Below are 57,671 nucleotides of genomic sequence, written 5' to 3'. Positions count from 1 at the left end.
GGGGAGTGGGGTACCTACGGCTTCGCGCCCCTCATCCAGTCCGCGGGCGGCAACCTGATCGAGGACGGCAAGGCCGCCGGCGCCGTGGACTCGGACGCCAGCGTGCAGGCGCTGACCGACTTCGCGTCCTGGAAGGACTACTCCGACCCCAACTCCGACGGCAACGCGTTCGTCGACGGCCGGGTCGCGGTCGCCTGGGGCGGGCACTGGAACTACCCGACCTTCTCCGAGGCGCTCGGCGAGAACCTCGTCGCCCTGCCGCTGCCGGACTTCGGCGACGGCTCCAAGGCCGGCGCCGGCTCCTGGACCTGGGGCATCGGCTCCGGCACGAAGAACGGCGACGCGGCCGGAGCGTTCCTGGACTACCTCCTGAACGACCAGAACGTCGGCGCGATGACCACCGCCAACGGCGCGCCGCCCGCGACGAAGACCGCCTTCGCCGCCGACGCCCTCTACCAGGACGGCGGCGGGCTGGCCCTCTGGGGTCAGCAGCTGGCGAACGCCTGCGCAGCGGACGCGATCACGGACGACTGCATCGCCGTCTACCGCCCCGTCACCGCCGGCTACCCGACGATCACCGCGAAGTTCTCCGGAGCCCTCGCCGCGGTCTGGGGCGGCGCGGACCCGAAGGAGTCCCTGACCGACGCGGCCACCGCGATCGATCAGAGCTTCGCCGACAACGACGACTACAAGTAGCCGATCCGGGCGGGCGCTCGCAGCCGGGCGCCCGCCCACCCCCTCCTGCCGCCCGGCGCCGACGCCGACAATCGAAGGACTCCGACCGTGGCCTCACCCGTATCGACGCCGATGCGACCCGTCGCTCTCACCTGCGCCCGACCCCGCTTCCGCTGGAAGGACACCCGCGACGGCGCCCTCATGGCCGCCCCGGCGGTCCTCGGACTGATCGCCTTCGTCGCCGTCCCGTTCGTCGCGGCGATCGTGCTCTCGCTCTACAACGTCCAGGTCGACCAGTCCCGGCCCGCGAAGTTCTGGGGTCTCACCAACTACATCCGGCTCTTCACGGATCCGGTGATCTCGGGGGCGTTCCTGCGCTCGCTGGTCAACAACCTCGTCTTCGCGATCGTCGTGATCCCGGTGCAGACCGGCCTCGCGCTGCTGCTCGCCGTGCTTCTTGACCGCAAGCTCGCCGGCGTGCGCTTCTTCCGCACCTTCTTCTTCATGCCGGTCGTCTTCCCGATGGCCCTCGTCGCGGTCGTCTGGCGGCTCATCCTCGACCGCAGCCCCGACGGGCTGCTCAACTCCTCCGTCACCTTCGTCACCGGCGGGCTCGTCCCGGCGCACGACTGGCTCGGCTCCTCGGCGACCGCGCTCGGCTCGGTGATCCTGCTCTCGATCTGGCAGGGCGTCGGCTTCCAGATGGTGATCCTTCTCGCCGCGCTGCAGGAGATCCCGGAGGAGCGCTACGAGGCGGCCCGGCTGGACCGCGCGAACGGCTGGCAGCAGTTCGTCCACATCACGGTCCCGGGCATCCGCAACACGCTGATCTTCGTCACGCTGCTGACGACGATCCTGGCGTTCCGCGTCTACGACCAGGTCTTCATCCTGATCCGCACCGCCGGCGCCAACGAGGAGGGCACCCAGACCCTGCTCTACAACGCGACCCAGACCATCTACAGCGAGAGCAACCTCGGGCGGGCGTCCGCCATCTCGGTGGTCCTCTTCCTGATCATCGTCGTCATCACCCTGATCCAGCGTCGGGTCCTCCGCCAAGGGAGCGAGAGTTGAGCACAGCATCGGGGCGCCGCACCGCCCGCACCGCCCGCACCGCCCGCACCGCCCGCACCGTACGCGACTACGTCGTGATGATCGCCGCTGCGGCACTCATGTTCGCGCCGATCTACTACCTCCTGATCGGCAGCCTCAAGCCCTCCGCCGAGGTGCTCGACGGCTTCGCCGGCTTCCTGCCGACGAACCTCTCCTTCGACAACTACGCCAGCGTCTTCACGGCGCTGAGCTCGGATGCGACCGGCCACTTCTGGCAGTTCTTCGCCAACTCGTTCGTGATCTCGCTCGTGATCGTCGTGGCGGGGCTCGTCGTCAACTCTCTGGCCGGCTACGCCTTCGCCCGGCTGGAGTGGGTGGGCCGCGACAAGGTGTTCCTGCTGATCGTGCTGCTCGTCATCGTGCCGTTCGAGTCGGTCGCGATCCCGCTGATGTCCCTGCTGCAGGGGCAGCGCGACACGCTCCTCGTGCAGATGATCCCGTTCATCGCCAACGCGTTCTCGGTCTTCCTCTTCTACACGTTCTTCCTCAACGTGCCCAAGAGCATGGAGGAGGCGGCCCGGCTCGACGGCCTCGGCGCCTGGGGGACCTTCGTGCGCGTCGTCGTCCCGAACTCGCGCCCGGTCTTCGCGACCGTCGCGATCCTGACCTTCCTCTCCTCGTGGGGGCAGTACCTCTGGCCCTCTCTGGTCACCTCGGATCCGGCCGCTCGGCCGCTGCCGCTGGAGATGAGCGTGTTCTCGGCGCAGGTCCCGCCCGACTGGGGACAGACGTTCGCCTTCGGCACGCTGCTGGTGCTGCCGGTGCTGATCGTCTTCCTGATCTTCCAGCGCTACTTCGTCCAGTCGGTCGCGGGCTCGGCCGTGAAGGGCTGACCTGCTCGCCTTGACCACGTCAATAGTGAGTACACTCAGTAATGAGTGCGCTCGCCAAATCCGGTCGGGCCGCCGATCGTCTCCAGGAGTCCCCGTGCGCGCGTTCGTGATCGACAGGTACAAGCAGCCTCTGCACGAGACCGACGTCCCCGAGCCGCTCGTCGGTCCGCGCGACGTCCTGGTGAGGGTGGCGGCCGCGGGGCTGAATCAGCTGGACGAGAAGATCCGCCTCGGCGAGTTCACGGCGATCCTCCCGTACACGACGCCGCTCGTCCTCGGCCACGACGTCGCCGGGACCGTCCTGCGCGTCGGGTCGGCGGTCCGCGGCTTCGCCGTCGGCGACACGGTCTACGCCCGCCCCCGCGACCACCGCATCGGGACCTTCGCCGAGCGCATCGCGATCGACGAGGCCGACGTGGCCCTCGCCCCGTCCTCGATCGGCCTCACCGAGGCGGCCTCGCTCCCGCTGGTGGCGCTGACCGCGTGGCAGGCGCTCGTCGTGAAGGGGAAGGTCGGTCCCGGATCGAAGGTCCTCATCCATGCCGGCTCCGGCGGAGTCGGCACCGTCGCGATCCAGCTGGCCAAGCACCTCGGCGCCTTCGTCGCGACCACCGCGTCGGCGGCCCAGTCCGGCTTCCTCCACGACCTCGGCGCGGACCTGGTGATCGACTACCGCAGCCGGGACTTCGAGAAGGAGGTCTCCGGCTACGACGTCGTGCTCGACAGCCTCGGCGGCGAGAACCTCGCGAAGTCGCTGCGCGTGCTGGCGCCGGGAGGCCGGGCCGTGGGCATCTCCGGCCCGCCCGACCCCGCCTTCGCGAAGAAGAGAGGGCTGAACCCGGTCCTCCGCCTCGCGATCGCCGCCCTCAGCCTCGGGGTCCGTCGCCGCGCCCGCTCGCTGGGCGTCCACTACGAGTTCCTCTTCATGGAGTCGAGCGGCGAGCAGCTGACCCGCATCGCCGAGCTCGTCGACGCCGGCGCGATCCGCCCGGTCGTCGGTGCCACCTTCCCCTTCCACGAGACGCCCGCCGCACTCGCCTCCCTCGGAGCCTCCCGCGCCCGCGGCAAGACCGTCGTCCTCGGTCTCTGACACTCCTCCCGCCTACCCGCCCCTGAAGGAGCAGACACCATGAGCACCGCCGATCCCGTCGTCACCTCGTACGCGCTCGCCCCCGCGAGGAGCGTCACCACGCAGGGCAAGACCTTCGCCTACCGCGAGCTGGGTCCGGAGGAGGGCGTCCCCGTCGTCTTCTTCGGGCACCTCGCCGCGAATCTCGACAACTGGGACCCGCGCATCGTCGATGCGATCGCGGCGCGGCGGCACGTGATCGCGTTCGACCAGCAGGGCGTCGGCGCCTCCGGAGGCACCGTGCCGGGCACGATCGAGGAGGCCGCCGACGACGCGTACCTCTTCCTCCGGGGCCTCGGTCTCGAGAAGATCGACGTCTTCTCGTTCTCGATGGGCGGGATGATCGCGCAGGACCTCGTCGTGAAGCACCCCGAGCTCGTCCGCAGGCTGGTGCTCACGGGCACCGGTCCCCGCGGCGGGAAGGACATGGACAAGGTGGTGGGCGTCACGTACTTCGACCTCGTACGCTCCGTCCTCACCCGCTCGGACATCAAGGAGTTCCTCTTCTTCCCGCGCGACGCCGCCGGCAGGAAGGCCGCCAAGCAGTTCGTGGGACGCCTGAAGGAGCGCACCGCCGACCGCGACGAGAAGGTCAGCACCAAGGCCTTCACGACCCAGCTGAAGGCGATCCAGCGCTTCGGCCGCTCGGCGCCGTCGGACCTGTCCGTCATCACCCAGCCCACGCTGATCGCCAACGGCGACCACGACCGCATGGTTCCCTCGGTGCTGTCCCATGATCTGCACCGGCGCATCGCGGGGTCCGAGCTGATCCTCTACACGGACTCGGGGCACGGCGGGATCTTCCAGTACTGGGAGGAGTTCGTTCCCGTCGCGGCGGAGTTCCTGCGGCCCTGATCAGCGGCCGAGGTGGCGGTCGGGCCGGGCTGCCGGTCGGGTCGGGCTGTCTGTCAGGTCGGGCTGTCGGTCGGGTCGGGCTGTCGGTCAGGTCGGCAGGATCGCTGCGAGCTGAGAGCGGATCGCGGGGAGGATCGCCGCGACGTCGGGCTCGTCGCCGGCCGCGAGGGTGACGAAGACGACCGCGGAGACGACGCCGGCCACGGTGCTCGCGCTCGGCACGCCGCCGCGCTCGAGGATCTCGGCGATCGCCTCCTCGCTCCGGCCCACGATCGAGCGAGCTTCGGCGTGGTGCGGCTCCGCGGGGTCGCCGAAGACCATCTCGCGGAGGTAGACGCGGCCGTTGCCGACGTGGGCGCGGTTGCAGGCGACGATCGGCGCGACCAGCGCGAGCACGGCGTCGAGCACTGTCCCGGCGTCCGCGGCGGCGGCCCGGCCGCGCTCGAGGGCCTCGGCGTAGTGGGCGTTCTGCACGAGCAGCAGCAGCTCGCTCTTCGTCCTCGCGTAGAGGAAGAGAGTGCCGGTGCCGATGTCGGCGCGCTCGGCGATCTGCTGCGTGGTCACGTCGTCGACGCCGTGCTCGGCGAACAGCTCGCTCGCGGCCGCGGTGATCCGCTCGAGCTTGGCGAGCTTGTTCCGCTCGCGGCGCCCGGGCGCCGCCGAGGGCAGTGCAGTCGACATCGGACCTCCCGGGCTGAGGAACCGAGTGTACTCAGTTCTGCGGAGAGGGCCTGGGGCTCGGTCCGCCCTCTGCGGTAGCTGCTCGACCGGAGGGGAATCATGCTGATCGAGTAGGCCGCGCAGCGGGCGTATCGAGATCCACCGGCGTCGAAAGAGGAGTCTGCAGACCGGCCTGCTGGTGACGGTGGGTCTCGATACGCCGCGTGCCGCGGCTACTCGACCAGCATGAAAGGGACGCGCCAGCGCGCGGTCTCGAGACGCCCCCGTTGAGTGCTCGACCAGCATGGGCCCGCGCTGGTGCGCACTTCCCTGCTGAGTGAGCAGCCCGCGGAGCGGGTCCTCCATGCTGATCGAGTAGCCCGCGCAGCGGGCGTATCGAGATCCACCCACGCCAGGAGTGGAGTCTGCAGACCCGCCCTGCTGGCGACGGTGGGTCTCGATACGCCGCGTGCCGCGGCTACTCGACCAGCATGCGGGGCCGCGTGCCGCGGCTGCTCCTGCGAGAGGGGTCGGGCACCCATGCTGATCGAGTAGCCCGCGCAGCGGGCGTATCGAGATCCACCCTGGTCAGAAGGGAGGTCTGCAGACCTGCCCTGCTGGTGACGGTGGGTCTCGATACGCCGGGTGCCGCGGCTACTCGACCAGCAGCGGGAGCCGCGCGCCGCGGCCGTATCGAGTCACGCCCCGGTCAGCGCGCCGTGCGGCGCCTCCGGGCGAGGCCGAGCACGAGGGCTCCGCCGGCGAGGAGGGACAGCGCGGCGGCGGAGAGCCAGCCGGACTCGACGCCGGTGGAGGCGAGCGAGCCGGAGCCGGAGCCCGCCCGCGGCGGCACGGAACCGGCGGGGTGCGTCGGCGCGACCGTGGGCTGCGCGGTCGGCTCGGTGGTGGGCTCCGCGGTGGGCGCAACGGTCGGCTCAGCCGTCGGCACGGCAGTGGGCACGGCGGTGGGCACTGCGGTCGGCTCGGTCGTCGGCACCGGGGTCGGCGTCACCGCCGCTCCGAACACGTCGGCCGCGGAGCCGAGCGACGCGAGCACCGTCTCGCCGTTCGCGTCGTCGACGCCGTCGTTGTCGGTGACCGCGAAGACCTCGCCGGCGCCGGTGATGCCCAGGCCCTCGAGCTTCTCCTGCGTCCAGCCGTTGCCGGCCTCGAGCGCGGGCAGGACGTCGACGGCGAGCGTCTTCGCCAGCACGGGGAGCTCCTCGCCGATCGCGGCGCCCGGCCCCGTCGGCAGCGGCACGGTGTACACGGCCTTGAGCGCCGCGTCCGGTCCGTTGCGCTTGTCGCGCTCGATGACCGCGAGGGTCGCGGCGGGCGTCAGCGTGATCTCGGACAGGCCGTTCCAGTCGCCCTCGGCACCGGACGGGTTCTCCAGCGGGTAGCCGAAGAAGCTCCAGCTGCCGGCCGCGACGTCGTAGCGCCCGAGCCGGACGATCCCGTCGGCGTCGATCGACGCCTCGCGCTGCAGCGCGGTCCAGACGATCTCGCCGTCGGCGCCCGCCTCGACGGTGACACCCTCGAAGCCCTGCGAGCCGAGCGCGTCGCCCAGCTCGGCGGGGAGCGCGATGCGCTCGAGCACGGCGGCGGAGGCGTCCAGGCGCAGCAGCGCGTTCTCGGGACCGGTCGCGCCCTCGGTGACGGCCCAGAAGCCGCCGTCCTCGCGCGCGGCGATGCCCTCGAGATCGAGCGCGGCCGGCTCGCCCGCCTCCGTCACGGTGAGCGTGGAGTCGATCAGCGCCGGGACGACCGAGGTGTCGACGGAGTAGATCGTGCTCGGCGCGTACGCGCTGTCGCTCACGGCGTAGAGACGATCCGTGGCGGCCGGGTCGCCGGAGAGGCCGGAGAGCGCGCCCCACGGCAGCGGCGAGCCGTCGACGTCGGCCGACGCGATGGTCGGGAAGGCGGGGGCGGAGGCGCCGAGCGCGTAGAGCTGCACGCTCGCGCGCACCGCCGCCTCGGCGTCGTCGGTCTCGCTCGAGACGACGAGCAGATCGCGCTCGGGCAGGGCGAGCAGCCCCTCCGGACCGGGCGTGGACGGCAGCGCCTGCACGAGGCGCGGCGCGGTGGGGTCGGAGACGTCGTAGACGGCGACGAAGTTGGCGCGCTCGGCGCCGACGAAGACGTAGGGCACGCCGTCGAAGGTCGCCGAGAGCAGGCCCTCGGGCTCGGAGCCCTTCGCGTCGGAGCGCTTGTCGGGGTAGAGGCCGAGGCTGACGGCGAGGTGGTCGAAGGTGTTGCCGGCGTCCCAGACCACGGCGCCGGAGGCCGCGTCGAGGATCGACCAGCCGCGGGTGCCGCCCTTCCAGTCGCCCTCGTTCGCGATCGCGACGTGGTCGTCACCGACCCAGCCGATCGCGTCGGGCTCGCGCGGGACGTCGGTGATCGAGTCGGTCAGCGCGATGCGGTCGTCGTCGAGGGTGTCGATCCCGGAGACGGAGGCGGTGCCGGCCGAGTAGGACGCGGTGACGGTGCGGCTGGCCAGGTCGAGGATCGCGACGGCGTTGTTCTCCTGCAGGGTCACCGCGACGGCGGTGTCGGCGGGGTTGATCGAGACGTACTCGGGCTCCGGGTCGCTCGGGGTGTCCATGCCCGCGAGACCGGTGAGCGCGATGTGCTCGGCGACCCAGGCGGACGGGTCGGCGGTGAGGTCCATGACGACGAGCTCGCCGGCGGGCGCCTGCGGGAGGTCGCCCTCCTCGGCGCCCTCGGGGGTGAACTCCTCGTCGCGCTGGTTCTCGATCGCGATGACGGCGAGGTCGCCGGCGGTGGTGACGTCGATGGAGTCGGGCTGTCCGCCGAGCTCGATCGTCGCGACGGGGGCGAGGTCGCTCGCGTGCAGCACGCTGACGTGGCCGGAGGGGTCCGCGAAGTCGCCGTCGGAGGTGTCGACGACCGCGAGGACGTACTCGCCGGTCGCGTAGACCGAGGTGGGCTCGCCGCCGACGCCGACGCCGCCGAGGGGCTTCGGCGCGTCGGGGTCGCTGATGTCGAGGACGTTGATCCGCTGGCCGGCGGAGTCGGTGGAGTAGACCAGGCGGCCGTCGGGGGAGGCGCTGGAGATCTCGGCGACGGCGGAGTCGACCGCCGGGTCGGCGGCGTTGAGGTACGCGGGCACCGTGGCGACGCGCGTGAAGAAGGAGTCGCCGGCGGCGGTGGCGGGCAGCGCGGCGCCGACGGTGCAGCTCGCGAGGACGAGGGTGAGCGCGGCGCCGGCGGTGCGGCGGGGGGCGAAGTGACGGGGCACGGGTCTCCTGAGCGGTTTCGAAGGAACCCGCCCACGCTGGCCGCCCCGGATGAACGCGCCGACGCGCGCAGGTGTCCGGCGGGCGAACGCCCGGGGGCGGCGGGGTCGGAGGACTGGAGTCGGTGGACCGGCCTGCTGAGGACGGTGGGTCTCGATACGCCGCGTGCCGCGGCTACTCGACCAGCATGAAAGGGGGCATGCCGATCTTGTCCGCGCGGGGGACTGCATGCTGATCGAGTAGGCCGCGGAGCGGCCGTATCGAGATCCCCCTGCGTCAGAACAGTGGTCTGCAGACCCGCCCTGCTGGGCCGGTGGGTCTCGATACGCCGCGTGCCGCGGCTGCTCGACCAGCATGGGCAGCGCGGCCGGCCGCGTTCATGCTGATCGAGCGGGCCGCGGAGCGGCCGTCTCGAGATCCGCGCGGCAGGGGTCAGCGGGCCGCAAGGCCCGCCGCCGCCGAGCCCCAGCCGGCCAGGGCGGCGCGCACGCGCTCGTCGCGCGCGAGGCCGAGCGCCTCGGCGTAGCCCTCCTCGAGGACGTCGTCGATGCGGACGCGGGCGCCCGTCTCGGAGGAGCGCACCGCCGCCTCGACCATCGCGAGGCTCCGCACGTTCGCGTGCACCTCGCCCGAGGGCACGGCGCCGGTCCCCAGCACGCGCACGAACTCGGAGAGCGAGCCGGCGATCTCCTGCGGGCCGGGCTCGAGCGTCGCGGTCTGCACCGCCTCCGACTCGCGCGCCTGCCAGGAGGGCGCGCCGTCGCCGTCCCAGTGCGCGGTGCCGCCCGCGCCGGTGACGCGCCAGTCGCCGTTCCAGGACGTCTCGAGCCCGTCGGCGCACCAGCTGCCGGTGTAGCTGAAGCGGACGCCGCCGGCGAACTCGAAGACGGCGCTCGCCGCGGCGCCGTCGGCGTACCAGCTCCAGGCCGGGTTGTACTCCTCGCAGTAGACGGCGACCGGGTCGCGGTCGAGGACGTAGCGCGCCGCGTCGAAGGCGTGGATCGCCATGTCGACGAGCAGCACGTGCGGCATCTCCTCGCGGAAGCCGCCGAAGTGCGGCGCCTTCGCGAAGAGGACCGACGCCGTCCCGAGCTCCCCGAGCCCGGCGACCTGCTCGCGGAACGCCGCGATCGCGGGGTAGTAGCGCCGCGACTGGCTGGTCATCAGCAGCTGCCCGGCGACCTCGCTCGTCGCGGCGAGGATCAGCGACTCGGCGATCGTCGGTGCGATCGGCTTCTCCGACAGCACCGGCAGCCCGGCGAAGAGCGCCTCGCTGCTGACCGGGAGGTGCGCGCGCGGCACGGTGACGTTGACGACCGCGTCGGCGCCGGAGCGCGCGGCGATCTCGGCGACGGAGCTGCCGACCGCGATCGGGCCGACCCCCTCCTCCTCGGCGGCCCGCTCGGCGAGCGCGACGTCGAGGTCGACGAGGCCGACCAGCTCGGCGTCGGGGTGGTCGCGGATGGTGCGGATCCACGCGCGCCCCATGGCGCCCGCTCCGACCTGGACGAGACGGACGGTCATCGGATGAGCGCCCCCTGGTAGTCCTCGCCGGCGAAGAACTCGCCGGACTCGTAGCGCTGCAGCACGGGCAGGCGGCGCTCGGGGCGGTCGGAGCGCGCCCACTCGACGCCGTTCGCGATCACGCGGCGGACGTCGGCGTGGTGGTAGACGGGGAAGTCCTGGTCGCCGGGCGAGAAGAAGAAGATCCGGCCGTGGCCGCGCTTCCAGGTCATCCCGGAGCGGAAGACCTCGCCGCCGGAGAAGGTGGAGAGGAAGACCAGCTCGTCGGGCGCGGGGACGTCGAAGAACTCGCCGTACATCTCCTGCTGCGGGATCGTGAAGGGATGCGGCACGCCCTGCGCGATGGGGTGCGTCGGGTCGACGGTCCAGACGATCTCGCGGTCCTCGGCCGAGCGCCAGCGGAGCGTGCAGGTGGTGCCCATCAGCTTCCCGAAGATCTTCGACCAGTGGCCGGAGTGCAGGACGACGAGCCCCATGCCGGAGAGCACGTGACGCTGCACGCGCTCGACGATCTCGTCGGCGACGGCGTCGTGCGCCATGTGGCCCCACCAGACCAGCACGTCGGTGGCGGCGAGGACCTCCTCGGTGAGGCCGTGCTCGGGCTCGTCGAGTGTGGTGGTCGAGACGGTCGCGCGCTCGCCGAGGTTCTCGGTGATGCCGGCGGCGATCGTCGTGTGCATGCCGTCGGGGTAGATCGCGCGGACCTTCTCCTCGATCTGCTCGTGGCGGTTCTCGCCCCAGACGAGGACGCGGAGGGGAGCGGCGGGTGTGGTCACGGAAGGTCCTTCTTCGTCGGAGGTGTCGAGTGCGCCGGTGCAACGGTTAAGCGCTTTACCGGCGAGTGCTCCTAGACTGCGGGACACCGCGCCCCCGCGTCAACCGCGGCGGGGCGCGTCGAGCGGAGGGAGGCGCGATGGCGACCATGCAGGACGTCGCGCGCCGCGCCGGCGTGTCGATCGCGACCGTCTCCTTCGTCGTCAACGCGAGCAAGCCGGTCTCGCCCGAGACCGCCGCCCGGGTCCGCGAGGCGATGCGCGAGCTCGGCTACCGCCCGCACGCCCTCGCCCGTGCGCTGGCCCGCCGGCGCTCGATGATGATCGCGATCGTCTACCCGCTGGTGCCCTCGCGTCCGCTGAGCACCGCGACGACGTTCCTCGCCGGCGCCGCCGAGGCGGCCGCTGAGAGCGGCTACTCGATCGTGCTCTGGCCCACGGTCGGCGGCGCGGAGAAGCTCGCCGATCTGCGCGCCGACGGCCTGCTCGACGGCGTCGTGCTGATGCAGGTGACGTCGGACGACGAGCGGGTGGCGGTCCTGCGCGACTCCGGCACCCCGTTCGCCCTGCTCGGCCGCACCCGCGACCCCTCGGCGCTGGACTGGGTGGACATCGACTTCGAGGGCATGGTCGAGGAGGCGCTCGAGCGCCTGACCGCGCTCGGGCACCGCCGGGTCGCGCTCGTGCTCGGGCCGGAGGGCGGCGCCGACTTCGGCCCCTACGCGCGGACCCGGGAGGCGTTCGAGCGGGCGGCCGCGGCCCGCGACCTGACCGCCGCGCTCCTGCACTGCGAGGAGACGCCCGCCGGCGGCCGCGCGCTGGCCCGCTCGCTCGACCCGGAGGCGGCCACGGCGGTCCTGGTGATCAACGGCGGCGCGGCGGTCGGCTTCGCGCACGAGCTGCGCCACCGCGGCGTGCGGGTGCCCGAGGACCTCTCGATCGTCCTGCTCGCCTCCGACCCCGACGTCGCGGATCTCGCGGATCCGGCGCTCGACCTGCTCGTCGCGCCGGGCCACGCGCTCGGCCGCCGCGGGGTGGAGGCGCTGCTCGCCCGCCTCGCCGACCCGGCCGCGCCGCTGCTGCAGGAGCGCATCGGCGGGCCGTGGCGCTCGGGCGGGTCCGTCGCGGAGCCGCTGAGCTGACCCGCCGTCGCCCTCCCCTTCGACGCTGCCCCGTCGATTCATCCAGGCCTTGGAGAGCTTCGTCCGTTCCCGCTGCCGCGCGCGGTCTTCTACGGTGGACGGCACCCGAAGACGAAGGAGTCTCACCATGCGCAGACGCACCCGGATCGCTGTCGCAGCCCTCGCGACAGCCGCCCTCCTGATCGCCGCCGTCCCGCCGGCGACCGCCGTCCCAGAAGCCGAGCCCGCAGCGGTGGTCATCGACCCGGGCATCCGCTCCCCGGCCTTCGGCGGTTGGGGCACGTCGCTGGCATGGTTCGCCAACCACACGGGGTCGTGGAGGAACCGGGCGGAGCTCGCAGACCGCCTCTTCGGCACGACGAACACGGACACGGCGCCGAGTCTGATGCTCAACCTGGCGCGCTACGACATCGGCGGCGGGAACGATCCCGCGCGCGTCTCGACCATGCGGACCGGGGCCGCCGTGCCGGGGTACAAGCCGACGGAGACCGGCGGCTACGACTGGACGGCCGATGCGAATCAGCGCTGGTGGCTCTCCGCCGCTCAGGCGCGGGTGCCGGCGTCCCAGCTCGCCGTCGACGCCGTCGCCTACTCCGCGCCGTACTGGCTGACGCGGAGCGGCCGGTCCACCGGCGCCCTCTCCAAGGCGGACGACAATCTGCGGGTCGGCGGGGAGGCGGCCTACGCCGACTATCTGACCGAGGTCGTGAAGCACTTCCGCGACGACTGGGGGACGACGTTCCGGACGCTCGCTCCGCTCAACGAGGCATCGACGAAGCACTGGGGCGCCGATGTCGCGCAGGAGGGCATGAACGTCAGTGCGGGCGCCCCGCAGAAGCGGGTCCTCGACGCCGTCCACTCCGCGCTCCGCACGAAGGGGCTGCCGACGGGCCTCGCGGCCGCCGACGAGACCGGGATCGCCGACACTCGGGCCGGCATTCGAGCGCTCGTCGCCGCAGGGTTCGACATGAGCCGCCTCGCCCGCGTGAACACGCATGCTTACCAGCCGGGCGACCGGGCCGCGCTGCACCAGCAGGTCGCCGGATCCGCGAATCTGCCCCTGACCATGTCGGAGGTGACGGTGTCCGCCGGTCCGCACGACCCGCAGGCGATGGCCTCCGGACTGCTGCTCTCCGACACGATCTCCCAGGACCTCACTCTCCTGCAGGCGCAGGAGTGGGTGTACTGGCAGGCGCTCGAGTCCGGACCGATCGCCGTGAAGGAGAACGGGAACTGGGGGCTGATGCAGTACAGCGAGGACGGCTCGGAGACGTACTCGATCACCAAGAAGTTCCACGTGATGCGGCAGTACACGAACTTCATCCGGCCCGGCGCGATCGTGCTGTCGAGCAGCGATGCGAAGACCGTCAGCGCCTACGATCCGGCGACGGGATCGCTCAGCATCGTGGTCCGCAACGACGCGACGACGAGCGCGCCGTACTCCGTCGATCTGACCCGCTTCGCCAGCACGGGATCCGCCTCGGTGTACCGGACCTCGGCGACCGAGAACCGCGCCACCCTCGCGTCGGTCCCCACCGCCGACAGGGCTCTCAGCACCTCGCTCACTCCTCAGTCGGTGACCACCTTCGTCCTGCCGGTCACGGGCGGCTTGACGAACGCGATCCAGAATCCCGGTCTCGACGCGGGGGTCGCGGGTCAGAACATCCCCGGCTGGCTCACCTGGGGCGGCGACGCCGCGGGCACCCACCTCGACGCCGACTACACGCAGGCGGGGGGTCACGGCGGCGGCGGCCTCGAGGGTGTCCACTTCCGCCCCGTCCCGTACAGCGTCTACACCTGGCAGACCGCGGAGGTCTCGAACGGGACCTACACGCTGAAGGCCTGGGTCCGATCGAGCGGCGGGCAGACCGCCGCGCAGATGGTCGCCAAGCACTACGGCGGCAGGGATCTGAGCGCGGCGATCCCGGCGACCAGGACGTTCACGCAGATCAGCATCCCGGACATCCAGGTGACCGACGGCCGGGTCGAGGTGGCGTTCTACTCGGTCGCCGGCGCGAGGAAGTGGATCGCGTTCGACGACGTGACCCTCGAGCCGGCACCGAGCTGATCCGGCGGCAGTGTCGCCCCCGCGTCCCTTCCGGCGCGGACGAATCGGAGATTCATCCAGGCGGACCAGAGGAACACCAGTGTTCGATCCGCTCCCCGCGGACTATCGTGAGGACTCGTCGACTTCCACCGCCCCTGCTCAACGAGGAGTTCCCATGAAGTTCCGCACCGCCGCGATCGCCGCGGCACTGGCCGCGTCGGTCCTCGTCCTGCCGGCGTGCACGGCTCAGGAGCCGAGCCGCCCGTCCGGGACGGTCGAGCTCACCTTCTGGTCGTGGGTGCCCGGCATCGACCGGGCGGTGGCGCTCTGGAACGAGGAGCACCCCGACGTGCACGTCACCCTCGAGGAGACCCCGGCGGGGAGCAGCGGCACCTACGCCAAGATGCACGCCGCGCTGAAGGCCGGTCAGGGGGCGCCCGACCTGGCGCAGATCGAGTACCAGGAGCTGCCGGGCTTCGTCCTCGAGAACGGCCTGGTCGACCTGGGGCCGCTCGGGATGGACGACCGGAAGGACGAGTTCGTCGACTGGCAGCTCGGGCAGTCGACCTTCGACGACACCGTCTACGCCGTACCCCAGGCCTCCGGCCCGATGGGCCTCTACTACCGCGAGGACGTCCTCTCCTCGCTCGGCCTCGCGGCACCCACCACCTGGGAGGAGTACGCGGCGGCCGCCAGGACCATCCACGAGGCGGACCCGGACCGGTACATCAGCACCTTCCCCCCGCAGAACTCGGCGTGGTTCGCCGCGCTCGCCTGGCAGGCCGGCGGGCGCTGGTTCGGCCTCGACGGAGACACCTGGACGGTCGACATCGACTCCCCGGAGACGCTGAAGGTGGCGGAGTACTGGGACGGCCTTCGCGAGGAGGGCGTGATCGCGACGATCCCGGACTTCGCCAACGAGTGGTACAGCGCGCTGCAGGACGGCCGGATCGTGGCGTGGCCGTCGGCGGGGTGGGGCGAATCCATCCTCTCGGGCAACGCGCCGGGGACCGCCGGTAGCTGGCGGGTCGCCCCGCTGCCCCAGTGGGGCGGCGAGTTCGCCTCGGCGAACTGGGGCGGCTCGACGACGGCCGTGCTCGCGGGCACCGAGAACGAGCAGGCCGCGGCCGACTTCGCGATCTGGCTCAACAGCGATCCGGACAGCATCGACCTCCTGATCGAGGCCGGCTACGGCTGGCCCGCCACGAAGGGCGCCCTGGAGGGCACCGCCCTCGACCGGCCCGAGGAGTTCCTCGGCGGGCAGAACGCCAACAGAGAGGTGTTCGAGCCGTCCGACGCGGCCATCGACACCAGCTGGGGCTGGATCCCGACGACCGCCGCGACCTACACCCACCTCAACGACGGCTTCACGGCCGCTCTCGCCGGGGAGGGGTCCTTCGTCGACGCCGTCGAGGCCGCGCAGGCCGCGACCCTCGCGGACCTCGAGGCCAAGGGCCTGAAGGTCCGCGCCGGCCGATGACCTCGACCCGCACGCGGACCCGCCTCGCGGTCCTGGGACTCCTCGGCCCCTTCCTCGCCCTCTTCCTCGCCACGATCGTCGTCCCCATCTCCTACGCCGCCTTCCAGAGCGTCACCGGGATCGAGCGGTCCGGAGCGTTCGGCCGGGGCGGCACCACCCTGACCTTCATCGGGCTGGACAACTACGCGGCGTCGTTCCAGGACCCGGGGTTCCGCTCCGGGCTGGGGCGGGTCGTCCTCTTCGCCGTCGTCCAGGTGCCGGTCATGATCGTGCTCGCGGTCGCGCTCGCTCTGATGCTGGACGCGGCCTCGGCGCGAGGGGTCCGGTTCTTCCGCTCGGTCTACTTCCTGCCCTACGGGGTCCCGGGAGTGATCGCCTCGCTCCTCTGGGGCTTCCTCTACACGCCGGGGCTCAGCCCGCTCACCGATCTGGGCGACGCACTCGGGATCCCCCTCGACTTCCTCAGCCCGGACACGGTCCTGTGGTCGATCGCCAACATCGTCGTCTGGCAGTACGCCGGCTACAACATGCTCGTCATCGTCGCCCAGCTCAAGGCGATCGACCAGGACCTCTTCGAGGCGGCGGCGATCGACGGGGCGACGCCGTGGCAGGTGGTCACCCGCATCAAGCTCCCGCTCATCGCACCCGCCATCGTCCTGACCACGGTCTTCACGATCATCGGCACCCTGCAGCTCTTCGCCGAGCCGCTGGTGCTCAAGCCGCTCTCGGGAGCGATCACCTCGAGCTTCACGCCGAACATGGCCGCCTACAACGAGGCGTTCGCGAACAACGAGTACGGTCTCGCCGCCGCCCAGTCCGTTCTCCTCGCCCTCCTGGCCTGCGTCTTCTCGTTCGGCTTCCTCCGGCTCGTCGGACGGAGTCGGCGCGCATGACCGCGGCACTCGTGAAGAAGGGGACGCCGGCCCCCCGCCGACGCGCCGGTCTCGCCCGGATCCTGCTGCCGGCGGCCCTCGCCGTCGCCGCCGTCTACTTCCTCTTTCCCGTCTACTGGCTGACCATCGCGGCCACGAAGTCGACCGGGAGCCTCTTCGGCTCGTCCGGCTTCGTGCTCAGCGATCCGCAGCTGCTGCAGAACCTCCTCGACGTCGTCCGCTTCAAGGGCGGTGTCTTCCTCGGCTGGGGCCTGAACAGCCTGCTCTACTCGGGAGTGGGCGCGCTCGCCGCGACGCTCCTGTCGATGTCGGCGGGCTACGCGCTCGCCAAGTTCGCGTTCCGGGGGCGCGAGGTGTGGTTCAACCTGGTGCTCGCAGGGGTGATGATCCCCGGCACCGCGCTGGCGCTGCCCCTGTTCCTGCTGATGAGCCGGCTCGGACTGGTGAACACCGTCTGGGCCGTCCTGATCCCGTCCATGATCAGCCCGTTCGGCGTCTACCTTGGCCGGATCTACGCGACGGCCGCCGTCCCGGACAGCCTGCTCGAGGCCGCGCGACTCGACGGCGCGGGGGAGGGGCGGATCTTCCTCACCCTCGTCCTGCGGCTGATGGCGCCGGCGGCGGTGACGGTCTTCCTCTTCCAGTTCATCGGCGTCTGGAACAACTACTTCCTGCCCCTCGTGATGCTCTCCAATCAGGAGCTCTACCCGATCACCCTCGGTCTCGTGAGCTGGCAGAGCGTCGCGGACCGCCATCCCGAGCTGTACCAGCTCGCTGTCGGCGGATCGTTCCTCTCCGTCATCCCGATCATGATCGCGATCGTCAGCCTGCAGCGCTTCTGGCGTGCCGGCCTCACCGAGGGCAGCGTCAAGGGATGACCGTCCCCGCAGCCCCCTCTCCCTCCCCCCGACCCCGTCATTCCGAGGAGACGCCCGCATGACCCGCACCCCCGTCCGCCCGCCCGCCCACCTGCCGCCGCGGCTGACCCTCTCGCTCTGGGACTTCTCCTGGTACACGCGGACGATGCCGGGCGAGCCCTTCCACGACCTCGGGCGCGCGTTCGACGAGGCGGTGGAGCGCGGCTGCAACACGGTCCGGATCTGCGCGGCTCCGCTCCTGCTGTTCGGCGACCACTCGATCGACACCTCGCAGCTGCGCTTCTCGAACATGGGCGGCGACGTCGGCAGGGGCACGCGCTGGTACGACGCCGTCGGCGGTGCCGTGCTCGACCTGCGGGCGCGCCTGGTCGAGCTGTTCCGCCAGGCGGCCGCGCACGACGTGCTCGTCATCGTCTCCTCCTGGGAGTACCAGCAGAGCCCCGCGTTCCTCAGCGACTCGTCCTGGCACGACATGCTGACGGCGATCCCGCCGACCGAGCGGCACGAGGCTCTCGCCCGCGCCGAATCGCGGCTGATCGCCTTCCTCGAGGCCGAGGGGCTGGCCGACCGCATCGCCTACGTCGAGGTGCACAACGAGGTCGACCTGTCCCGGCTCGGCGAGGTGCCGGCGGAGGGGCTCGACACCTTCTGGGCGCAGAAGCCGTACCTGACCGCCGCGCTGGAGATCCTGCAGGCGGAGCATCCGGACGTCCTGTCGACCGTCTGCTACGGGATCCCGCCGTACCTCGACCTCGACTCCGTGCCGGAGAACGCGCAGGTCGCGCACGTGCACTTCTACGTCTACGGGGTACTCGCAGCACTGGAGGAGTGGGCGGGGGTGCGGGCCGAGCCGCCGGTGTTCCCGAGCGCCGAGCTGAGATCGCTGCTGCGCGAGGGGGCGCCCGAGTTCGACGCCCTGGCGCACACCGTCGAACCGTGGCGGCTCGCGGCGACCGGCATCAGCCCGAGCATGTTCTACGCCTACGACCGGGTCGATCCGGTCGCCTGGGACGCCTGGCTCTACTCGCACTACGGCCGCTACGAGGTCGCGATGCGCGAGGCGATCGACGTCCGGCTGCGCGCGGTGGCGATCTGGGCGCTCCGCCGCGGAATCCCCGCCGTGGTCGGCGAGGGCTGGATCGGCTACACGCCGCTGGAGGCGGAGTTCGAGGACGGGCCGGCCGGCCAGGTCCTCGCCGGCTACGCCGTCCAGCGCTGCATCGACCTCGGCTACTGGGGCACGCTCGTCGGCTCCAACTCCGCACCGCAGCACCCGGGCTGGTCGAACGTCGAGCTGCAGCGGCGGCTGAACGGCCTCGTCCTGGCGTCCGGGGAGACCGGGGAGACCGGGCCCGCGACGCTGTCCTCCGCTCCGCTCGGTTCCGCGCCGCTCGGGTCCGCTCCGCTCGGTTCCGCTCCGCTCAGTTCCGCGTCCGGTACGCGTGCGGAGTCAGGCCGTGGATCCGCTTGAACTGCCGGGCGAAGTAGAAGGAGTCCTCGTAGCCGGCGGCGGCGGCCACCTCGGCGATCGGCCGCTCCGTCATGTCGAGCAGCTCGCGGGCCCGCGCCATCCGCAGCTCGGTCCGGTACTGCAGCACCGGCATCCCGAAGCGGCGCCGGAAGAGGGCCGCGAAGTGCGACGGGCTCAGGCACGCCATCGAGGCGAGCTCCGCCACCTCGATCCGCTCGGCGGGGTGGTCGTGGAGGAACTGCGCGGCGCGGTCGAGGGCGGTGCTGCGCGCGTCGCCGGGCGGGCGGTCCGAGGCGAGGATCGCCAGCAGGTGCCAGGCGGCGCCCGATGCGGCGAGCAGGCTGTTCGTCGTCGAGTCGCAGCCCAGGTGCGTGATCGCCGCCGAGATCAGCGCGACCGCGGCGTAGACGTCGGACAGGGTGCGCACCGGCGCGTCGACCGTCGCGCGCGCGGTCTGCAGGAACTCGGGCAGATCGCTGCCGGCGAGGTGCAGCCACCACAGCGTCCACGGGTCGGCGGCGTCGGCCCCGTAGGCGTGCGGCTCCCCGGGCGGCAGCAGGAGGATCTGACCCGCGGTCACGGCGAAGGTCCCCGCCGCCGTCGTGCACCACCCGGAGCCCCGGGTGCAGACCAGGACGACGGCGTCCGCGATCGGGCGGGTCCGCACCCGTCCGTGCCCGCGCGCCTCGGGGAAGTGGCCGCAGTCGGTGACCAGCAGGTGCGACGTCCCCGGCTGCGTCAGCGCCTCACGGACGCGGGGACGCGGCAGGACGTGCATCGTCTCGCCCGGGAAGCCCGCTCCGACGATCGTCGGCGTCCGTGCGCACCGCATCAGCGTTCCGTCCAGAAGTTCCACGGTTTCCGTCCTCCGTCTCGGCACCGGATCTGATCTTGACTGGGCGGCGTGCTCGATGACAACGCTGCCATTCCCGCCGACAGTACCAGAGGAACGTCCAGGGGAAGCACTGCGCCGCCGCCCCCTCCGCCCGCCCCGGAGGACGTCGCGTCCACCGACGAGCTGTTCCTCCTCGGTCTGCACCTCGAGGAGCGCCCGCGCTCCGGCTGCGCGCCCGAGCACTACTGGGAGGAGGCGGTCTGGCGGGACCCCGGCGACACCCGCTGCCGCGTCGCGCTGGCGCGGTCGCTCGCCGTCGCGGCCCGATTCGACGAGGCGGAGGGCCACCTCCGCTCCGCGATCGAGCGGCTCACCTCCCGGGGTGTGGTGCCGGCCGACGGCGAGGCGCACCACCGGCTGGGCGAGCTCCTCGCCCGGCAGGGGCGGCCGGCGGAGGCGCTCGAGGCTCTGAGCACGGCGCGGAGGACGACGGCCTGGCGCGTCCCGTCCGGTGTCGCGCTCGGGCGGCTCCTCCTGGCGACGGACCGCCTCGAGGAGGCCGAGGCGGTGCTGCGCGAGGTGCGCGCGATCGACGGGCAGCACGCGCGGGCGACGGTCCTGCTCGCCGTCGTGCTCCGGCGCGGCCGGCGGGCGCAGCAGTCGAGGGCGCTGTTCGAGAGCGTGCTCGCGCGCGATCCGCTCGACCACTGGGCGCGCGACCTCGCCGGGCGCCCGCTCGACGCCGACGCCGACGCGCTGCTCGACGTCGCGCTGGAGTACCGCGACGCAGGACTGCCGGACGACGCCCTGCGGCTGCTCGCCCTCGCCCTCGCGGCCGATGCCGCGCGGCGCACCCCCTCCGAGCGGACCGGGGTGGTGCCGCTGGTGCACTACCACGCCGCACTGCTGCACGAGCGGGAGGGTCGCCCCGACCAGGCGCGGGCCGCTCGGTGGACCGCGCAGCAGGCGCCGCTCGAGGGCTGCCGCCCGGTCCGCCTCGAGGACGTCGAGGCGCTGGAGGCGGCCGACGCCGAGGACACGACCGCCCGCTTCCTCCTCGGCGGCTGGTACGCCGCGGTGGGCCGCATCGAGGACGCCTTCGCGGCCTCGTGGTCCGCCGCCGCCCACGACCCGAGGGCGTGGGTGCGGGTGGCCGCGCTGCGCGCACTGGGGGCGGCCTCCTGCACCGCGTACGGCGATGCCGAGGCGGGGCTCGCCTATCTCGAGCGCGCGCGGCACCTCGCCCCCGGCGACGCGGGGCTCCTCGTCGAGTACGACCGGCTCCGGGTGCTCCTCGGGCACGAGGGGCGGCTCGCCCTCCTCGAGGAGAACGAGGCCCTCGTCCTCGAGCGCGACGATCTGACCCTCGAGTACGCGGCGCTGCTGGTCGCCGACGGCCGCGCGGGTCGCGCTCAGGGCCTGCTGCTGGGCCGGGTGCTCGGGCAGGGGGAGGGCGCGGGGAGCTTGGTCCCCGAGGGGCGCGTGCTCGAGGTCTGGGATGCGACGATGATCGCGCTCGCCGATGCGTCGTCGCCCGCCGACGCGCTCACCTTCCTCTGCGCCGCCCTCGCGCCGCCCGCCTGCCTCGGCGAGGAGCGCCCGCCGTCGGCCGTCCCCGCCGGACTCCTGCTCCGCCGCGGCGCCGCGCGTGCGCGCCTCGGCGACGACGCGGGCGCCACCGACGACTGGGAGGCGGCCGCCGGGCTGACCGGCGACGCCGTGACGGCGCCGCACTGCGACGAGCAGACGGTCTCCGCGATCCGCGCGCTCCTGGCGCTCGGGCGCCGCGCCGAGGCCGACCGCCTGACGACGGCCTTCTCCGAGTGGATCGACGAGGAGGCCGCGATCCCGGCCACGGCCGACTGGACCCGCCCCGGCCTGCTGTTCCCGCCGGAGCCGCAGCAGCAGAAGGACGCGCTGCTGGCGCGCTGCCGCGAGCAGCTCGCCGCGCTGGCACAGGAGCGGAGGAGCGAGTGAGCGGGCGATCACAGCGGCGATAACATTATCGCCGATAGTCGAGTTGATAACATTATCAACATGCGCAGCTCCCTCGACAACCCGTTCAGTCCCGGCTCCGACGCGGTGCCCGAGATCTGGGCGGGGCGGACGACGCAGCTGAGCGATTGGCGTGACGTGCTCCGTCCCCGCCTCGCGCGAGGCCTCCCCGATCGCGGCCGCACGATCCTCGGCGAGCCCGGACTCGGCAAGTCCGCCCTGGTGCGGCGGATCGCCCGCGACGCCGCAGCGGACGGCGACTGGGTGACTCCGCAGCTGCGCGTCCCGTCGGGTGCCGATCCGCTGAAGCTCGTGGCCGCCGCCCTGCTCGCTCTCGCCGAGGCCGCCGGTCTGCCGACGGCCCGGGAGAAGCGGATCGCGGCCCTCCTCGAGCGCGTGCAGGCGGTCGCTGCATCCGGGCTGTCGCTCACCCTCCGCGGACAGGACGGCCCGGAGGCGCACACCGCGCTGACCGAGCTGCTCGTCGAGGTGGGCCGGGCCGCGATCGCGCAGGACGTCGTCGTGCTCGTGCACCTCGACGAGGTGCAGAACATCGCCGACGAGAGCGGCCTCTCGCAGCTGCTGATCGCGCTCGGCGATGCCATCACCCACGAGGAGACGGTCGCGCTGCCGGGCGGCGTACAGGTGACCCGCTTCCTGCCCATCGCGGTCTACCTCACCGGCTTGCCTGACTTCGAGGACCGCGCCGGCGGCCAGAAGGGCGCCACCTTCGCTCGCCGCTTCAAGACGACCGTGCTGACCGCCATCGACGACGACGACATCGTCGCGGCGCTGCAGGACTTCGTGCTGCCCGGCTGGGAGGTCGCGGACGGCGCGGGTGGGACGGGCCGCATCCGGATGGAGGCCGACGCCGTCGCGGCGATCGTCGACCTCTGCCGCGGTGAGCCGTTCCTGTTCCAGCTGGCCGGGGAGAGCGCTTGGTACGCGGGGACCGACGCCACGATCACGCGCCGGCAGGTGCTTGCGGGCTGGCGAGGCGTGCAGCGGGAGGCGGCCGCGCACGTCGAGCGGATCCTCGGCCGGCTGCCCGCGCGAGAGCGCGCCTTCCTCGAGGCGATGGCGGCACTGCCCGCTCGCGACCGCTCGCTCACCCGGATCGCCCGCGCTCTCGGTCTGTCGAAGCCGTCGGAGGTGGGGACGACGGCGCAGCGGCTCGACACCGTCCGCGGGATCATCGACCGCGGAAAGCTCTACGGGTTCCGCCATCGGGCGATCGAGGCGTCGCTGACGAGCGAGTGGCCGCGGATGGACTGAGGCGCGCGGCGGTCCCGCGTCAGCCCGCGTGCGGGAGCAGCACCTCCACCAGGCCGTCGGTGACGCGCGTCTCGAAGCGCGGCTGCGGCGAGGTGGCCGGGCCGCGCACGACCTCGCCGGTCTCGAGCGAGAAGGCGCTCGCGTGCCAGGGGCAGCTGATGCAGGCGTCGGAGCCGGTGCCGCGGAGCTCGCCCTCGTCGAGGGGTCCGGAGAGGTGGCTGCAGACGTTCGAGAGCACGTCGACGCGGTCGCCGCGGCGGACGGCGAGCAGCGGGGTCTCGGCGACGGTCCTCTTCACGGGGGAGTTCTGCGGCAGCTCGGCGAGCGGGCCGAGGGGCTGCCAGCCGGTCGGGAAGCGGTGCGGCACGTCCTCGGTGTGGTTCGCGCCGGCCGCCTGGCGGTAGCTGAGGTGGCCGCCGAGGTAGCCGCCGCCGGAGACGACGGCGAGGCCGAGCGCGCTGAGCACCTTCCCGCTGGTGCGCCGCCCGCGCACGCGCTGGACGAAGGACGCGGTGTAGAGGACGGTCCCGGCGACGTTGGCCGCCGCGTGGACGAGCCCTACGCGCTTCTGCTGCTCGTGCAGCTCGGACCAGTCGGTGTAGCCGGCGGCGGCGGTGGGCAGCACGCTGACGACGCCCAGGGCGACCAGGGTGCGAGCGGCGCGCTCGTTGCCGGGCAGCAGATCCAGGACTGCCGCCGACACCCACGCGCCCGTCGGCACGAGCACGAGCAGCGGATGCACCGGGTGCCCGATCGGGACGCCGTGCAGCGCGTCCCGCACGGGCTGCGGCCGGATGACCGCGTCGACCACCTTCTTGACCCGGTCGACGAGCGGATCGAGGGCGGCCACGTTCTCGAGACGGCTGACGAGACGGACGAGCTTCACTTCGCGCATGCCCCAGGGCACCCCGTGCTCGGGTGGCGCGGCAAGGGGGTTGCGATCCGTGCGGGGCCGTTCCGCCCACGTCGGAGGACCGCGTCTCCGGACCGGCACTGCCGAGGAGGGTGGGTCTCGATACGCCCCTTCGGGGCTGCTCGACCAGCATGTTCAGGCAGCGGCCGCCTAGTGATCGAGCAGCGAGCGCAGCACCCCGCCATGCTGATCGGGCAGCGCGAGCAACGCGCCACCATGCTGATCGAGTAGTGCGCGCGGCGCACTTTCATGCTGATCGAGCAGCGCGGGCAGCGCGCCCTTTCATGCTGATCGAGTAGCGCGCGGAGCGCGCGTATCGAGATCCGCCCCCGTCGAGACGCCGGCCTGCGGGCCCGCCGGCGTCAGTCGCCTGCCGTGGAGAAGGCCTCGATCGCGCGGGTCGGGGCGTCGCGGCCGAGCTCAGGCGAGGGGTGCGGAGGAGCGTCGCCACGCGTCCACCGCGTGCGCCGCGGCGCCGAGCAGCGGGGCGTCGTCGCCGAGCAGGGCGGGGCGGACGTCGCGGCCGGGGAACGCCGCGCCGAGCAGGGGGCCGAGCAGATCCCAGGAGCGGGCGATCGAGCCGCCGACGACGATCGCCTCCGGGTCGAACGACGCGATCCAGGGCGCGAGCGCCCGGCCGAGCGCGTCGGTGCTCCGGGCGAGGGTCAGCGCCGCGGCCTCGTCACCGCTGCGCACCTGCTCGGCGATCTCACGGACGTCCAGCAGGCGACCGGTGCGTCGCTCGTACTCGCGGCGGAGCGCCCTGCGCGAGACGGAGTCCTCGAGCGGTGCGCCGTCGATCAGCAGGACGTGGGCGTCGCCGCCGGGCGGGACGCGGGGGTCGTCGTCGAGCGCGCGGCCGTCCTCGAGGTAGGCCGAGCCGACTCCGGTGCCGAGGGTGAGGCAGAGCACCCGCCGCAGTCCCGCCCCGGCTCCGGCGAGTGCCTCGCCGAGTCCGCAGGCGTCGGCGTCGTTGCAGAAGTCGATCCGCTCGCGGGAGATTCCGAGGCGGCCGGCGAGCTCGGCGCCGAGATCGACGCCGTGCAGGGGCTCGAACTTGCCGACGCCGGTGTAGAGCGCGATCCCGGTGGCGTAGTCGAACGGGCCGGGCACGGCGACCGCGACGAGCGCTTCCGCCGGGACGGTCCCGATGGCGCGGGCGAGCGCGCCGAGGACGTCCTCGGCGCTCGGCTCCGCCCCGAGGGGCAGGCGCCGGACGCCGGCGACCGCTGCGGCCGCTCCACCGCCCTGCACCAGACCGGCGGAGACGTGCGTGCCGCCGAGGTCCACGGCGACGATCGCTGTCCTCATCAGGTCCTCCTCGTGGCACCGGGATCCGATCGACCGCGCTGCGCACGAGATTGTCGCACACGATTGGGATCGTTACCAGACTTGTCCTCCTCTGAAAATCGGAGCAGTCTTGCCCCGGTTGTTATCGTTACCAGTCGGCGAGGGCCGGCAGCCCGAGAGCCGGCAGTCCCGCAGCCGACACCCCGAGAGGACAGACATGCGCCCCTTCCCCACCGCCGGGCAGTACGACCGGTTCCCGGCGATCCGGCTCGAGGACCGGCACGTCGTCCTCCACGGCGTCGAGGCGTGGCACGAGCTGCGCGATCACGCGCTGACCCGCGTCGAGCCGGGGACGACTCCGGTGATCGCGATCGACGCCTACCCCGGGGTCGACCTGCCCGCCCTGCTGGCGCGCATCGAGGCCGCGCTGCCCGAGGCGCTCGTGCTCGACGTGGAGTGCGAGGCCGCGCGCAGCCCCGAGGAGCTCGACGCGCTCCTCGCCCGCAACCTCACCGACGACCGGGTCTTCGGAGTGCTCAGCCACCACCTGCTCGCCGAGTTCTACCGGCCCGAGGCCCTCGCGCACCTCGCCCGCCGGATCGAAGCCGCCCCCGGGCTCGTCGTCCTCGTCGGCCTCGGCGCAACCCTCGTGCCGGCGCCGCAGCACACCGTCGTGCTCGCGGACCTGGCCCGCTGGGAGATCCAGCTCCGGCTCCGCGCCGGGGCGACCAACTGGCGCGCCGACAACTCCGGCGACGACGTGCTGCGCAAGTTCAAGCGCGGCTACTTCGTCGACTGGCGGGTCGCCGACCGGCACAAGCGGACGCTCTTCGACGCGGTCGACTTCGTCCTCGACAGCACCTCGGTCGAGCGCGACGTGAAGCTCCTCACCGGCGACGCCTTCCGCTCCGGGCTCGCGGCGGCGGCGGCCCGGCCGTTCCGGGTGGTCCCGTTCTTCGACCCCGGCGTCTGGGGCGGCCAGTGGATGCGCGAGGTCTTCGGGCTCGACGAGGCGCCCGACAACTACGCCTGGTGCTTCGACTGCGTCCCCGAGGAGAACAGTCTGCTGCTCGACGTCGGCGGCGACATCGTCGAGCTGCCCGCGATGGACCTCGTGCTGCAGCACCCGGTCGAGCTGCTCGGCGAGCGGACGCACGCGCGCTTCGGCGCCGAGTTCCCGATCCGCTTCGACTTCCTCGACACGATGGCGGGCGGCAACCTCTCCCTGCAGGTGCACCCCCTGACCGACTACATCCAGAGCGCCTTCGGCATGCACTACACGCAGGACGAGAGCTACTACCTGCTCGACGCCGCCGAGGACGCGACCGTCTACCTCGGCACGCGAACCGGAGTCGACCGCGAGGAGATGACAGCGGACCTGCGCAGGGCGGCGACGGGTGAGATCGACTTCCCGGCCGAGAAGTACATCAACGCCTTCCCGGCGAAGCCGCACGACCACTTCCTCATCCCGGCCGGCACCGTGCACTGCTCCGGCGCCGACTCGATGGTGCTGGAGATCTCGGCGACGCCGTACATCTTCACGTTCAAGATGTGGGACTGGGGCCGGGTCGGCCTCGACGGCTCCCCCCGGCCGATCCACCTCGGCCACGCACTCGCGAACATCCAGTGGGACAGGGACACCGAGTGGACGCGGGCGAACCTCGTGAACCGCGTCGAGCGCGTCGCCGAGGGCGAGTGCTGGGTGGAGGAGCGGACCGGGCTGCACGAGCTGGAGTTCATCGAGGTGCGCCGGCACTGGTTCACCGGGCCCGTGCCGCACGACACCGAGGGCACGCTCCAGGTGCTCAATCTCGTCTCCGGCAGCGAGGCGGTGGTCGAGAGTCCGACGGGCGCCTTCGCCCCGTTCGTCGTGCACTACGCCGAGACCTTCATCGTGCCGGCCGCGGTCGGCGCGTTCTCACTCCGGCCGACGGAGCGCTCCGCCGGCGAGCGGCTCGGCACCGTCAAGGCCTTCGTCCGCGGCACCCGGCACACCGACGAGTGAGCGGACGGCCGCCCGGCCGGACAGCTCGCGCAGCAAGAGATCTCAGCACTCATCGAGGAGGATGACCATGATCAGCACCACCACCACCCCGCGCCGCCGATGGGCGGCCGCCGTACTCGCGATCGGCCTCGCCGCATCGCTCGCCGCCTGCTCGCAGGGCTCGGCGAGCGGCGGCGGCGACGCGGCCGCGGGCGGCAGCCTGACCCTGAACGGCGACCGCGCCGACTTCACCGAGGCCTACTCCGCGGCGGGCACCGCGCTCGAGGGCGTCGGCGGCTCCGGCATCGAGCCGCGCAACGTGCCGTCCACCGAGAACTACCAGCAGGTGATCCGCTCGTCGCTGCAGACCAGCAGCACCACCGACCTGGTGAAGTGGTGGAACGGCTACCGTCTGCAGGACCTCGCCCGCTCCGGCGGCCTCGCCGATCTCACCGAGGAGTGGGACGCGGCCGAGGCGGCCGGCCAGGTGAATCCGGAGTCGCGCGACAGCTTCTCCTACGACGGCAAGGTCTACGGGATGCCCATGTACAAGAGCTACTGGGTGATGTTCTACAACAAGAAGGACTTCGAGACCGCCGGCATCACCCCGCCGACGACCTGGGCGCAGTTCGAGTCGAACAACGACGCGCTGAAGGCCGCCGGCTTCACTCCGCTGTTCGGCACCCAGGAGGCGGGCTGGACCTCGTTCATCTGGTTCGAGGAGCTGCTCTCCAAGAGCGACCCGGACTTCTACACGAAGCTGATGAACGGCGAGGCGTCCTACACCGACCAGCCCGCGCAGGACGCGCTGAAGCTCTGGGGCGAGATGTACGCCAAGGGCTGGTTCACCGCTCCGGACGTCGCCTGGGACAACGAGCCCGCGCTCTTCGCGGAGGGCACCGTCGCCCAGGTGCCGATGGGCAGCTGGCGCAACGGCGCCTTCGCCGCGCTGGGCCTGGGGGAGGAGGACTACGGCGCGTACCTGCTGCCGTCCGTCTCCGCCGACGTGCAGCCCTCGGTGATCGTCGAGTCGGGCGTGATCTCGGTCGCGGAGAAGTCGCCGAACCGCGATGAGGCCGTGAAGACGATGGGCGACTGGCTCGACCCCGAGGTGCAGTCGGTCTGGGCGAACGCGATCAAGGACACGTCGGCCAACCCGACCGTCGTGACCGACGACCCGACCCTCGCCTCGATCAGCGAGCAGGTCACCGCCGAGCAGCCGACCGAGCTGGTGCGCTACTGGGAGGCCAGCCCGCCGGCCCTGATCGAGGGCGGCGTGCAGTACCTCGCGTCGTTCATGGTCGACCCGAGCGACGACAACATCCTGCCGACCCTGGAGAAGCTGCAGGCGCTGGCCGACTCCGAGTGGGCGAAGTGGGAGGCCGCGGAGTGACCGCACTCGTCGAGAAGCCGGCCCGGGTCGGGTGCGCCGACGCCCCCGCCCCGGGCCCGGCCCGGCGCCCGCCGCGGCGCCCGACCGCGGGCCTGCGGGCGGCGCCGTTCCTGGTGCCGGCGCTCGCGCTCGTCGGCGTCATGCTCCTGGTGCCGTTCGTCTCGACGCTCGTGCAGAGCTTCACCGCCGACAACGGCTTCACCTCGCGCTTCATCGGGTTCGACAACTACGCGCGCCTGGCCCAGGACCCGACCTTCCTGCAGTCGCTGCTGAACACGGTGATGTGGACGGTCGGCACGCTGATCCTGCCGGTGGGGATCGGCCTGATGGTCGCGGTCCTCACCAACGGGATGCGGCTCGGGCCGCTGCTCCGCTTCGCCTTCGTGCTGCCCTACGCGCTGTCCGGGGCGGCGACCGCCGTGATCTGGGGGTTCATCCTCCGCTCCGACGGCGCCCTGAATCAGGCGATCACGTTCCTCGGTCTGCCCGCCCCCGCCTCGGGCTGGCTGCTGGAGTGGCCGACCAACACGATCGTGATGATCGTGGCGAACACCTGGCAGGCGACCGGCGTCACGGTCATCCTCTTCCTGGTCGGGCTGCAGTCGATCCCGGCCGAGACGACCGAGGCGGCGGCCCTGGACGGCGCGACCGGCGCCCGGTTGTTCTGGAGCATCGTGCTGCCGCAGCTGCGGCCGGTGACGATCGTCGTGATCGGCATGTCGATCGCCAACAGCCTGCGGGTCTTCGACCTGATCTGGCTGCTCACCAAGGGCGGTCCGGGCGGCGTCTCCGAGACCCTCGCGGTGACGATGTACCGGCAGACCTTCATCGTCAGCGACTACGGCTACGGCGCCGCGGTCGCGGTCGTGCTCGCCGTGATCGTCGTCGCCAGCTCCTGGTTCTACCTCCGCCGCCAGCTCGCGAAAGGCTGATCATGTTCGGACGACTCCTGCGAGGCGGCTTCGTCACCGTCTTCGCCCTGCTGTGGCTGACACCGGTCTATCTGATGATCGTCAACGCCTTCGTGCCGGCGGACGAGTACACCGGCGCACCGACCTGGCTGCCCGGCGGCCTCGGCTTCCTCGACAACCTCGCGATCGCCTGGACCGCGTCGGGGCTCGGCGCGGGGATGCTGAGCAGCCTCCTCTACGCCACGGTCTCGGCCGGGATCGCCGTGCTCGCTGCGGCGCTCGCCGCGTTCGCGATCGTGGTGATGCCGAGCCGGCACCCCGGGGTGTGGTTCTGGCTGATCTACCTCGGCACGCTGCTGCCGCTGCAGATCTTCCTCGCGCCGCTGTTCAAGGCGTACGTGGGGGCGACGCTTTACGACACCAATCTCGGGCTGATCCTCATCTACGTTGCGATCTGCATCCCGTTCGCCTTCTTCATCGTGCGCAACGTGCTGACCACCCTGCCTCCCGAGGTGACCGAGGCGGCGCAGCTCGACGGCGCGGGCTGGCACCGGCTGTTCTGGGGGATCCACGTGCCGCTGGTGAAGTCGTCGCTCTTCGCGGCCTTCATCTTCCAGTTCACCTGGGTCTGGAACGACCTGCTCTTCGGGATCACGCTCACCGCCAGCCCCGACCGGCGGCCGGTGATGGCGGCGCTCGCCGAGATCAGCGGCGGCTTCTCGAGCTTCGGGCCGCCGGTGGTGCTCGCGGCGGCCGTGGTCGCGTCGCTGCCGACGGTCGTGCTGTTCCTGTCCTGCCAGCGCTTCTTCGTGTCGAGCCTGCAGACGGTGTGACGGGGCGGACGGGCGTGCCGGACGGGGGTGGTGGACGGGTCTGCCGGTCAGCCGCGGACCGGGCCGACGCGGACGGGCAGCTCGATCAGGCGCGGCGGCGCCTCCGGGTCGCCGTCGAGCCGGTCGAAGAGCATTCGCGCCGCGGCCGCGCCGAGCTCCTCCGGGTCGTGCGAGACGATCAGCAGCGGGATGCGCAGCAGGTGCGCGAGCTCGACGTCGTCGAAGCCGACGAGGGTCGGCGGCGCCTGCTCGGGATGCGCGCCGATCGCCTCGAGTGCGCCGATCGTGTTGCGGTTGTTGGCGCTGAAGATCGCGGTCGGCCGGTCGGGGGAGGCGAGCAGCTCCTCCGTCGCGAGCCGCGCCGCGTTCGCGTCCTGCTGGCCGCGCCGCACCAGGGTCTCGTCGAGCGCGACGCCCGCCTCGGCGAGCGCGCGCCGGAATCCCTCGAAGCGCCGCTCCGCCGTGGAGACCGAGACCAGGTTGCCGAGGAAGGCGATGCGGCGGTGCCCGAGCCGGAGGATCTCGCGCGTGCTCTCGTAGGCGCCGCGGACGTCGTCCAGCAGCACGGTGTCGGCGTCCAGCCCGCCGACCACGCGCGAGGCGAGGACGAGCGGCATCCCGCCGAGGCGCGCGGGGCTGAGGTGCTCGGCGCTCGCTCCGGTCGGGACCACGATCAGCCCCTCGACCTGCCGGCCCACGAAGTCGGCGACGAGCCGGCTCTCCCGGCGCGGCTCCTCCCCGGTGTTGCCGAGCAGGATGCGGCGGCCGTGCTCCTCCGCGACGCGCTCGACGCCGAGCGCGAAGGTGCCGTAGTAGGGGTTCGCCAGATTCGTGATCGCGACGCCGATCAGCCCCGAGCTGTGCCCGGGGCGCATGCTGCGCGCGTTCTCGTTGCGGTGGTAGCCGAGCTCGGCGACCGCGGCGAGCACCTTCTCCTGCGCCTCGGGCCGCACGTTCTTGCCGCCGGAGAGCGTTCGCGAGACGGTCATCGGGCTGACGCCGGCGTGCAGCGCGACGTCCTTGACGGTGGGGGAGCCGGGGCGGGGAGTCACGGGTGCTCCCTCGGCTGCTCGTGCGGTGCGGCGGACGTTCGTGCGATAACGATACCAACGGGGCGCGCCTGCGTTGGTGCAGTCGAGTGGACGCGGGACGGGGTCCGCGGGCGTCGTGAAGCCCTGTTCGTGTCCAGTCGCCGCGGCGCCCGCTCGCGACTGGACGGATGACGGGGTCCGCGGTGCGGACGGAGCTCGGTTCGCGTCCTCTCGCGAGGGCGGGGGGAGGGCGCTCCGCAGTCCTGAGCATCGGCGAGGCCGGGTCTCGATACGCCCCTGCGGGGCTACTCGACCAGCATGGTCAGGCAGCGGCCGCCTAGTGATCGAGCAGTGCGCGCAGCGCCCCCCCTCCATGCTGATCGAGTAGCGCGCGGAGCGCGCGTATCGAGATCCGCCCCCTTGAGACGCCGGCCTGCAGGCCCGCCGGCGTCAGTCGGCCGACGTGAAGAAGGCCTCGATCGCGCGGGTCAGCGCGACGAGGTCGTCGACGTGGGCGAGCTCGCGCGCCGAGTGCATCGACAGCAGCGGGACGCCGACGTCGACCGTCGAGATGCCGAGGCGGGTCGCGGTGAGCGGGCCGATCGTGGAGCCGCAGGGGACCGTGTTGTTCGAGACGAACTCCTGGAACTCCACTCCGGCCCGCGCGCACACTCCGGCCCAGAGCGCCGCGCCGCGCGCGTCGGTCGCGTAGCGCTGCGAGGCGTTGATCTTGAGCAGCGGGCCCTTGCCGGCGACCGGCTGGTTCACCGGGTCGTGCTTCTCCGGGTAGTTCGGGTGCACGGAGTGGCCGGCGTCGGCGGAGAGGCACCAGGACCGCGCCATCGCGCGGGCGCGCTCGTCGACACCCGCGCCGAGGGCGGCGCCGATGCGGGTGAGCACGTCCTCGAGGAAGGGACCGCTCGCCCCGGAGCGGCTGGCCGAGCCGAGCTCCTCGTGGTCGAAGGCGGCGAGCATGCTGATGTGCCCCGGCTCCGCGTTCGAGTCCGAGTCCGCATCCGTGCCGCTCGCCGCGAGCAGCGCGACAAGCCCCGCGTGCACCGAGCTGAGATCGTCCATCCGCCCGGCCGCGAAGAGCGCGTCGTCGAGGCCGAAGCGCGCGGGCGGCTGGGTGTCCGCGGTGATGAGGTCGTAGCCGGCGATGTCGGCGGCGCCGTCGAGCCCGGCCTTCGCGGCGAGGATCTCGAGCAGATCGTTCCCGTCCGCGTCGCCCAGGCCGTAGACGGGGACGGTGTGCTTCTGCCGGTCGAGCTTCAGGCCGTCGTTCGCCTCGCGGTCGAGGTGGATCGCGAGCTGCGGGATCCGCAGGAACGGGCCGGTGCGCACCAGCACCTCGGCGCCGTCGCGGGTGACGATCCGCCCGGCCAGCTCGAGCTCGCGGTCGAGCCAGGAGTTGAGCAGCGGTCCGCCGTACACCTCGACGCCGGCCTGCAGCCAGCCCTTCGATGCCACGGTCGGCCGCGGCTTCAGCTTGAAGCCGGGGGAGTCGGTGTGCGCGCCGAGGATGCGGAACGGCGTCACCGCGGTGGCCCCGGCCGGCACGTGCCAGGCGATGACCGCCCCGTCGCGGAGGACGAAGTAGCGGCCGGGCTCGGTGGGCCACGCGGCGGTCTCGTCGACGGACTCGAACCCCGCCGCCGCCAGCCGCCGCGCGGTCTCCGCCGCGGCGTGGAAGGAGGAGGGCGAGGCGGTGAGGAACTCGGCGAAGTCGGCGAGGTGGTCGGCGCGGGAGGTCATCGACTCATTCAAGCAGGGCGGACGATGCCCATCGGCAGCACCTCGGACGGATGCGCCGAGCCGTCGACCGTGGGAGCGCCGAGGTCGGTCGATTCTTCGTCGAGTTCCAGGCGCTTACGGCCGCCCGTGGGTGCAGCGTCGTCAGTGGTCGGTCCCACCGGCGGATGAAGCACTCGAGTTCACCGCTCGAGGCGTATGGATCGGTCCTGTTCGATGTGGTCGAGAGCCTGCAGAGCCAGCCTCGCGGTACACAGACTCACGGTCACCGTCCATCGATCGAGCCAGCTGGGGCTCTCGATCAGAGCCCTCTGCTCGACCTCGCTCAGTTGTGGAATCACGTCCATAACGATATGGTCGTCGTCATATTCCCCCGGCACAGGCCGCAGTTGGGTTTCGGAAACCGCCGTAGATCGTCACGATCACGGCGGTTTCACCTTTCAGCCTCGACGCGCGGCGTCGGTCGCTGACGCGCGGAGTGCCTCACGCGTCGAGCGCAGCCGTCACGGCACGATCGCGTCGATGTACCCGCCGTCCACCCGCACCGCGGCGCCCGTGGTCGCCGAGGCGAGCGGCGACGCCAGGTAGACGACCATGTTGGCGATCTCCTCCGGCTCGATCAGGCGCTGGAGCAGCGACTGCGGGCGGTGCAGCCGCATGAACTCGCGCTGCGCCTCCTCCCAGGGGAGAGAGTGGTCGACGAGCTCGTAGACGAAGTCTTCGACGCCGCCGGTGTGGGTCGGCCCGGCGAGCACGCTGTTGACCGTGACGCCGGTGCCGGCGGCGGCCTTCGCGAAGCCGCGGGAGACGCCGAGCAGGGCGGTCTTCGAGACGCCGTAGTGGATCATCTCGGCCGGCGTGACGACGGCGGAGTCGCTGCCGATGTAGAGGACGCGGCCCCAGCCCGCCTCCGTCATCGCGGGCAGGTAGGCGCGGGTGAGGCGGACGCCGGTGAGCACGTTGACCTCGAAGTAGCGGCGCCACTCGTCGTCGGTGATGTCGAGCGGCTCGGTGCTGCCGAAGATGCCGAGGTTGTTGACCAGCACGTCCACGCGCGGCACGGACTCGAGCAGCTTCGCCGTCCCGGCCTCGCTCGAGACGTCGGCCGCCACGCCGCGCACGGTGGCGTCGGGCACCGCCGCGCGCACGTCCTTGATCGCGCGCCGCACCGAGCGCTCCGACCGCGCGTTGACGACCACCTCGGCGCCGGCGTGCGCCAGCCCGACGGCGATCGCGAGTCCGATGCCCTGCCCCGACCCCGTCACCAGGGCCGTCCGTCCGCTCAGGTCCAGCTCGATCATGCCGCTCCGCTCCGTCCGCCGCCTGCGGACTCCTCGGAGGAGGGTGCCACACGCCTCCGACACCCGCCCCAGGAAACCGCTCCCACCGCCCCCGCATGCTGGTCGAGCGGCCCCGGAGGGGCGCGGCGAGACCGGCCATCGTCAGGGCGGCTGGTCTGCAGCCCACCCGTTAGGCACCGGTGGATCTCGATACGCCCGCTGCGCGGGCTACTCGATCAGCATGAAGCGAGGCGTCCCGCAACGGTCGAGGCGTCCAGCAGCACCGGGACGCCTCGACAGTCCGAGGACGTCTCGCCGCAACAGGCTGGACCCGTCACCCCGAGTGGTGCCGGCCGATCGGCAGCACCAGCGGCGTCCCGGACACCGGGTCCGCGATCACGCGCGACTCCATGCCGAAGACCGCGCGCACTGTCTCCGCGGTCACCACCTCGGCCGGCGTGCCCGAGGCGTACAGCGCACCGGCGCGCACCGCGAAGAGGTGGTCGGCGTACCGCGCCGCGAGGTTCAGGTCGTGCAGCACGATCACGATCGTCGTGCCGCGCTCGCGGTTGAGGTCGGTCAGCAGGTCGAGCACCTCGATCTGGTGCGAGACGTCGAGGTAGGTCGTCGGCTCGTCGAGCAGCAGCACGTCCGTCCGCTGGGCGAGCGCCAGCGCGATCCACACCCGCTGCCGCTGCCCGCCGGACAGCTCGTCGACGGGCCGGTCCGCGATCTCGAGCGTCCCGGTCGCGCGCAGGGCGTCCTCGACGATCGCGTCGTCGTCCGCGGACGCGCCCCGCCCGAACCAGCCGCGGTGCGGGTACCGCCCGCGCGCGACCAGATCCGCCACGGCGATCCCCTCGGGCGCGATCGGCGTCTGCGGCAGCAGCCCCACCCGCTGCGCGACCTGCCGCGTCGGGAGCCGGTGGATCGCCTCGCCGTCCAGCAGCACGGCCCCGGCGCTCGGCGTGATCAGCCGCGCCATCGCGCGCAGCAGCGTCGACTTGCCGCAGGCGTTCGCCCCGACGATCACGCTGATCGCCCCGGTCGGCACCGTCAGCGACAGCCCGTCGACGACCACCCGCTCGTCGTAGGCGAGCGTCACGCCGTCGACCGACAGCGTGGAGTGACCGGCGGTCACGGCGGGCGTCGAGGCGGTCACAGGGATCCTCCGGTGCGGTTGCGGCGGGCGAGGAGCCAGAGCAGGAACGGCGCGCCGAGCGCACCGGTCACCACTCCGACGGGGAAGCGGGCGCCGGAGAAGGCGAGCCCGGCGACGTGCTGCGCGACCAGGTCCGCCGCGAGCACGACGACGATCCCGACCAGCGCGGACGGGATCAGCGGCACGCGCGCGTCCGGCACGAGCCGCCGCGCGATCGGCCCGGAGACGAAGGCGACGAACGCGATCGGACCGGTGGCCGCGGTCGCGACGGCGACCAGGCACACCGCCACAGCGAGCAGCCCCACCCGGCTGCGCCGCACGTCCACGCCCAGCGCGGTCGCCGACTCGTCGCCGAGCTGCAGCATCGAGAGCCGCCCGGCCAGCAGCAGCGCGAGCGGCACGAGCACCAGCATCGACAGCGCGAGCGCCGGCACCCCCGCCCAGGACGCGGAGTTGAGGCTCCCGGTCAGCCAGCGCAGCGACTCCTGCACGTCCTCGAACTGCGCGCGCGTCTGCACGTAGGCGATGACGCTCTGCAGCATCGCGGCGATCCCGATGCCGATCAGGATCAGCCGGGCGCCGATCACTCCACTGCCGTCGGCGAGCCAGGCGATCAGCAGCGCCGTGACGAGGGCCGCCGCAACCGCGATCACCGAGACCGCGCCGCCGGACAGGCCGAAGAACGCGATCGCGACGACGGCCGCCGCGCTCGCACCGGAGGTGATGCCGATGATGTCGGGGCTGGCGAGCGCGTTCCGCAGCATCGTCTGGAAGATCACGCCGCCCATCCCGAAGCCGAGGCCGACCAGCACGGCGGTGAGCGTGCGCGGCAGCCGCAGCGTGCCGACGGTGAAGGAGGCGCCGGGCACCGTCTCGCCCAGCATCACCCGCAGCACCTCGAGCGGCGAGTAGACGGTGCTGCCGACGGTGAGCGACACGACGACGAGTGCGAGGGCGACCAGCGCGAGCACCCCGCAGCCCAGCGCGGTGCGGCGGGCGCGGCGGCGACGGCCCGCGGCGACGCCGAGCGGGGGAGCGCCCGCAGAAGAACGGAGTGACGGCGCGGCGCTCACAGGGCCCGCACCTTCGAGCGGCGCACGATCGCGATCAGCACCGGAGCCCCGATCAGCGCGGTGACGATGCCCACCTCCACGTCGCTCGGCCGCGCGACGACCCGCCCGATCACGTCGGCGACCAGCAGCAGCAGCGCGCCGAGCAGTGCGGAGGAGGGGAGCAGCCAGGAGTGCGACGGCCCGGTGAACCGCCGCGCGAGATGCGGCACGGTGAGCCCGATGAAGCCGATCGGGCCCGCGATCGCGGTCGCCGCTCCGCAGAGCAGCACCGCGGCGAGGCCGGCCACGAGGCGCGTCCGGCCGACGCGGCGCCCGAGCCCCTTCGCGAGGTCGTCGCCGAGCGCGAGCGCGTCGAGCCCGCGGGCGCTGCCGATCGCGAGCACGCCGCCGACGGCGAGGAACGGCAGGACCTGGACGATGCTCGTGAACTCGGCGCCGCCCACTCCGCCGACCTGCCAGAACCGGAAGCGGTTGAGCGTCGCGTCCTGGGTGAGCAGCACGGCGCTGATCAGCGAGGCGAGGGCCGCGGCGGTCGCGGCGCCGGCGAGCGCGAGCTTGAGGGGAGTGGCGCCCTCGCGACCGAGCGAGGCGACCGCGTAGACGAAGGCCCCGGCCGCCGCCGCGCCGAGGAAGGCGAGCCAGATGAACTGGGGGAGCGTCGTCGCTCCGACCGTCGAGATCCCGAGCACGACCGCGAGGGACGCGCCCGCGTTCAGCCCCAGGATCCCCGGATCCGCGAGCGGGTTGCGGGTCATCCCCTGCATCACCGCCCCGGCGAGCCCGAGTGCGGCGCCGACGAGGAGCGCCAGGACCGTGCGCGGGACGCGCCCCTGCACCGCCGCGTCGACGATCGAGTCCGGGTCGGGTGCGGTGAGCGCCGGCCAGATCTCGCCGAGCGGGATCTCGCGCGAGCCGTAGACCAGCGAGAGCACCGACGCGACGACCAGCGCGGCGAGCACCGCGATCAGCGCCCGGACGCGCCAGCGCGCACCGGCGCCCCGGAGGCGAGTGTCGTCGCGTCCGGGGCGCCGGTGGGGTGCCGTGGCCTCGGCGGTCACGACACCTTGTCGGCGGCGGTCGCGAGGCCGGTCGTGTACTCGTCGAGCACCCACGGGATGCTCAGCAGGTTCGGCGACGAGGTCGCCATCGCCTCGGAGGAGTCGTCGGTGAGGACGTAGACCGAGCCGCGGGCGACCGCGGGGATCTTGGAGAGCAGCGGGTCCGCCTGCAGTGCCGCGAGAGTCGTGTCGTCGCCGTAGACGATGAGGACGTCGGCGTCGAGCTGGTCGGCGTTCTCGGAGCTGACGGTGCCGCTGAACAGCTCGGAGTCGCCGGTGAGCGAGACGACGCTCGGGGCGAGCTCGAGGCCGAGGTCCTCGACGAACTTCACCCGCGCGTCGTTGCCGGTGTAGTAGGTGAAGGTGCTGGCATCGGTCGGGTCGTACCAGCCGTAGGTGAAGGTCTTGCCGGCCAGCGAGGGCTTCGCGGCGACGGCGGCGTCGATCTCGCCCTCGACCTCGGCGACCTTGGCCTCGGCCTCGTCGCCCAGTCCGAGCGCCTCGCCGTCGAGCTTCGCGGAGTCCTGCCAGGTGGTCGCCCAGGGCAGTCCCGGGTAGGCGACGGTCGGGGCGATCTGGCTGAGGGTGTCGTAGTCCTGCTGCGTGATGCCGGAGTAGGCGGAGAGGATCACGTCGGGGGTGAGGTCGGAGATCGCCTCGAACGGCACGCCGTCGGTCTCGTCGAAGAGGGTCGGCGTCTCGGCGCCGCTCGCGTCGAGCGCCTCCTTGGTCCAGGCGAGGAGGCCGTCGCCGTCCTCGTCGCCGTAGGAGGCCTTCGCGAAGCCGACCGGGGTCACGCCGAGGGCGAGCGCCACGTCCTGGTTGGTCCAGCTGGTCGCGACCACGCGGTCCGCCGACTCGACGGTCGTCTCGCCGAAGGCGTGCTCGACGGTGACGGGGAAGCCCGCTCCGGTCGCGGCGGCGTCGGTGGTGCCGTCGGTGCCGGCGGCGTCGGCCCCCGCGGAGCATCCGGTCAGCAGCAGGGCGGAGAGGCCGAGCGCGGCGACGGCGGAGACGCGCAGAGGCGTGCGGCGGAGGGGGGTGCGGGAGACGGGCACGGCGATCCTTCGGAGGGGGTGACGGGGTTGCGAAGGTTAACCTAACCTAACTTCCTGCCCGCGGGCCAGTCCCGGGGTCTGGTCGTCCGCCGGCCTGGCTCTGCTGGGCATGCGGTCGCTCCGTCCGACGTCCGGCACGCGGAACCGCGTCCGGCACGCGGGATCGGCGGATTCTGGCGAGCCACAGGTGATTCTGCGAGCCGGAGCTCGTCGCGCCGGAGGTTCGGCTCGTCAAACCGCCCCGGGCACGCGGAATCGGCGGATTCCGGCGAGCCGAGGCTGCTTCTGCGAGCCGGAGGTCAGGAGGTGGGAGGTTCGGCTCGTGGAACGGAGTCCGGCTCGCCGGATCGTGAACATCCGGCGAGCCGGAGGCGTTCTCATGAGCCGAAGGTGCGGTCCAGCCGCTCCGACGCAGGAGTGGCCGCCTCCGAAGCCTCCTCCGGTCCCCGCGCGTCCACCGCCACCGCGTCCCCGCTCGCCCGCCGCGGCCGCAGCTCGCTCACCAGCGTCCCCGCGACGATCAGCGCGGCCCCTGCCAGCGCGAGCGCCGGCAGCCGGTCGCCGGCGAGCCGCCCGATCACGCCGCCCCAGACCGGCTCGGCGGAGTAGATGATCGTCGCGCGGGTCGGCGAGACGGAGCGCTGGGCCCAGTTCATCGTCAGCTGGATGAGGCAGCTGCTGGCCCCGAGGGCGAGGGCGGCGATCAGCCAGACCCAGGAGAACGCCGGGATCGCCTCCCCGGCGAAGGGCATGCCGGCGAAGGAGAGCAGCCCGGCGACCAGGAGCTGCACGACGGTCACGCGCCCGAGGTCGACCCGGCCGGCGAACGCGCTGATCAGGATGATCTCGGCCGCTATCGGGAGGGTGCTGATCAGCGTGGCCAGCTCTCCCGGGCCCAGTCCCACTCCCGTCTGCGGCCCCGCGATCAGCAGCAGCCCGACGAACGCGAGCCCGACGCCGACCAGCGTGAGGGCACCGGGCCGCTTCCGCAGCACGACCCACTGCAGCAGCGGCACCAGCGGCACGTACAGCGCGGTGAGGAAGGCGGAGGTGCTGCTCGGGATCGTCTGCAGTCCATAGGTCTGCAGCCCGTAGCCGAGGACGATCATCACCCCGATCGCGGCTCCCGCGCCGAGGTCGATCCGCCGCATCCCGCGCAGCGACCGGTGGAAGACCACCGCGCTGATGACTCCCGCCGCCAGGAACCGCACCCCGACGAAGAAGAGCGGACCGCTGTGCTGCATCGCCACGTGCACCGCCAGGAAGGTGCCGCCCCAGAGCGCCGTGATGCCGATCAGCGCCCACTCGGGTCGCGAGAACCGGACGGCCGAGAGGAGGTGGGTGCGCAGCATTCTGCACACTATAGAGTGCAGAACGATGCGCACGCCAGAGCCCTCCGCCGTCCTCGCTCACGTCGGCAGCAACCTCCGCCAGGCGCGGCTGGAGGCCGGGCTGAGTCAGGCGGCGCTCGCCGAGCTCTCCGGCATCAGCCGGCGCACGATCGTCAACGTCGAGGCGGGCGAGGCGAACATCAGCCTGACCGGCGTCGACCGTCTCGCGATCGCGCTCGGGTCCAGCTTCGCCGCCCTCGTCGCCGCACCGGGCTCCGTCCCCACCGCGATCGACGAGGTGGCCTGGCGCGGCGACGACGCGGCGAGCGTCGCCGTCCTGCTCGCTTCTGTCCCCGCCCGCACCGAGGCGCAGCTCTGGACCTGGACCCTCGGCCCCGGCGACCGCTACCAGGCGCAGCCCGACCCCGACGGCTGGCACGAGATCCTCCTCGTCACCGCCGGCGCGCTCCTCCTCGAGCGCGAGGGCGAGCCGGACGTCCGCCTCGCGACCGGGCAGCACGTCGCCTTCTCGACCACCCGCCGCTACGCCTACGTGAACGCCTCCGACGGCGAGGCGACCGTCTTCACCCGCATCGTCGTGAGCTGATCCGAGCGCGGAGCGACTGCCACCCGCCCCCGCCCGGCCACCCCCCCCGCCCGGCCCCCCGCCCGACGACCTCGCCCGCCGTCCACGACCGGCGCCGTTCTGCCCGTCCCGTGCCACCTCGACCGTTCTCCGACGTGCAGGACGTGCTTCGGCGGCCGGGCGAGAACAATGAGCGCTTCATGATCCGCGAGCAGTGTCCCGGCGATCCGGGTCCTCCGCCACTGCCCGCGGCGACGGAAGGAATCACTGTGAAACTCTGGAAGACGATGGCCATCGGTTCGACGGCGGCGGTGCTCGTGGGGCTCTCCGCCGTCTCGCCGGCGATGGCGGCTCCGGACGCGAACACAACTGCGACGGCGGTCGCCCCTGCGGCCTCGCCGGCTCAGGAGCTGACCACTCCCGGACCGCGGGCTGCCCGGCCGCTCTCCGTTCCCGGCTACGACCTCGTCCAGGTCGAGGACAGGACGGTCTCCTATCGAATCGTCGACGAGTCCGAGGTGTCCCGCCCCAGGCACATCCTGAAGTTCTCGAACGGAGGAGCTCCGCAAGCCGTCTCCCTGACGGTGAGCTACCTGCAGAGCAACGGCACGCACTTCACGGAGGTGTCTCCGCTGCTGGATCCCTCCGGCCCCGGGTGGAGTGCGTCGATCATGGGCGATGTGCAGGACGTCGACGTGCAGGTGCACGACGCGTCCGGCGCGATCATCGCCGAGCGGAGCTACCCCGGAGAGCCGCCCGCCGGGGACCCGGTCGTGTTCTGGGAGAGGTCGAGCACCTTCGACCTCCCCGGCTACACCTTCCAGTGGTGATCGCCGGCGCGATCGGCATGAGCTGATCCGCCCTGTCCCGCGATCGAAGCGGTGACGACGCGAGGGAGCGCTGCCTCGTCGCAGCGCTCCCTCGCGGTGCGCGCGGCGGCAGCTGCGGGGCCTCCGCTCCTCACTGCGCGGTGCGGCCCTCCGACGACGCCGTCCACGCGCCGCCCGGACGGAGGGCGCCGGCGATGGTCGCCGCGATCGCCTGCAGCTCGCGGCGCTGCCCTGCGCTGAGCGGGTCGAGGACGACGGAGCGGACGACGGCCTCGTGCCCAGGAGCCGCCTTCGCCTGCTGCGCCGCACCCGCCGCGGTCAGGGTCGCGAGGGTCGTGCGGCCGTCCCCCGGATCGGGCCGGCGCTCCACCCAGCCGCGCGCCTCCAGCCGCGAGACCGCGCGAGACAGCCGCGACAGCGAGCTGTTCGCGAAGCCCGCGAGCGCGCTCATCCGCAGGGTCCGCTCCGGAGCGGCGGCGAGGGCGTAGAGGACGCCGTACTCGAAGTGACTCAGGCCGGAGTCGCGCAGCAGCTGCGCGTCGAGCGTCGCCGGGAGCCACTCGAGCACGGTCGCGAGCGCGCTCCAGGCGGCGAGGTCGTCGCCGCTCAGCGGGGCGGGATCAGAGCCGGTCACCTCGTCAGCGTACCGCCTATTCACTTGACCAGGAAAGTGAAGCGGCTACAGTTTCCCAGGCAAGCAATCACCTGCGGCAGACGAGGGAGACGACCGGGATGGATCTGGAACTGACGGGGAAGCGCGCCTTCGTGAGCGGCTCGACGCAGGGCATCGGCCGGGCGATCGCGCTCGCGCTGCTGCGGGAGGGCGTCGAGGTCGTTGTGAACGGCCGCACCGACGCCGGTGTCCGAGCGGCGGTCGAGAGTCTCGGCGCGCAGGTCCCGGGCGCCGTCGTCTCCGGCCTCGCCGCCGACTTCGCCGATGCGGAATCCGTGGACCGCCTTCTGGAGCGCCTCGGCCGGGTGGACGTCCTGGTCAACAACGTCGGCCTGTTCGAGGTCGCCCCCTTCGCGGTGATCACCGACGAGCAGTGGCTGCGCTACTTCACGGTGAACGTGCTGAGCGGAGTCCGCCTGTCCCGGCACGTCCTCGACCCGATGCTCGAGGCGGGCTGGGGGCGCATCGTCTTCGTCAGCAGCGAGTCCGGCGTCAACGTGCCGGGCGACATGACGCACTACGGCGTCACCAAGGCCGGGATGCTGGCGCTGGGCAACGGCCTGGCCAAGCTGACCCGCGGCACCGGAGTCACGGTCAACTCGGTCCTCGGCGGCCCGACCTGGTCCGACGGCGTCGCGAGCAGCGTCGAGGGCTTCGCCGCCGCCCAGGGCGTGCCGGCCGACGTCCTCCGCGCCGCGATCATCGGCGGCAACGCGACCTCGCTCATCGAGCGCTTCCTCGAGCCGGACGAGATCGCCTCGCTCGTCACCTATCTCGCCAGTCCGCGCGCCTCCGCGACGAACGGCGCAGCGCTGCGGGCCGATGGTGGCGTGCTGACCGGTCTGCTCTAGGGCTCGTCGTCCGGCGCGGGCGCCGCCGCGGACGTCGGTCGACGGCGCCGCGCCGAGCGCGGCGGAGCGGCCCGCAGGTGCTCGCCGACCCGCCCGAGGATGCGCGCGAGCTCGTCCGCATCGGCGTCGGTGAGGGGTGCGAACAGCAGCCCGTGCACGGTCGCGATGTGCCCGGGGAAGACGGCGGCGAGGACCTCCCGGCCGGCGGCGGTGAGCGCGACGACGGTGCTGCGCTCGTCGTCCGGCGACGGGGAGCGGGTGATCAGCCCCCGCTGCTCGAGCAGCTGCGCCTGGTAGGTGAGGCCGCTGCGGCTGTGGACGACTGCGTCGGCGAGGTCGGTCATCCGCTGCCGGCCGCCCGGGGCGTCGCCGAGGCGCGCCAGCAGCTGGAACTGGAGGTAGCTGAGATCGCCGGCCTCGCGCAGCTGCTGCTCGACCGCGGGCCGCAGCAGGCTGCCCACCTCGGTGAAGGCCAGGTAGGCCGAGAGCTGGGTCGCGGTCAGGGCGGCGTCCGTCATGTCCTCGATCCTACCGTTGCTTCGAATTGGAAGCAGTGCTACGGTCGGCTCAGTGCTTCGAATTCGAAGCACTAGGAGAGGGAGACGATCATGCAGGCAGTGCGATTCCACGAGGCGGGTGGACCCGAGGTCCTCGTCCAGGAGGAGATCCCGGTCCCGGTGCCCGGTGCCGGGCAGGTGCGGCTCCGGGTCGCCGCCTCGGCCTTCAATGCGGCCGATGCGGGGATGCGCGGCGGCTTCCTGCCGATCCCGGTCGAGCTCCCGCACGTGCCCGGCTACGACGTGTCCGGCACGGTCGACGCGGTCGGCGACGGCGTCGAGGGAGTCGCGGTGGGCGATCCGGTCGTCGCGTTCCTGCCGATGGAGCGCGACGGGGGAGCCGCCGAGTACGTGCTGGCGCCGGCCGAGGCCGTGGTCGCCGCCCCGACGAGTCTTCCGCTCGCCGACGCGGCCGCGCTGCCGTCGGTGGCGCTCACCGCCTGGCAGGCGCTGTTCGACGACGGTCGGCTCGCGGCCGGGCAGCGGGTCCTCATCGTCGGCGCGGGCGGGGTGGTCGGGAAGTACGCCGTGCAGCTCGCGAAGCGCGCCGGCGTGCACGTCACGGCGACCGCCGGTCCGCGCAGCCTCGACGCCGTCCGTGCGGCGGGGGCCGACGAGATCGTCGACCACACGACGACCGACGTCCTCGGTGCTCTCGGCGAGCAGGTCGACGTGCTGCTCAATCTGGCGCCGCTCGAGCCGGAGCGGTTCGCCGCTCTCGTCGCCGCGGTGCGGGACGGCGGGGCCGTCGTCAGCACGACGGCCTTCCTCGCGACACCGGGCGACGACAGCCGCGGCGTGCGCGCGGCGACGGTGTTCGTGCTCCCGAACCGCGAGCGTGTCGCCGAGCTGGTCGCCCTGGTCGACGCGGGGGAGCTGAACGTCGAGGTCACCCGCCGGGTGCCGCTGGCCGAGCTGCCGGCGATCCACGCGGAGGCGGCCGCCGGCCGGATCACGGGGAAGGTGATCGTCCTCGCGTGAGCCCTCACGACCGCGGTCTCGGCAGTGCGGCGGGTGGGGCAGGGGGAGGCCGGGAGATAGGGCCGCCTCCCCCTGCCGGTCGCATCGTGGTCGTCGTCCCCCGAGCTCTGCGCTCAGAGGAGCGCGCGCCACGTCAGCGGTTGAACAGCCAGCTGAACGCCAGCAGGAAGAACGCCAAGTCGGCTCCTCTCGTCGGATCGGACGGAATGCGCGGCCGGGGATCCAGGTGCCCGGACCACCGCGATCGTGACCCGTCACCGATTCCGGTGCTGGACCACGACCGCGGTGGCGTCACCGGGCTAGGCGAGAATGGCGATGAGGTACGCGAAGAATGCGAGCAGCACATCGACTCCTTTCGACGGACGGTCTATGGGGTGGGGACGACTCAGCCGCCGAAGGCCGAGAAGATGGCCTGGAGGAAAGCCCAGAACATGTCGACTCCTTTCGTCGGGTCGGACGGGATGTGCAGCGGGATCGGCCGGGGGTCTGACTTCAGGCGGGGAAAGCCGCGTGCTCACGCGGGCCGGCTCCGTCCCGCTGTCGACTCGTTATCGCGAGCCGAAGAAGGCGATGAAGATCGCGACGAGGGCGTTGAGCATCATGGCTGTCTCCTTTCGGGGAGTCGGGCGGAGGGACCGGTCACGGGTGACCGGCGGCCACTGTCGCCGACACTCAGGGGCTGTTTCAACTCCGTGGCGCTCCTCGTCCTGAGCGGCGGAATCGCTGCTCTTCGCGGGGGAGCCGAGGGTCGCCTCCGCGCCATCCGACCCGGTCCGTGACAGCGATGACGTCCCTCGCCGATCGCTCCGCCACCATCGGACGATCCCCTCCAGCGCAGCCGCGGGGAGGCCGCCGGCCTCCCCCGATCCGCGCGAGAGACCGACGGAAAGGAACCCGATGACACTCCTGCGCACCCTGACCACCGGCGTGATCGCCGCAGCACTCCTCGGCCTCGCGACCGCATCTCCGGCGACGGCGAGCGACGCGGGCGGAACGGCGACGGACTCGACCGTCTGCTCCACGAACCACTCCGTCGCCGGGGTCGACACGTCTGTCAACGCCCACCTGGACGGCCAGGACGTGGTGATCGACCTGTCGGCCGGGCTCTTCCGGACGCGCACTCGCATCGTCGTCCTGGTGAACGACGAGTACATCGGCGAGACCTACTGCGGTTCCGCCTACTACGCGGACCGCTGGTCCGTGGGCGATCGGGTCTTCCTGAGGATGAAGTCCGCGAAACCCGGCGACGCGCTGCGGGTCGCGGTGATCGGGGGCACGCCGGGCGAGTCGCTCGGCTCCCGCTACGGGCAGTACAGCCTGCTGGAGGAGCGGCTGAGCGCGGCCGGGTCGGAGCGCTGACGCTCGACGATCCCCGGGCTCCTCCGTGGTGCTCCGTTCCGCGGTGGTGGGATCCGCGGTGGTGGGATTCACATCCCCCGTCGTGGTCGCGGTCACCCGAGCGTGTGGGTGGCCGCGGCCGATTCGGCGGACTAGTCGAAGATCGAGATGAGATAGGCGATCAACGCGAAGATCATGACGACTCCTTTCCTCGGACCTGGCCGGCCGCCCGGTGGTGGATGACCGTGCGTCCACGGTGCTCCTCCATCGGCCGACTCTCCACTGATCGGCGGAGACCGACGACCTGGCAGGAATCGGTCGGTCGCCGCCCGCGCCGGAGCACTGCAGGTCGGGGCGCTGCGGGTCGGAGCCGACCGGGTCAGAGCAGGCGGGAGCGCGAGAACAGGGCGTGCAGCAGCGGCAGCGCCGACACCGCCATCAGGACCGTGCCGAACACGGTGTCGTCCGCCCGGACGACCGCGCCCGCGATCAGCAGCCCGGCGAAGAGCACCGCCGAGACGACCCGCCGGACGGTCCCTTCGAGCCGATTCAGCCGTCGCTCGACCGTGGGGACGGTGACCGCGAGGGTCCCGTCCTCGAGGGTCGTCGCGAGCTCGTCCAGGCGCCGCGGCAGCCGAACGAGGAGTCCGAGCGTGTCGAGCGCCTGCCGCCCCACGTCCTGCGCGACGTTCCCGCGCTCCTCCCGGATCAGCTGCTGCGCGTAGGGCTCGACCGAGTCCCAGAGGTTGAAGGCAGGGTCGAGCGCGCTGCAGACCCCGGAGGTCAGCGACATGGCCCGGATGATGAGCAGGAAGTTCTCGGGCAGCTGGAACGGGAGCGAGCGCACCACGTCGCCGAACTGGATCGCGAAGTCGCGGAACTCGCGCGGATCGACCTCGCGCAGCTCCGCGAAGCCCATGCCGCCGAAGCGCGCGAAGAGCTGGGTCATGGCCCGCTCGAGCTCGCGGGAGTCGGCGGAGGGGAGGAGCACGCCGACGTTGCGCGCCGCGTCGACGAGGCCCTTGCCGTCACGCGAGGCGGCGGCGATCAGCATCGCGCGCAGGCCGGCCCGCGTCGTCGGCGGGACCTCGCCCATCATCCCGAAGTCGATGAAGGTGAGCCGCCACGGCCGATCGCCGTCGGGGGTGGGCGTGACGAACACGTTGCCCGGGTGCGGGTCGGCGTGGAACCAGCCGTTGGTGAAGAGCTGATCGAACATGACCGCCGCGAACACCGGGGCGACGTCGCGCGGGTCGATCCCGGCGGCGGCGAGACCCTCCGCGTCGGTGATCTTGATCGCGGTGACGTCCTGCAGCGTCAGCACTTTGCGGGTCGAGCGCTCCCAGATCACGTCCGGGACGCCGACGCGCGGGTCACCGGCGAAGTCGGCGGCGAAGCGCACCGAGTTGGCCGCCTCGCGCAGGTAGTCGATCTCCTCGAGGCTCGTGACGGCGAACTCCTCGACGAGCGCGGGCGCGTCGACGCGATCGGAGACGAGCCGCACGTGGGTCAGCCAGCCGCCGATGCGCCGGAGCGCGGCGAGGTCGACCTCGACGATCTCGTCGATGCCGGGTCGCTGGACCTTGACGATCGCGTTCACGTGCCCGGAATCAGCCGCGTCCACCGGCGACAGCCGTGCGCGGTGCGCCTGCCCGAGCGAGGCCGCGGCCACCGGCGACTCGTCGACGTCCGCGTAGGCGCGCGCGAGGGTCATGCCCAGCTCGGATTCGGCGAGGGCCCGGATCCGCGGGAACGGCACCGGCGGCACCTCGTCCTGGAGGCCCTCCAGCTCGCGGGTGATCTCGGGCGGCAGGACGTCCAGGCGCGACGACATGAACTGCCCCACCTTGATCATCAGCCCGCCGAGATCGACGGCCAGGATGTGGAAGCTGCGCGCGAAGCGCCGCATCCGCTGCGGGCGGGTGCGCAGCGCGATCGCCGTCAGCCCGATGCGGGGCAGCAGCAGATCGAAGAACCAGGTCACCGCGAGGTGCCAGGAGGCGAACCGCAGGATGCGGCGGTAGCGACGCTGGTCGCTGCGGGCTCGGCGGCCCGGGTCGGCAGGACCCGGGCGGACCGGCGCCACCCGGGTCAGTCCTGCGCGAGGATCGCGTACAGGCGGCGGCGCACGTCCTCGAGTTCGGAGACGGCCTGCCGGATCTGAGCCGGGGTGCCCGAGCGGCCGACCTGCGCGGCGGCCTGGGCGAGTGCGACGCCGGCCTTCGGCAGCGCGCCGAAGTCGACCTGGTCGGACTCGGACCACGGGGTGCCGGTGCCGGAGGCAGCGACCTGCGCACGACCGGAGTCGGTGAGGCTGTAGGTCTTGCGGCCGTTCGACTCGTCGGCGGCGATCAGGCCCTCGTCGGCGAGCAGCTGCAGGGTCGGGTAGACGGAGCCGGGGCTGGGCTTCCAGCTGCCGCCGCTGCGCTCCTCGATCTCGTGGATGATCTGGTAGCCGTGCATCGGCTGCTCGGCGAGGAGGGCGAGGACGGCGGCGCGGACGTCGCCGCGGCCGACCCGGGTGCCGACGCGCTTCTCGAAGCCGGCGCGAGCCTGCTCCATCGCCTGCCAGATGCCGTCGACGGGGTTGCCGGCGCCGAACGCGCCGGTCGAGGACTGGTTCTTCATGATGACCTCCGTGTGTCTTCCGAGTGTGCCGTTCCGATTGACCGTGTCACTCCGAACGATACTCAGCGATATGTGCGGCGACTGTGAGCGACTGCCGCCCCGGCGCCGTCGAGCGCCTCCGCATCGACGGCGATTCGGTGGCTCGGCTCGAACGGGCTGCATTCCGCGCCAGGCGGGTCCGGGAGCGGTCCGTCCCGCGCACAATGTCCCGTCGCGACCAGCTGCGGCCGTCCCGAGATGTGCAGCTCCTTCGCTGCTGGTCGCATCGAGGAAAGGGACATCCATGAGAGACACCCCTGCTGTGGCGGCCTGCCTGGCCGCGACGACCCTGTTCGGTCTGCTGACGGCGACGCCCGCCCTGGCGGCGCCGCTGTCCGGTGATGTCGGCGCGTCGCAGAGTGCGCCGTCGGACGCGGCAGCGGCTTACGCGCCGACGGAGAGCACAGGTGTGACGGCGTACTTCGAGGACGGCGAGGTCGCCGTCACGGTGCCCGACACCCTGCTCACGGCGTGGACCCGCTACGTGGTCCTCGCCGACGGGGAGGTGATCGGGCAGATCCTCTCCGGCCAGGCCCGGGGTGCGGTGAGCACGGTGATCCAGGACCACGAGTCGAAGTACCGCTTAGAGGTCGAGAAGCCCGGAGTCCGCGTGGAGGTCTCGGAGTACCGGGGGACGATGGCCGACCCGGCCGACCAGGCGCATTTCCTCCGCAGGCGGGTCGACCTGCCGGGTGTGCAGGCCTCGTTCGCGGACGGCCGAGCAGTGGTGGGCGTGCCCGCGGAGTACCTCTCCCCGAGCAGGCGGATCGTGTTCTTCGCCGACGGGAGTGCCGTCTTTCAGGTCATGGGGACCACCGCGTCCGTCGGCTTGATCCAGTGGGACGAGGGCGCGAACAGGATGTTCTCGCGGCGTGGGGTCCCGCGCGGTTCGCGGCTGGAGGCCTGGGAGTACAGCGGAGACCTGGGCACCGGGATCGGTTCGGAGTTCCGGAAGGTGAAGCTCCTCGACCAGAAGGTGGGCGAGAGGCCGCCGGTGACGGCATCGTTCGAGAACGGACGAGCAGTCGTGCACGTGCCCTACGAGTTCATCGAGGCGAACAAGCGGCTCGTCGTCCGCATCAACGGGCAGTACCGGGGCGGGATCCAGGGCGAGAACGCCGAAGGGCAGGACGCCAGCTCGAACAAGGGCGGTGACAGGTCGTTCGAGTACGCCCGGGTGAAGCCCGGTGACCGACTGGAGGTCATGCAGTACGGCGGCGAGCTGAACGGCCCCCTCGGCCTCGACCTCCGACAGGCCGTGCTGATCGACCAGCGGCTCTAGTCGGCTCGACGGCATCGAACGGCGTCCGGCAGGAGGTCGATCCGGGTGCCCGTGCAGTGCGCGCCAGCGGGCGACGGTCGTCGAGACGTCTAGGTGAGAATGTTTCAGCTCGATCAGCTGCGGCCGTCTCTCGACGTGCCGCTCCTTCGCTGCTGGTCGCATCGAGGAAAGGGACACCTATGAGAAACACCCGTACCGCCGCGGCCTGCCTGGCGGCGACGACCCTGTTCGGCCTGCTGTCGGCGACGCCGGCACTGGCCTCGGAGCTCGATCGGGGCGACGCGGCGATCGTCCAGGGTCAGGAGTCGAGTGGCTCCGGTCTCGGGCTGCTGGGGCGGTCCGCGGCGGACGCGCCGGTTGGGCAGTCCGACCGCGGCGACGCCGGCATGGCACCGTCCCAGCAGGCGGGCGGACCGGACGTCCGCACTCCCGGTCGTCCCCTTCCGGCCGCAGCGACGGAGGCCGCGCCCGCGACGGAGCCGGCACAGCCCGCTCCGGAAGCGGCGACGCCTGCGCAGTCGTCATCGGTGGACGTGACGCTCGTGAGGGACGGGGCGGTGGTGTCGCTGCCCGAGGATCTCTACCGGTCCGACAAGCGGATCGTCGTCATCGTCGAGGGGAAGCCTGTCGCCCAGATTCAGAACCAGCAGACGCGCGGCGCGATCTTCAGTACGACCCACGCCGACGGCGACCCGGTGACATTTCTCATCCCCGACGTGAAGTCCGGGGACCGGATGGCGGTCACCGAGTACGTCGGGACGCTGGACTCCGGCTTCGACGACTCCCTCCGGCGGCAGAGGCTGTTCGCCGCGCAGCTCAGCGAGCCCGCGCCGGCTGAGCCGGTCGCTCCGGCCTCTCTGCCCGTCACGCCCGCTCCAGCGCCCGCTGCGCCGGCTGCTCCGGTCGACGCGGCTGCTCCGACGGCGTCACCGGCTCCCGTCGCCGCAGCCACTCCGGCGACACCGCCCGCTTCCGCGGGGGAGTCCACCCCGTCGAAGGGTGCTCCGCTGGTGTCGGCGTCGTATGGGAATCACCGGGCGGTCGTCCTGCTGTCGAAGGAGCTCGTGTCTGCTTCGACGCGGGTGAAGATCTGGGTGAACGGCAAGGAGACCGCGAGCGCCTTGAACGGCATGAACGGCCTGTCCAGCGGGATCCGGTCGGCGTACTACGAGGGTGATCGGCTGCAGCTCGAGGTTCTCGCGGAGCCGGGGGACCAGGTGAAGGTCACTGCGGTGGACGTCGACGGGTCCGGCGCCGACCGGTCCGGCACGCAGCGGGACCTGTTCGAGGGGCTGATGCAGTCCGCGGGTGCTCCGCTGGTGTCGGCGTCGTATGGGAATCACCGGGCGGTCGTTCTGCTGTCGAAGGAGCTCGTGTCTGCTTCGACGCGGGTGAAGATCTGGGTGAACGGCGTGGAGACCGCGAGCGCTTTGAACGGCATGAACGGCCTGTCCAGCGGGATCTGGTCGGCGTACTACGAGGGTGATCGGCTGCAGCTCGAGGTTCTCGCGGAGCCGGGGGACCAGGTGAAGGTCACTGCGGTGGATGTCGACGGGTCCGGCGCCGACCGGTCCGGCACGCAGCGGGACCTGTTCGAGGGGCTGATGCAGTCCGCGGGTGCTCCGCTGGTGTCGGCGTCGTATGGGAATCACCGGGCGGTCGTCCTGCTGTCGAAGGAGCTCGTGTCTGCTTCGACGCGGGTGAAGATCTGGGTGAACGGCGTGGAGACCGCGAGCGCTTTGAACGGCATGAACGGCCTGTCCAGCGGGATCTGGTCGGCGTACTACGAGGGTGATCGGCTGCAGCTCGAGGTTCTCGCGGAGCCGGGGGACCAGGTGAAGGTCACTGCGGTGAACGTCGACGGGTCCGGCGCCGACCAGTCCGGCACGCAGCGGGACCTGTTCGAGAAGAAGATCTAGCGCTGAAACGACGTCTGTCTGATCGATCGAGTCGGGGGCGGCCGGCTGCGCCCGTGCGCGTCCTTCCGCGCCGGGAGCGGCAGTGCGACGCCGACCGGTCGCCCATGTGGTCGGCGAGGAGTGCGGCGCGGTCCGGTCGGCGCTGCTCACCTGTCCGGTGCGGGCCGACCCGCTCGTGCAGGACGCGCCAGTGGGCGACGGTCGTCGAGACGTCCAGGTGAGAATGCTTCAGCTCGATCAGCTGCGGCCGTCAATCGACGTGCCGCTCCTTCGCTGCTGGTCGCATCGAGGAAAGGGACATCCATGAGAAACACCCGTACTGTCGCGGCCTGCGTGGCCGCGACGACCCTGCTCGGCCTGCTGTCGGCGTCGCCGGCGCTGGCTTCCGAGCTCGATCGCGGCGACGCCTCGATCGTCCGGGGCCAGGAGTCGAGCGGCTCGGGCCTCGGACTGCTCGGCCACTCCGTGACGGACGCGCCGGCTGCGCGGTCCGACCGCGGCGATGCGGGCATGCTCGGCTCCCAGCAGACGGGCGGACCGGACGCGCCTCTGCCCGAGCGGCCCCTACCGGAGGCGCCGACCGGGTCGGCTCCGGCTGCGGCTCCCGGCTTCGCGGCATCCCTCGAAGCGGACAGGAGGTTGATCGTCTCCCTGCCCATGGAGCGGTTCTCCTCGGGAAACCGCTTCGTGTTCTCCGTCGACGGGACATACGTCGGCGAGACCAGTGCCGAGGGTCAGATCGGCGGCGTCCACCTCCTGTCGACGGAGGGTCCGGACGGAGTGGCGCGCTTCCGGGTCGACGCGGGGAAGGACGGTGGCCGGGTGGAGATCCGGCGGTACTTCGGCCGACTGGATCTCCGCCGGGATTCCGAGCCGAGGGAGGAGACGGTGTTCGACCAGCAGGTCGCGGTCAGTTCCGATATCACAGCGACTCTCGTGGACGGCAAAGCCGTGGTCTCGGTGCCGGAGAAGTTCCTCGCCGCGAACCAGTGGCTCGTGGTCGCCATCGGCACTGTCCGCGCCGAGATCAAGGGGGACACCACCATGGGGGTGGACCGGGAGTGGAAGGAGGGCACGGACCGGCTGTTCGAGATCCCCGATGTGAAGCCCGGTGAGCAGCTGGAGGTCTGGGAGTTCGAGGGGAAGATCTTGGATCCGCTGACAGCGGAGAATTCGAAGGGGAGGTTGTTCGCCGTGACGCTCTAGGGGCCTAGGGGACCCGAGGCGGAGCGCGAGGCGGACGGGTGCGCGGTGGGTGATCCGGGGGGCTCGCGAGCAGGGCTCCGTGGAGTCGCGTGCGAACCGCGCCACAGGGAAGCGGCCGGAGGAACGTTCAGGTGAGAATGTCTCGTCGCGACCGGCTCAGGCCGTCCCGAGACGTGCCGCTCTCTGTCGCTGGTCGCCTTCATCGAAGGGAATCTCCATGAGGAACACGCGCACCGCAGCGGCCTGCGTCGCCGCGGCCACTCTGCTCGGGCTGCTGTCCGCGACTCCGGCGATGGCCGGCCAGCTCGACGGGGGTGCTGGAGGAATCGTCCAGCGGGAGGAGTCGCCCGGCTCCGGTCTCGGACTCCTCGGCCACTCCGTGACCGACGTGCCGGCCGGGCCGTCCGATCGCGGCGAGGCGGCCATGTCCGGGAACGTGCAGCCGGGCGGACCGGACGTCCGCGAGCTCGGTCATCCCTCGCGGGAGGTGCCGACCGTGCCGGCCCCGACTCCGACGCCGATCGAGCCCGCGCTCGCCGACACGGCGGCCGAGCCGGCCGCTGCGACGGAGTCGACCGCGGCCGCTCCCGGAGCGGCATCGACCGCGCAGCCGCCGCTCGTCATCGCGGAGCTCTCGGACGACGGGGCGCTGGTATCGCTGTCCGACGACCTCTACCGCTCGGAGAAGCGGATCGTGGTGATCGTCGAGGGGAGGCCCGTTGCTCAGATTCAGAACAAGCAGACCCGGGGTGTGACGAAAGTGGTACCCGATGTCGTCGATGGGCGGTCGGTCCTGCTCATCCCGGGCGTGAAGCCGGGTGATCGCATGGCGGTCACCGAGTACACGGGATCGCTGGACGACGGGTTCGACGACTCCCTCCGCCGGACGAGGCTGTTCGCCGCGCGGCTCGGCGATGCCGTTCCGACGACGGCCGAGACGGTGCCCGAAGGGGCGCCGATCGCGCAGCAGCCGTTCGTGATCGCGACGCTCTCGGACGAGGGGGTGCTGGTGTCGGTGTCCGATGACCTCTACCGCACGGACAAGCGATTCGTGGTGATCGTCGAGGGGAAGCCCGTCGCTCAGATCCAGAACAAGCAGACCCGCGGTGTGCTGAGGGTGGTGCCCGATGTCGTAGAGGGGCGGACGGTCCTCTACATCCCCGGGGTGAAGCCGGGCGATCGCATGGCGGTCACGGAGTACGCGGGATCGCTGGACGACGGGTTCGACGACTCCCTCCGCCGGACGAGGCTGTACGCCGCGCAGCTCGGCGATGCCCTTCCGGCGACCGCGCCGTCCGCTCCCGCGGCATAGCCCGCGCTGTCCGCCGGCCCCCGACATCGGGCTCCGGCTGAGAACGCAGAAGTCGCGGTAGTCGCGTTCGACTACCGCGACTTCTGCGTTGTGGGGTCCGTTCAGCGCGATGCCCGCGCGGAGCGCGAGGCGGTCGAGGCGGCGGCGCTGCGAGCGGGACTCGAGAGCGGCCACCGCGACGTCCGGGTTCTCGAGCGGGGCGGGACGGGCATGCCGCACTGCGCGACAGGGGGAGAAGGGGTGCGGTGCGCCGGGAACACAATGGCTCCTCGTGACCGGCCGGGGCTGCTCCAGGAGATGCCGCTTCGTCGTCGCCGGTCGCACTGAGGGAAGGGAATTCCATGAGAAGCACGCGCACTCTGGCGGCCTGCGCTGCCGCCACCGCCCTGGTCGGCCTGCTGTCGGCGACGCCGGCGACGGCCGCACCAGCCGATCGAGCCGGGATCGGCGCTTCACGGTCCGCGGCTGCGGCCGCCACGTCCGCTTCTGCAGCGAGTTCGACCGTGACGGCATCCCTCGTGGACGGTCACGTGATCGTGAGTCTCCCCGGTGAGATCGCCTCGTCGGACACGTGGCTCATGGTCCGCGCCGGGGAGAGGGTCCTCGGTCAGATCCAGAACGGCGTCGTTGTCGGCGGGAAGTCGTACTACGCGCTGGACGGCCGGATGAAGGTCGAGTTCGGTGCCGCGCAGGCGGGTGAGCGGCTGGAGGTCTTCCAGCTCGAGGGATCACTGGGCGACGACGTCGACGACGCCCACTGGATCAAGAAGCTGGCCGACTTCCCGGCGTCGGACGCTCCGGTCGAGTCGGGACTGACGGCGTCGTTCGAGGACGGCTTCGCAGTGGTGAGCGTGCCCACCGCAGTCTTCGCGGCGGAGAGGAGGCTCGTGTTCCGGGCCGACGGGGTGGAGGTCGGTCAGAGCTACGGCGGGGAGACCTTCATCGGCGGCGGCCAGGACGGGAGAACCGCGTTCCTCGGCAGCAAGCGGACCGACGGTGACCTGACGCGGGTACAGCTCCTCGGTGTGAAGCCCGGCAGCCGGGTGGAGGTCTCGGAGTACGAGGGAGCAGGGTTCGACTTCGGGGTGGAGGACGTCAAGCGGATCGCGAAGCTGTTCGACCAGCAGGTGGGCGAGAAGCCCGGCGTGGCGGTGTCCCTGGTGAACGGGAACGCCGTGCTGTCCGTGCCCGATGAGGTCCTCCGAACGAACAAGCGGTTGGTGGTCTCCGCCGGAGGGAGGGACCTCGGTGAGATCCAGGGCGACGCGGCGTACGGGCCCGTGAAGGTGTGGCGCGAGGGCGACGCCAAGCTGTTCGAGTTCAGCACGGTGACGCCGGGTCAGCACCTGGAGGTCTGGGAGTACGAGGGCACGTGGTACGACTCGCGCGATCCGGCCCACCGCAAGGAGAAGCTGCTCGACCAGGTTCTGACGGCCACTCCGGCTGCGCCTGCCTCGCCCGCCCCGGCGGAGCCGACGTTCGTGAAGGCGTCGATCTCGGACGGTCGTGCCCTGGTGACCCTGCCGGACGCGATCGTCGAGTCGGATCGGCGCTTCGTGGTCGTCGTCGGCGGGAAGCCCGTCGCCGAGATGCGGCAGAACGATGCCCGCGGGGTGGCCGGTGTCTCGAAGTCGACCGAGGACGCGGAGACGACCTTCCTCATCGACGGGGTCGATCCCGGCGATCGGCTGGAGGTCTGGGAGTACGAGGGCGTGCTGGGCTTCGGGTTCCAGGACGCACTCCGCAAGGCCGAGGTGTTCGACCAGCAGCTCTAGGCCGCTCGGCTCATGACGCAGAAGTTGCGGTAGTCGCATTCGACTACCGCAACTTCTGCGTTGTGGGCGGGGTCAGCGTGGGAGGCGCTGGAGCGCGGTGCGGCGCTCGCGGTCCTCGAGGTGGGCGCGCTCGTGGCGGAGGGCGGTGACCTCCGCGTGGGTCGGCGGGAGGCGGCGCTCCCGGGTGCTCCACGCCACGAGGGCGATGCCTGCGCGGAGCGCGAGGCGGTCGAGCAGTTGGGCGAGTCGGGGTCGGGGGAGGCGGGCGACGAGTGTCGCTGCGGTGTTCACGATGGTGTCCTTCGTGCGGGGCCCGGTCGATGCCGGGCGGCTGGCGCGCGGGCGCGCCGGAGAGCGCCTGGAGGGCGCGGCGAGGAGCGCGCTCGGAGCGCGCGGAGCGGCCGCCGGAGGGGCGGCGCGCAGGACCCGGGATCGGGTCGGGAACGGGACGACGGTCCGAGCGGCGGTGCCGCGGGGCCGGGAGCTTCTTCTGCGCCGTCACCGTCTGAGCGATGACGAGCGGGAGGCTCGACCGGTCAGTCGGAGAGGGCGCCGAAGAAGCCGGCGGTGGTGAAGTGCGGCGCGTTCGTCATGGTCGGCTCCTTTCGTGGTGGCGTTCGTCGACCGTAGCGGGCTGCGGGTGTTCCTGGCAAGAGGCTGGGTGCGGCGGGTCTCGATACGCCGCCTGCGGCGGCTACTCGACCAGCATGTGGCGCCTGCGTGGACGGGGGACGGCGGAGCGGCTGCCCCTTGCATGCTGATCGAGTAGGCCGCTTTGCGGCCGTATCGAGATCCACCACCGTCAGAAGACAGGTCTGCAGACCCGCCCTGCTGGCGACGGCGGGTCTCGATACGCCGCGTTCCGCGGCTCCTCGACCAGCATGAGGTGGCCTGCGGCGGAAAAGGCGTCAGCTCCTTGCATGCTGATCGAGTAGGCCGCATGGCGGCCGTATCGAGATCCACCTTGCTGAGGACGTGGGTCTCGATACGCCGCCTGCGGCGGCTACTCGACCAGCATGAGGGCGCGTGCGGCGGCTACTCGACCAGCATGAGGGCGTCTGCGGCGGCTACTCGACCGGAATGCTTCCAGGGTCAGGCGCGGGGGCGGGGCTGGAGGCGCTCGAGCTGGGTGACGTGGGCCGGGGTGAGCTCTTCAAGGGAGTGGGCGCCGAGGAGCTTCATGGTGCGCACGATCTGGTCGGAGAGGATCGCGATGGTGCGGTCGACGCCCTGGCGGCCACCGGCCATCAGGCCGTAGAGGTAGGCGCGGCCGATCAGGGTGAACTTCGCTCCCAGGGCGATGGAGGAGACGATGTCGGCGCCGTTCATGATGCCGGTGTCGACCATCACCTCGGTGTCGGTGCCGACCTCGCGGACGACCTCGGGGAGGAGGTGGAAGGGGATGGGGGCCCGGTCGAGCTGGCGGCCGCCGTGGTTGGAGAGGACGATGCCGTCGACGCCGAAGTCGGCGAACTTGTGGGCGTCCTCGACGCTCTGCACGCCCTTGATGACGAGCTTCCCGGGCCACATCTCGCGAATGACCTTGAGGTCCTCGAAGCTGATGGTGGGGTCCATGGCGAGGTCGAGCAGGTCGCCGACGGTGCCGCCGGTGGCGCTGAGGGAGGCGAACTCGAGCTTCTGGGTGGTGAGGAAGTCGAACCACCACCACGGGCGGGGCAGGGCGTCGAGGACGGTGCCGACGGTGAGCTGCGGCGGGATGGAGAAGCCGTTGCGCTTGTCGCGCAGGCGGGCGCCGGCGACGGGGGTGTCCACGGTGAAGAAGAGGG

At 72.1% G+C, this 57,671-nt stretch carries 48 protein-coding genes (2 of these 48 cut by a window edge); 27 read left to right on the top strand and 21 right to left on the bottom strand.

The window, feature by feature from the left end; translation table 11 throughout:
- From EDF17_RS10030 to EDF17_RS10010, 5 genes are all read left to right on the top strand, one after another.
- Positions 1-696, top strand: partial view of an extracellular solute-binding protein gene (locus EDF17_RS10030; RefSeq protein WP_123446965.1) — the 3' portion only. It extends 636 nt beyond the left edge of the window; only the last 696 of its 1,332 coding nucleotides appear in the window; the start codon falls outside the window, past its left edge; it ends in the stop codon at positions 694-696.
- An 87-nt stretch (positions 697-783) separates the two neighbouring features.
- Positions 784-1,746, top strand: coding sequence for a sugar ABC transporter permease (locus EDF17_RS10025; protein WP_243732850.1), 963 nt, complete (start codon positions 784-786; stop codon positions 1,744-1,746).
- On the top strand, positions 1,743-2,618 hold the full coding sequence (locus EDF17_RS10020; protein WP_243732849.1) for a carbohydrate ABC transporter permease: 876 nt from the start codon (positions 1,743-1,745) through the stop codon (positions 2,616-2,618). The genes EDF17_RS10025 and EDF17_RS10020 overlap by 4 nt, the downstream gene beginning before the upstream one ends.
- 94 nt (positions 2,619-2,712) lie before the next feature.
- Positions 2,713-3,708 carry an NADP-dependent oxidoreductase gene (locus EDF17_RS10015; RefSeq protein ID WP_123446964.1) on the top strand — a complete coding sequence of 332 codons (996 nt, stop codon included), beginning with the start codon at positions 2,713-2,715 and terminating at the stop codon, positions 3,706-3,708.
- 39 nt (positions 3,709-3,747) lie between these two features.
- Positions 3,748-4,602, top strand: a complete 855-nt coding sequence (locus tag EDF17_RS10010) for an alpha/beta hydrolase (RefSeq protein ID WP_123446963.1) — start codon at positions 3,748-3,750, stop codon at positions 4,600-4,602.
- An 87-nt stretch (positions 4,603-4,689) separates the two neighbouring features.
- Here the strand turns inward: EDF17_RS10010 and EDF17_RS10005 are convergent, their stop codons facing one another.
- From EDF17_RS10005 to EDF17_RS09990, 4 genes are all read right to left on the bottom strand, one after another.
- Entirely contained in the window at positions 4,690-5,283 is a 594-nt protein-coding gene (locus EDF17_RS10005) for a TetR/AcrR family transcriptional regulator (protein WP_123446962.1), read from the bottom strand.
- 688 nt (positions 5,284-5,971) lie between these two features.
- Positions 5,972-8,527, bottom strand: coding sequence for an esterase-like activity of phytase family protein (locus EDF17_RS10000; protein ID WP_221181812.1), 2,556 nt, complete (start codon positions 8,525-8,527; stop codon positions 5,972-5,974).
- A 430-nt stretch (positions 8,528-8,957) separates the two neighbouring features.
- Positions 8,958-10,049 (bottom strand): Gfo/Idh/MocA family oxidoreductase, encoded by a 1,092-nt coding sequence (locus EDF17_RS09995; RefSeq protein WP_123446960.1) that lies wholly within the window; start codon positions 10,047-10,049, stop codon positions 8,958-8,960.
- Complete coding sequence (locus EDF17_RS09990; RefSeq protein ID WP_123446959.1) at positions 10,046-10,825, bottom strand: ThuA domain-containing protein; 780 nt, start codon at positions 10,823-10,825, stop codon at positions 10,046-10,048. Before EDF17_RS09990 ends, EDF17_RS09995 begins: the two co-directional genes overlap by 4 nt.
- Before the next feature lie 137 nt (positions 10,826-10,962).
- Between EDF17_RS09990 and EDF17_RS09985 the strand changes: the two genes are divergently transcribed.
- From EDF17_RS09985 to EDF17_RS09960, 6 genes are all read left to right on the top strand, one after another.
- A complete protein-coding gene (locus EDF17_RS09985; protein ID WP_123446958.1) occupies positions 10,963-11,964 on the top strand; it encodes a LacI family DNA-binding transcriptional regulator in 1,002 nt (333 codons plus the stop codon).
- Between the two features lie 127 nt (positions 11,965-12,091).
- On the top strand, positions 12,092-14,032 hold the full coding sequence (locus tag EDF17_RS09980) for a glycoside hydrolase (RefSeq protein WP_123446957.1): 1,941 nt from the start codon (positions 12,092-12,094) through the stop codon (positions 14,030-14,032).
- Between the two features lie 154 nt (positions 14,033-14,186).
- Positions 14,187-15,491, top strand: a complete 1,305-nt coding sequence (locus tag EDF17_RS09975; protein WP_123446956.1) for an extracellular solute-binding protein — start codon at positions 14,187-14,189, stop codon at positions 15,489-15,491.
- Complete coding sequence (locus tag EDF17_RS09970; RefSeq protein WP_123446955.1) at positions 15,488-16,384, top strand: sugar ABC transporter permease; 897 nt, start codon at positions 15,488-15,490, stop codon at positions 16,382-16,384. Before EDF17_RS09975 ends, EDF17_RS09970 begins: the two co-directional genes overlap by 4 nt.
- Positions 16,381-17,262 (top strand): carbohydrate ABC transporter permease, encoded by an 882-nt coding sequence (locus EDF17_RS09965; protein ID WP_123446954.1) that lies wholly within the window; start codon positions 16,381-16,383, stop codon positions 17,260-17,262. The genes EDF17_RS09970 and EDF17_RS09965 overlap by 4 nt, the downstream gene beginning before the upstream one ends.
- Before the next feature lie 58 nt (positions 17,263-17,320).
- The gene (locus EDF17_RS09960) at positions 17,321-18,733 is read left to right on the top strand and encodes a cellulase-like family protein (protein ID WP_123446953.1); all 1,413 of its coding nucleotides are present in this window, start codon (positions 17,321-17,323) and stop codon (positions 18,731-18,733) included.
- Here the strand turns inward: EDF17_RS09960 and EDF17_RS09955 are convergent.
- Positions 18,684-19,589: a helix-turn-helix domain-containing protein gene (locus EDF17_RS09955; RefSeq protein WP_133671982.1), complete on the bottom strand. Its 906-nt coding sequence runs from the start codon at positions 19,587-19,589 to the stop codon at positions 18,684-18,686. The genes EDF17_RS09960 and EDF17_RS09955 overlap by 50 nt on opposite strands.
- Before the next feature lie 48 nt (positions 19,590-19,637).
- On the opposite strand from EDF17_RS09955, the gene EDF17_RS09950 reads away from it, so the two are divergent.
- Together EDF17_RS09950 and EDF17_RS09945 are read left to right on the top strand one after the other, a co-directional pair.
- On the top strand, positions 19,638-21,545 hold the full coding sequence (locus tag EDF17_RS09950; protein WP_123446951.1) for a tetratricopeptide repeat protein: 1,908 nt from the start codon (positions 19,638-19,640) through the stop codon (positions 21,543-21,545).
- A 60-nt stretch (positions 21,546-21,605) separates the two neighbouring features.
- A complete protein-coding gene (locus tag EDF17_RS09945; RefSeq protein ID WP_123446950.1) occupies positions 21,606-22,838 on the top strand; it encodes an AAA family ATPase in 1,233 nt (410 codons plus the stop codon).
- Positions 22,839-22,857: 19 nt separating this feature from the next.
- Here EDF17_RS09945 and EDF17_RS09940 read toward each other — a convergent pair whose 3' ends face one another.
- Both EDF17_RS09940 and EDF17_RS09935 read right to left on the bottom strand, forming a co-directional pair.
- Positions 22,858-23,733 (bottom strand): Rieske 2Fe-2S domain-containing protein, encoded by an 876-nt coding sequence (locus EDF17_RS09940; protein WP_123446949.1) that lies wholly within the window; start codon positions 23,731-23,733, stop codon positions 22,858-22,860.
- 438 nt (positions 23,734-24,171) lie between these two features.
- Positions 24,172-25,062 carry an ROK family protein gene (locus EDF17_RS09935; protein ID WP_123446948.1) on the bottom strand — a complete coding sequence of 297 codons (891 nt, stop codon included), beginning with the start codon at positions 25,060-25,062 and terminating at the stop codon, positions 24,172-24,174.
- A 196-nt stretch (positions 25,063-25,258) separates the two neighbouring features.
- Between EDF17_RS09935 and EDF17_RS09930 the strand changes: the two genes are divergently transcribed.
- The 4 genes from EDF17_RS09930 (at position 25,259) to EDF17_RS09915 (ending at position 30,162) form a co-directional block, all read left to right on the top strand.
- A complete protein-coding gene (locus EDF17_RS09930) occupies positions 25,259-27,046 on the top strand; it encodes a class I mannose-6-phosphate isomerase (protein ID WP_123446947.1) in 1,788 nt (595 codons plus the stop codon).
- Between the two features lie 67 nt (positions 27,047-27,113).
- Entirely contained in the window at positions 27,114-28,418 is a 1,305-nt protein-coding gene (locus tag EDF17_RS09925) for an extracellular solute-binding protein (RefSeq protein WP_123446946.1), read from the top strand.
- Complete coding sequence (locus EDF17_RS09920) at positions 28,415-29,350, top strand: sugar ABC transporter permease (RefSeq protein WP_243732848.1); 936 nt, start codon at positions 28,415-28,417, stop codon at positions 29,348-29,350. Before EDF17_RS09925 ends, EDF17_RS09920 begins: the two co-directional genes overlap by 4 nt.
- 2 nt (positions 29,351-29,352) lie before the next feature.
- The gene (locus EDF17_RS09915; RefSeq protein WP_123446945.1) at positions 29,353-30,162 is read left to right on the top strand and encodes a carbohydrate ABC transporter permease; all 810 of its coding nucleotides are present in this window, start codon (positions 29,353-29,355) and stop codon (positions 30,160-30,162) included.
- A gap of 47 nt (positions 30,163-30,209) precedes the next feature.
- Here the strand turns inward: EDF17_RS09915 and EDF17_RS09910 are convergent, their stop codons facing one another.
- The 8 genes from EDF17_RS09910 to EDF17_RS09875 form a co-directional block, all read right to left on the bottom strand.
- On the bottom strand, positions 30,210-31,214 hold the full coding sequence (locus EDF17_RS09910; protein ID WP_243732847.1) for a LacI family DNA-binding transcriptional regulator: 1,005 nt from the start codon (positions 31,212-31,214) through the stop codon (positions 30,210-30,212).
- 429 nt (positions 31,215-31,643) lie between these two features.
- Positions 31,644-32,948 carry a M18 family aminopeptidase gene (locus EDF17_RS09905; protein ID WP_123446943.1) on the bottom strand — a complete coding sequence of 435 codons (1,305 nt, stop codon included), beginning with the start codon at positions 32,946-32,948 and terminating at the stop codon, positions 31,644-31,646.
- Positions 32,949-33,448: 500 nt separating this feature from the next.
- Positions 33,449-34,243, bottom strand: coding sequence for an SDR family oxidoreductase (locus tag EDF17_RS09900; RefSeq protein WP_123447070.1), 795 nt, complete (start codon positions 34,241-34,243; stop codon positions 33,449-33,451).
- A 316-nt stretch (positions 34,244-34,559) separates the two neighbouring features.
- Complete coding sequence (locus tag EDF17_RS09895) at positions 34,560-35,387, bottom strand: ABC transporter ATP-binding protein (protein WP_279536153.1); 828 nt, start codon at positions 35,385-35,387, stop codon at positions 34,560-34,562.
- Positions 35,384-36,460, bottom strand: a complete 1,077-nt coding sequence (locus EDF17_RS09890) for an iron chelate uptake ABC transporter family permease subunit (protein WP_185019982.1) — start codon at positions 36,458-36,460, stop codon at positions 35,384-35,386. The genes EDF17_RS09895 and EDF17_RS09890 overlap by 4 nt, the downstream gene beginning before the upstream one ends.
- Positions 36,457-37,518, bottom strand: coding sequence for an iron ABC transporter permease (locus EDF17_RS09885; protein WP_123446941.1), 1,062 nt, complete (start codon positions 37,516-37,518; stop codon positions 36,457-36,459). The genes EDF17_RS09890 and EDF17_RS09885 overlap by 4 nt, the downstream gene beginning before the upstream one ends.
- Positions 37,515-38,576, bottom strand: coding sequence for an iron-siderophore ABC transporter substrate-binding protein (locus EDF17_RS09880; protein WP_123446940.1), 1,062 nt, complete (start codon positions 38,574-38,576; stop codon positions 37,515-37,517). The genes EDF17_RS09885 and EDF17_RS09880 overlap by 4 nt, the downstream gene beginning before the upstream one ends.
- Before the next feature lie 377 nt (positions 38,577-38,953).
- The gene (locus EDF17_RS09875; protein ID WP_123446939.1) at positions 38,954-39,928 is read right to left on the bottom strand and encodes a DMT family transporter; all 975 of its coding nucleotides are present in this window, start codon (positions 39,926-39,928) and stop codon (positions 38,954-38,956) included.
- A gap of 25 nt (positions 39,929-39,953) precedes the next feature.
- Here EDF17_RS09875 and EDF17_RS09870 point away from each other — a divergent pair, with 25 nt between their 5' ends.
- Both EDF17_RS09870 and EDF17_RS09865 read left to right on the top strand, forming a co-directional pair.
- Entirely contained in the window at positions 39,954-40,514 is a 561-nt protein-coding gene (locus tag EDF17_RS09870) for a helix-turn-helix transcriptional regulator (RefSeq protein WP_123446938.1), read from the top strand.
- A gap of 248 nt (positions 40,515-40,762) precedes the next feature.
- On the top strand, positions 40,763-41,323 hold the full coding sequence (locus EDF17_RS09865) for a hypothetical protein (protein ID WP_133671980.1): 561 nt from the start codon (positions 40,763-40,765) through the stop codon (positions 41,321-41,323).
- Between the two features lie 130 nt (positions 41,324-41,453).
- On the opposite strand, the gene EDF17_RS09860 is transcribed toward EDF17_RS09865, so the two are convergent.
- Positions 41,454-41,957: a MarR family transcriptional regulator gene (locus tag EDF17_RS09860; RefSeq protein WP_123446936.1), complete on the bottom strand. Its 504-nt coding sequence runs from the start codon at positions 41,955-41,957 to the stop codon at positions 41,454-41,456.
- Positions 41,958-42,055: 98 nt separating this feature from the next.
- On the opposite strand from EDF17_RS09860, the gene EDF17_RS09855 reads away from it, so the two are divergent.
- Positions 42,056-42,847, top strand: a complete 792-nt coding sequence (locus tag EDF17_RS09855) for an SDR family NAD(P)-dependent oxidoreductase (protein WP_123446935.1) — start codon at positions 42,056-42,058, stop codon at positions 42,845-42,847.
- On the opposite strand, the gene EDF17_RS09850 is transcribed toward EDF17_RS09855, so the two are convergent.
- The gene (locus EDF17_RS09850; protein ID WP_123446934.1) at positions 42,844-43,365 is read right to left on the bottom strand and encodes a MarR family transcriptional regulator; all 522 of its coding nucleotides are present in this window, start codon (positions 43,363-43,365) and stop codon (positions 42,844-42,846) included. The genes EDF17_RS09855 and EDF17_RS09850 overlap by 4 nt on opposite strands.
- Before the next feature lie 90 nt (positions 43,366-43,455).
- Here EDF17_RS09850 and EDF17_RS09845 point away from each other — a divergent pair, with 90 nt between their 5' ends.
- Both EDF17_RS09845 and EDF17_RS09840 read left to right on the top strand, forming a co-directional pair.
- The gene (locus tag EDF17_RS09845; protein WP_123446933.1) at positions 43,456-44,385 is read left to right on the top strand and encodes an NADP-dependent oxidoreductase; all 930 of its coding nucleotides are present in this window, start codon (positions 43,456-43,458) and stop codon (positions 44,383-44,385) included.
- Positions 44,386-45,282: 897 nt separating this feature from the next.
- A complete protein-coding gene (locus EDF17_RS09840) occupies positions 45,283-45,744 on the top strand; it encodes a hypothetical protein (RefSeq protein WP_123446931.1) in 462 nt (153 codons plus the stop codon).
- A 358-nt stretch (positions 45,745-46,102) separates the two neighbouring features.
- Here EDF17_RS09840 and EDF17_RS09835 read toward each other — a convergent pair whose 3' ends face one another.
- Positions 46,103-47,809: an AarF/UbiB family protein gene (locus EDF17_RS09835; RefSeq protein WP_123446930.1), complete on the bottom strand. Its 1,707-nt coding sequence runs from the start codon at positions 47,807-47,809 to the stop codon at positions 46,103-46,105.
- Between the two features lie 5 nt (positions 47,810-47,814).
- Positions 47,815-48,351, bottom strand: a complete 537-nt coding sequence (locus EDF17_RS09830) for a PadR family transcriptional regulator (protein WP_123446929.1) — start codon at positions 48,349-48,351, stop codon at positions 47,815-47,817.
- A gap of 283 nt (positions 48,352-48,634) precedes the next feature.
- On the opposite strand from EDF17_RS09830, the gene EDF17_RS09825 reads away from it, so the two are divergent.
- From EDF17_RS09825 to EDF17_RS09805, 5 genes are all read left to right on the top strand, one after another.
- Positions 48,635-49,672 carry a hypothetical protein gene (locus EDF17_RS09825; protein WP_123446928.1) on the top strand — a complete coding sequence of 346 codons (1,038 nt, stop codon included), beginning with the start codon at positions 48,635-48,637 and terminating at the stop codon, positions 49,670-49,672.
- 179 nt (positions 49,673-49,851) lie between these two features.
- The gene (locus EDF17_RS20145) at positions 49,852-51,591 is read left to right on the top strand and encodes a hypothetical protein (protein WP_185019981.1); all 1,740 of its coding nucleotides are present in this window, start codon (positions 49,852-49,854) and stop codon (positions 51,589-51,591) included.
- 333 nt (positions 51,592-51,924) lie between these two features.
- A complete protein-coding gene (locus tag EDF17_RS09815; protein ID WP_133671978.1) occupies positions 51,925-52,797 on the top strand; it encodes a hypothetical protein in 873 nt (290 codons plus the stop codon).
- A 217-nt stretch (positions 52,798-53,014) separates the two neighbouring features.
- Entirely contained in the window at positions 53,015-54,109 is a 1,095-nt protein-coding gene (locus tag EDF17_RS09810) for a hypothetical protein (protein WP_123446926.1), read from the top strand.
- Positions 54,110-54,612: 503 nt separating this feature from the next.
- Positions 54,613-55,884 carry a hypothetical protein gene (locus EDF17_RS09805; RefSeq protein WP_133671977.1) on the top strand — a complete coding sequence of 424 codons (1,272 nt, stop codon included), beginning with the start codon at positions 54,613-54,615 and terminating at the stop codon, positions 55,882-55,884.
- Positions 55,885-55,956: 72 nt separating this feature from the next.
- On the opposite strand, the gene EDF17_RS09800 is transcribed toward EDF17_RS09805, so the two are convergent.
- Together EDF17_RS09800 and EDF17_RS09795 are read right to left on the bottom strand one after the other, a co-directional pair.
- Complete coding sequence (locus tag EDF17_RS09800) at positions 55,957-56,175, bottom strand: hypothetical protein (protein WP_123446924.1); 219 nt, start codon at positions 56,173-56,175, stop codon at positions 55,957-55,959.
- Positions 56,176-56,976: 801 nt separating this feature from the next.
- Positions 56,977-57,671: the 3' portion of an alpha-hydroxy acid oxidase gene (locus EDF17_RS09795; protein WP_123446923.1), read on the bottom strand. 544 nt of this gene lie beyond the right edge of the window; the window shows 695 of its 1,239 coding nt (coding positions 545-1,239); its start codon lies beyond the right edge, outside the window — the gene reads right to left on this strand; its stop codon occupies positions 56,977-56,979.

Origin of the sequence: Rathayibacter sp. PhB1, assembly GCF_004362935.1 — a bacterium.
Classification (GTDB): Bacteria; Actinomycetota; Actinomycetes; order Actinomycetales; family Microbacteriaceae; genus Rathayibacter; species Rathayibacter festucae.
The sequence above is the reverse complement of the archived record's forward strand: the minus strand, read 5'-3'. Positions and strand labels throughout refer to the sequence as shown.

Bases quoted from the DNA above. Each gene is read 5' to 3' on its own strand.
- EDF17_RS09850 (WP_123446934.1), bottom strand. From the start codon at position 43,365: ATGACGGACGCCGCCCTGACCGCGACCCAGCTCTCGGCCTACCTGGCC.
- EDF17_RS09995 (WP_123446960.1), bottom strand. From the start codon at position 10,049: ATGACCGTCCGTCTCGTCCAGGTCGGAGCGGGCGCCATGGGGCGCGCG.
- EDF17_RS09970 (WP_123446955.1), top strand. From the start codon at position 15,488: ATGACCTCGACCCGCACGCGGACCCGCCTCGCGGTCCTGGGACTCCTC.
- EDF17_RS09960 (WP_123446953.1), top strand. From the start codon at position 17,321: ATGACCCGCACCCCCGTCCGCCCGCCCGCCCACCTGCCGCCGCGGCTG.
- EDF17_RS09985 (WP_123446958.1), top strand. From the start codon at position 10,963: ATGGCGACCATGCAGGACGTCGCGCGCCGCGCCGGCGTGTCGATCGCG.
- EDF17_RS09825 (WP_123446928.1), top strand. From the start codon at position 48,635: ATGAGAGACACCCCTGCTGTGGCGGCCTGCCTGGCCGCGACGACCCTG.
- EDF17_RS09945 (WP_123446950.1), top strand. From the start codon at position 21,606: ATGCGCAGCTCCCTCGACAACCCGTTCAGTCCCGGCTCCGACGCGGTG.
- EDF17_RS09830 (WP_123446929.1), bottom strand. From the start codon at position 48,351: ATGAAGAACCAGTCCTCGACCGGCGCGTTCGGCGCCGGCAACCCCGTC.
- EDF17_RS09870 (WP_123446938.1), top strand. From the start codon at position 39,954: ATGCGCACGCCAGAGCCCTCCGCCGTCCTCGCTCACGTCGGCAGCAAC.
- EDF17_RS10010 (WP_123446963.1), top strand. From the start codon at position 3,748: ATGAGCACCGCCGATCCCGTCGTCACCTCGTACGCGCTCGCCCCCGCG.
- EDF17_RS09845 (WP_123446933.1), top strand. From the start codon at position 43,456: ATGCAGGCAGTGCGATTCCACGAGGCGGGTGGACCCGAGGTCCTCGTC.
- EDF17_RS09980 (WP_123446957.1), top strand. From the start codon at position 12,092: ATGCGCAGACGCACCCGGATCGCTGTCGCAGCCCTCGCGACAGCCGCC.
- EDF17_RS09875 (WP_123446939.1), bottom strand. From the start codon at position 39,928: ATGCTGCGCACCCACCTCCTCTCGGCCGTCCGGTTCTCGCGACCCGAG.
- EDF17_RS09840 (WP_123446931.1), top strand. From the start codon at position 45,283: ATGACACTCCTGCGCACCCTGACCACCGGCGTGATCGCCGCAGCACTC.
- EDF17_RS09855 (WP_123446935.1), top strand. From the start codon at position 42,056: ATGGATCTGGAACTGACGGGGAAGCGCGCCTTCGTGAGCGGCTCGACG.
- EDF17_RS09930 (WP_123446947.1), top strand. From the start codon at position 25,259: ATGCGCCCCTTCCCCACCGCCGGGCAGTACGACCGGTTCCCGGCGATC.
- EDF17_RS09925 (WP_123446946.1), top strand. From the start codon at position 27,114: ATGATCAGCACCACCACCACCCCGCGCCGCCGATGGGCGGCCGCCGTA.
- EDF17_RS20145 (WP_185019981.1), top strand. From the start codon at position 49,852: ATGAGAAACACCCGTACCGCCGCGGCCTGCCTGGCGGCGACGACCCTG.
- EDF17_RS09935 (WP_123446948.1), bottom strand. From the start codon at position 25,062: ATGAGGACAGCGATCGTCGCCGTGGACCTCGGCGGCACGCACGTCTCC.
- EDF17_RS09965 (WP_123446954.1), top strand. From the start codon at position 16,381: ATGACCGCGGCACTCGTGAAGAAGGGGACGCCGGCCCCCCGCCGACGC.
- EDF17_RS09810 (WP_123446926.1), top strand. From the start codon at position 53,015: ATGAGGAACACGCGCACCGCAGCGGCCTGCGTCGCCGCGGCCACTCTG.
- EDF17_RS09915 (WP_123446945.1), top strand. From the start codon at position 29,353: ATGTTCGGACGACTCCTGCGAGGCGGCTTCGTCACCGTCTTCGCCCTG.
- EDF17_RS09975 (WP_123446956.1), top strand. From the start codon at position 14,187: ATGAAGTTCCGCACCGCCGCGATCGCCGCGGCACTGGCCGCGTCGGTC.
- EDF17_RS10005 (WP_123446962.1), bottom strand. From the start codon at position 5,283: ATGTCGACTGCACTGCCCTCGGCGGCGCCCGGGCGCCGCGAGCGGAAC.
- EDF17_RS09905 (WP_123446943.1), bottom strand. From the start codon at position 32,948: ATGACCTCCCGCGCCGACCACCTCGCCGACTTCGCCGAGTTCCTCACC.
- EDF17_RS09940 (WP_123446949.1), bottom strand. From the start codon at position 23,733: ATGCGCGAAGTGAAGCTCGTCCGTCTCGTCAGCCGTCTCGAGAACGTG.